Below are 57,671 nucleotides of genomic sequence, written 5' to 3'. Positions count from 1 at the left end.
GGCCTCGGTCCGGTCGTGCGCGGCCGGTACGAGCAGGACCCGCACCCCCTGCTTGGACAGCACGGCGCCGAGCAGGCCTCCGGCGAGCGTGCCGCCGAGGATGGCCACGTCGTACTTCTCCGCGGGGTCGGGGGCCCGGGCGCTGCCCGGGTCGGGCAGTGCGGACGCCTGGGATTTCGTCACGCTCTCCTCCTGATGTCTGGCATGTCGTACGTGTACGGCGCGGGTTCGCCGTCACAGCCCTGTGGCCGACGGGACATCACGTCCCGTCGGCCGCGAGCGGGCCCCCTTCGCCCGCTCAGAAGATTCGCTTGCCCTTCACGAAGTGCTTGATCGCCTCGACCGCGGTGCCCACCATGTACGGCCGCATGTCCTCGGGCGCCTTGGTGCGGGACCAGATCAGCATGTTGCGCAGCCGCTTCGGACTCGGGTCGATGAACCGGGCGTCCGGGTCGGCGATCTGCAGCGACGGCGGGATCCAGTCGGCCTGGCGCAGCTTGGCGAACAGCCTGGCCGCGGCGTCCTGGGAGTCCATCTCCCCGGCGTCGACGGCCTCGCAGTAGTCGGCCATCTCGTCGAAGATCTGCCGGTACTCGGGCTTGTCCGGCCACCACAGGCCGGGGCTCGGTACGTCCTCCATCGCCTTCCAGATCTCCGGGTCGTTCTGCCGCCGGGCCTTGAGGTCCTCGTGGATGACGCGGAAGGCGCCGGGCAGGGAGCCGTAGCTCCAGATCCGGAAGACCGCGTTCCAGAGGTCGTAGTCCTGGAAGCTGATGAACGCGGAGTTGACCAGGCGGTCGTTGAAGTGGAGCAGGTTCTGCTCCAGCTTCTCGACGTACTCGAACTGCGCGGGGTCGAAGTCGTCCCGCTTCAGTGCCCGGATCAGCCGCCAGGCGAGCACGTTGAGGATCTCGGAGGTGTTGGACAGACCCCGCGAGAACAGCGGGTCGACGAAGCCGGCCGCGTGCGGCAGCAGGACCCAGCGCTCGCCGACGACCTGCTTGGACGAGTACTGCAGCCGGCCGGTGCTCACCCACGGGCGGACGCTGCGGGCGTTGGCCAGCTGCCGCTTGACCAGCGGGAACCGGTCGACGTGGTGCCAGAACTCCTCCTCGGCCGTCATGTCGCTGGGCTTGGGGTAGCGACGCGGGTCGAGCTGGAGGCCGACACTGCACAGCGGGTTGGTGCTCTTGGGGTGGTTGTCGAACGGGATGATCCAGAACCAGCCGCGGTCGAACATGTGGTGCATGGTGCCCTCGTGCCAGGGCCGCGGGGGCACGTCGTCCGGGCCCATGCGCGTGTGGTCGTCGACGCGGTCGACGTTGATCATGTGGGTGAAGATCGAGCGGGCGTGGTGCTTGAGCTTGCACGGCTCGTCACGCAGGCCCAGCTGTTCGGCGAGCGGGGAGCGGAATCCACTGCCGTCGACGACGAAGCGGGCCCGGTGAGTCGTACCGTCCTCACCGATGACCGTGACGCCGTCGTCGTCGAAGTCGACCTTGTCGACGCGGTAGTTCTGCAGGGCCTCGCAGCCGTACTTCAGGGCCACGTGGAAGAGGTACTGGTCGATGTCCTGGCGGAAGTAGTGGCTGGCCAGGTGGAGGACCTTCGGCAGCCGGAACTGGTTGATCTCCCGCGGGTCGGGCTCCTGGCCGTCGCGGTGGATCATGAAGCCGAAGTGCCGCTTCAGGCCGGAGGACGTGCTGATGTACTTGTTGCACTCCTCCAGGCTGCCGAGGTGGCCGATCTCCGGGACGCCGTAGCGGTGCGCGAGCATCCGTAAGTGGACCAGCGTGTAGCCGACGGTCGACTCGCCGATGGCGAACCGCGGGTGGGAGCCGGCGTCCATGAGCAGGACCTTGTTCCCGGCCTTGGCGAGGATCGCACCCAGGACGGAGCCGGCCAGGCCGGTGCCGAGGATGACGACGTCGTAGGTGTCGTTCGACTGCTGCTTCATCTCACTCCTCGTCTCGGTGGCCATCAGCTCGCGCTCGCGTTCCGCTGCTTGATGATCTTGCCGATCACCGGCCAGTACGCGGCCATGTGCTTGAGCTCCTCGGTGACCTTGAACTCCTCCTTGTCGAACCGCTTGCGCAGGAAGAGGGTCAGACCGTCGTAGACCAGCTCGCCGATCTCGTCCGGCGCGTCCTTCTTCGCCCACTGCAGCGTCTGCAGGACCTTGACGGTCGTGGCGTCCGTCCAGTGGTTGTCGGGGTCGGCGAGACCGAAGGCGGGGGGAACGAAGTCGGCCGCGCGCAGCTGCGCGAGGATCTCCTCGGAGGCGTCCCGCGGATCGACCTCCCCCTTCTGGACCTCCTGCACCAGGCTGCTGACGTTCTTCAGCAGCTGGCGGACCGGGGCGTAGTCGGGGATGGCGCCGTCGGGTGCCTGGCGCTCCAGCCGTTCGAGGCCGGCCGGGTCCCGGCGGTCCAGGTAGGTGGCGTAGGCCCGGTTGATCTCGAAGGTGGCGAGGATCTGGCCCAGCGACCACACCCGGAACCACGCGTTCCACAGGAACCAGCTGCCGAACGAGGTGTACGCGTTGGCCACCAGGTCGTCGTTGAAGTCGAGCAGGCCCTGCTCCAGCTCCTGGACGTACTCGAACCGCTCGACGGAGAAGTCGTCCTCCTTGATGGCGTCCAGCAGCCGCCAGCCCAGCGCGTGGATGATCTCCATGGTGTTGGAAAGGCCCCGCGAGAAGAGGGCGTCGACGAAACCGGCCGCGTGCGAGGTCAGGCACCAGCGGTAGCCGACGGTCTGCTTGGAGGAGTACTGCAGACGACCGGTACGCACCCAGTCGCGGGTCGCCACCGCGCCCTCGAACTGCGGGGCGATGTCGGGGAACTTGGCGATGAAGGCGCGGAACTCCTCTTCCGGGGAGAGGCCTTCGGGCACCGGGTGGACGCGCGGGTCCAGGTTGATGCCGACACTGCACAGCTGGCTGGTGGACAGCGGGTGGTTGTCGAAGGGGATGACCCACATCCAGCCGCCCTCGAAGAGGTGGTGGAGGGTGCCCTCGCTCCACGGGCTGGGGTTCTGGTGCGTGCCCTTGGGCAGCGTGTCCTCGTAGGGCTTCACGCCGATCATGTGCGTGAACAGCGAACGGGACTGGTGGCGCAGCCGGCTGGGCTCCTCGCGCACGCCGAACTTCTGGGCCAGCGGGGAGCGGTGGCCGCTCGCGTCCACCACGAACTTCACCCGCACCGGGTCGCCCTTGTCGGGGATGACCGTGACGCCGTCGTCGTCGATGTCGACGTCGACGATCTTCGTCTGCTGGCGGATGTCGGCGCCGTACTTGATGGCGACGTTCACCATCCAGGCGTCGGTGTCCTGGCGGAAGAAGTGGTTCTCGGTGTGCGTGATCTTCGGGATCGGGAACATGCTGGTTTCCAGCGGGTTCTGCCGCGCGCCCTCGCGGTGGTAGAGGAAGCCGAAGTTCCGCTTCACCCCGCAGTTGGTGGAGATCTTCGACTGCACGGCCTCGAAGGTCGTCAGCCACTTGATCTCGGGCACGTTGTACCGCTCACTGACCAGCCGCATCATCATGGACGTGTACGGAATGGTCGACTCACCGATGGCGAAACGGGGGTGCGTGCCGGCGTCGAGGACGAGCACCTTCGCACCGTTGCGCGCCAGGCACGCGGCCAGCGTCGTACCAGCAAGGCCGGATCCGAGAATGGCCACGTCGTACTGGGGTGCCGCCATCGGTTTTGGCGTGGTGGCAGGGGGCATCAGATCTCTCCTCAGTGGTCCCGGCATCCATTTCGGCACACCGTAGGAACGCCCGCTTGAGGCAGACTCGGCCACCGCTCAGGGCCACCGCTCAGGGCCACCACGCCCGGCCCGGCCGCTTCCCCGGCGTACCGCCGCCGTCGTGGGGCGGCGGCACGCCGGGTGGACCGGGCGGCCGGTCAGGCCTGGATCCAGCGGAGATAGGTGTTGGCCAGCTCGCCGAGGGCCCGCTCGCGGGTACCCGCCCAGGCGCAGTAGCCGTCGGGGCGGACCAGGATGACCTCGGGCTTGCGCCACTGTCCGGAGTCCGCCACGACCCGGCCGGTGAGCCGGACGAGGTTGCCGTCCGTCTCCGGCACCGACGGCAGCAGCGGGGATCCGGTACCGGAGTCGATCAGGACGAAGCCGCCCTGGCGCAGCGCCTCGTGGAGCCGCTGCGGGGTGCCGCCGCGTCCGGCGATCTTGAGGTCGGGGACCCGGGTGCCGACGAGGGGCGAGGCCCCGGCGGCCGCGGCCATCGACGGGTAGCTCGTGTAGATGCCCGACAGATGCCCGACCGCGGTCTGGTGGGTGAAGGGAACCCGGCTGGCCACGGTCATCACGGTCTTGCGCGCGATCCGCGCGGGCAGCTTGTCGGACGTCATCATGCGGGTGGCGATGTCCGTCACCTTGATCACGCCCTGGGAGACCCGGCGCCGCTCCTCCGCGAAGGTGTCGATGAGGTCGTCGGCGGACCGCCCCTTGACCACGGCGCTCAGCTTCCAGCCGAGGTTCATGGCGTCCTGGATGCCGAGGTTGAGGCCCTGGCCGCCGAGCGGGGAGTGGACGTGCGCGGCGTCACCGGCGATGACCATGCGGCCCTTGCGGTAGAACGAGGCCTGGCGCTCCTGGATGTGGAAGCGCGAGGTCCACAACGGCTCGCTGGGCCGCATGTCCCGGCCGAACAGCTTGCGCAGGGTCTGGTCGACCTCGGCGAGCGTGACCGGATTGTCGGACCAGGGCTTGTCCCGGTCGATGACGCCCATGCGGTACCAGCCGTTGCCGAAGTCGGTCGCCACCACGAGTCCGGCCCGGCCGACCCGGATCAGCAGCTGGTCGTCGAGCGGGGTGCCCAGCTTCACATCGGCGACGATGATCGTGTACGGGTAGGTCGCGCCGGTGAACTCGGCGCCCATGGCCTCCCGCACCCGGCTGCGCGAGCCGTCGCAGCCGACCAGCCAGGAGGCGGTCTCCTCCCACTCCCGGCCGTCCTGCTCCAGGGTGCAGGAGACGACCCGGCCGTCCTGCCGGCAGTCGGCGAGGGTGACCCCGCGGTCCACGACCACCCCGAGACCGGTGGCGCGCTTCTCCAGGATCTCCTCGGTCTCGCCCTGCGGGATGATGGTCAGCTGCCCGTAGTCGGTGGCGAGCCGGTTCATGTCGAAGAGCGAGTCGCCGAGCGACACCCGCACCCGCGGCACCGGGTTGGCGCGGGCCAGCACCTCTTCGGCCAGCCCGCGCATGTTCAGGACCTCCATGGTCCGTCCGTGCAGTCCGAGCGCCCGGGACTCCCTGGTGCGGTGTTCGCGGCGCTCGACGACCCGGCAGCTCACGCCGGCCATGGCCAGTTCCCCGGCCAGCATGAGACCGGTGGGGCCGGCACCGGCGATGATCACGTCGTACGCGGCGGTCTTCTTGTCCACAACGATGGCCTTTCTTGTCGGGTTGCCGCGGATGTGGCCGACGCGGCGGGGGCGGGGCAGGCGGCCGGAGGCCGGGCGGGAGGCTCCGCCGGCGTCAGAAGATGCGCCTGCCCTTCAACTTCGCCTTGACCGCCTCACGAGCATTTCCTTGCATCATCCGCTTGACCACTGGGTCGGCCTCGGTGGCCATCCAGCGCGCGGTCTTCGCCATCACCTTGGCGTTGGGGATCATGAACCGCAGATCCCGCTCGGCGAAGCCGAAGTGCTTGGGCACGAAGTTCGCGCTCTCCAACTGCGCGTACACCGTGTCCGCCGCCTCGCGTGCGGTGACCTTGCCGGCCTCGTACTTGAGGCACTCCTCGATCAGGCTGTCGTACAGGCCCTTGAAGCCGTCGTGGTCGGGCCAGTACAGGCCAAGGTGCGGGGCCTTCTCCAGGTCCTTGAAGTGCTGGTCGCGGCCGTCCTTGAAGTACTTGAACAGGCCCTCGGACAGCCGGTAGGTGCCCGCGTTGGCACCCCAGCTCCAGATCCGGTAGACGGCGGTCCACAGGTCGTAGTCGCTGAAGGAGATGAAGGAGGCGTTGACGAGTGAGTCGTTGTAGTCGAACAGCCCCTGCTGCATCCGGTCGACGTAGTCGAAGCGCTCGCGGGAGAAGTCGCCGTCCTTCACGGCATCCAGCAGCCGCCAGGCGAGGCTGTTGATGGCCTCGGCGGTGTTGGACAGGCCGCGGGAGTACAGCGGGTCGATGAAACCGGCCGCGTGGGAGAGCAGGAACCAGCGGTCGCCGGCGCACTGCTTGGAGGAGTACTGCAGGCGGTCCGTGGAGGTCCAGGAGCGGACCGGTCGCGCGCCCTCGAACTGGCGGGCGATGTCCGGGAAACGCGCCGCGTGGTGGTAGAACTCCTCCTCCGGCGTCATGTCCGCGGACTTGGGGTACGTGCGCTCGTCGAGGGTGAGGCCGACGCTGCACAGCGGGTTGCGGGAGGCGGGGTGGTTGTCGAAGCCGATCACCCAGAACCAGCCGCGCTCGAACATGTGGTGCACCGTGCCCTGGTACCAGGGCGAGGGCGGGGTGTCCTCGGGGGCGCGGTGGCTGAACAGCTCGTCGGTCGGCCGTACCCGCGTCATGTGGTTCCAGATCGACCGGGAGTGGTGGCTGAACCGGCAGGGGTCCTCGCGCAGGTCGAACTTCTCGGCCAGCGGGGAGCGGTGACCGCTGGCGTCGACGACGTACCGGGCGCGGTACTGCTCGCCCTCGGCGGTGCTCAGGGTGACGCCCGCGTCGTCGAAGTCGACGTCGGCGACCCGGAAGTTCTGCCGGCCCACGGCGCCGTACTTCAGGGCGACGTGGTACATGTACGCGTCGGTGTCCTGCCGGTAGAGATGGCTCGCCTCGTGCAGCAGACCGGGGGTGCCGAACTGGTTGACTTCCTTCGGGTCTTGGTCCTGGCCCTCGTGGTGCAGCAGGAAGCTGAAGTGCTTCTTCACCCCGAACTTGGGGCCGAGCACCTTGGTGGCGTTGGTGAAGGTGGCGAGCGTCTTGATCTCGGGGACGTCGTAGCGCTCGGCTATGGTGCGCAGACAGACCAGCGTGTACGGGATCGTGGACTCGCCGATCGCGAAGCGCGGGTGGGACGAGGCGTCCAGGAGCAGGACCTTGACGCCGTTGCGGGCGAGCACGGCCGCGAGCATGGAGCCGGCGATGCCGGACCCGAGGATCGCCACGTCGTGCACCGTGGACGAGCCACCGGCCGCGGTCTCAGTGTCGGACATGAGGAACTCCAGAAGTGTGGAAGGTGCTGGGAGGTCGGGCGCGGTTCGGGTGCGGTCACTTGGGGTCGGGCACCCGCAGCGCCCGTCCGATCAACGGCCAGCCCGCGGCGATGTGGGTCAGCTCCTCCGAGATCTTGAACTCTTCCTTGTCGAACCGCTTCTTGATGAAGAGGGTCAGCCCCTCCCAGGTCAGGTCCCCGATCTCCTTGGGAGCCTCGGTCCGCGACCAGCGCAGCGTCTTGAGGATCTTGGCGGTCGACGCGTCGGTCCAGTGGTTGTCCGGGTCGGCGAGGCCGAAGGCCGGCGGCACGAAGTCGGCGTCCCGCAGCAGCCCGATGAGGATGTCGGCTGCCTCGCGGTGGTCGCGCTGCCCGTTCTGGACCTCCTGGACCGTCTCGCTCATGGACTTGAGCAGCTTCCGGGCCGGCGGGTAGTCGGGGATGGCGCCGTCGGGTGCCTGCCGCTCCAGCCGCTCGAGGACCTTGGGGTCGTGGTTCTCCAGGAAGCGCGCGTAGGAGCGGTTGATCTCGAAGGTGGCGAGGATCTGCCCCAGCGACCACACCCGGAAGTAGGCGTTCCAGAGGAACCAGCTGCCGAACGAGGTGTACGCGTTGGCCACCAGGTCGTCGTTGAAGTCGAGCAGGCCCTGCTCCAGCTCCTGGACGTACTCGAACCGCTCGACGGAGAAGTCGTCCTCCTTGATGGCGTCCAGCAGCCGCCAGCCCAGCGCGTGGATGATCTCCATGCTGTTGGACAGGCCGCGCGAGAAGAGGGCGTCGACGAAACCGGCCGCGTGCGAGGTCAGGCACCAGCGGTAGCCGATCGTCTGCTTGGACGAGTACTGCAGCCGCCCGGTGCTCACCCAGTCGCGGGTCGCGACCGCGCCCTCGAACTGCGGGGCGATGTCCGGGTACTTGGCGATGAAGGAGCGGAACTCCTCCTCGGGGGAGCAGTCCGGCTTGGGGTGGATGCGCGGGTCCAGGTTCAGGCCGACGCTGCACAGCGGGTTGGTGGCCCGCGGGTGGTTGTCGAAGGGGATGACCCACATCCAGCCACCCTTGAACATGTGGTGGAGGGTGCCCTCGCTCCACGGGCTGGGGTTCTGGTGGCTGCCCTTGGGGACGGTGTCCTCGTAGGGCTTGACGCCGACCATGTGCGTGAACAGCGAGCGCGAGTGGTGGCGCAGCCGGCTGGGCTCCTCGCGCAGACCGAACTTCTGTGCCAGCGGGGAGCGGTGGCCGCTCGCGTCCACCACGAACTTCACCCGCACCGGGTCGCCCTTGTCGGGGATGACCGTGACGCCGTCGTCGTCGATGTCGACGTCGACGATCTTCGTCTGCTGACGGACGTCGGCGCCGTAGTTGATGGCCACGCCGAGCATCCAGGCGTCGGTGTCCTGGCGGAAGAAGTGGTTCTCGGTGTGCGTGATCTTCGGGATCGGGAACTCGTTGGTCTCCAGCGGGTTCTGCCGGGCGCCCTCGCGGTGGTAGAGGAAGCCGAAGTTGCGCTTCACCCCGCAGTTGGTGGAGATCTTCGACTGCACGGCCTCGAAGGTCGTCAGCCATTTGATCTCCGGCACGCCGTACCGCTCGCTGACGAGTCGCATCAGCATCGAGGTGTACGGGATCGTCGATTCTCCGATGGCGAAACGGGGATGCGTGCCGGCGTCGAGCACGATCACCTTCGCCCCGTTGCGTGCAAGACACGCGGCCAGCGTGGTTCCGGCCAGGCCTGACCCCAGGATGGCCACGTCGTACTGAGGTGACGTGGGGTGCATCGAGCGAAGGGCGGCAGTCGGCATGAGCCTCTCCTTAGCCGTTTTTAGCCCCGTGGGCTTTCGTTTCGGCCAAGCTAGAGACAGCGCCTCGAATGTCGCTCACGTTCCGCTCAGGCTGATCTATAACCACGAGTAACCCGACATACAGGCACACGAAGCCCCGCGGTCGCCCATGAAGCACACCGCGGAACAACAGGTGAACGGGAAGGTCCCCGCACACCACGACGGCCGGCCTCCCCCGAAGGGGAGGCCGGCCGAAATGTGCGGTCGGAACGTCAGCCGAGGTGCGCCATCGGGGACCCGTGAGAGCCCTCCCCCGGCGCCGGCTTGGGCGCGTTCATCAGCGCGGCCAGGACCACCGCGCCGCACGCCATGATGGCTCCAGCCCAGGTGAAGGCGGTCGTGAAGCCCTCCACCATGGCCGCCTGCCGCAGAGCGGGGTTCGCCCCCTCGGCGGCATGCCCGGCAAGGTGCTCCGAGGCCGCGTCCGCGGCCAGCGTGCTGAGCAGCGCCACACCGATGGAACCGCCGATCTGCTGGGCGGTGTTGACGGTGCCGGAGGCGACGCCGGCGTCCTCGTCGGCGACCCGGTAGGTCGCGTAGTTGACGGACGGCGCGATCAGCAGGCCCATCCCCGCGCCCAGGACGAACAGGGCGGGCATGACCATGCCCCAGTAGGAGGAGTCGGCTTCCAGCGCGGCCAGCCAGAACAGCGCACAGGCCGCGATGACCATGCCGGGCACCACCATGGCCCGTGGCGGGACCTTGGGCAGGATCCTGGGCGACAGACCGCCGGCGAACATACCGACGCCGACCGGCATCGGCAGGAAGGCCAGACCGGTCTCCACCGGCGAGTACCCCTTGACCAGCTGGAGGTAGAAGGTGAGGAAGAACAGCGCGCCGAGCATGGCGATCATGCCGACGGCCATGGCGAGATAGGCGCTGCCGCGCGTGCGGTCGGCGATCACCCGCAGTGGCAGCAGGGGATGCGGGGAGCGGGCCTCGACCGCGAGGAACGCGCCCAGCAGCACCGCACCGGCCACGAACAGACCGATCACCAGACCGGAGCCCCAGCCCTCGGACTCGGCCTCGCTGCACGCGTACACGATCGCGACCAGACCGCTGGTGACCAGCAGGACGCCGGGGATGTCGAAGCGGGCGCGCACGGCGGCACGCTGCTCCGGGCCGAGGTAGAGCACGCCGAACGCGGCGATCACGGCGATCGGCGCGTTGACGTACATGCACCAGCGCCAGTCCATGTACTCGGTGAGGAAGCCGCCGAGCAGCAGACCGATGACGGCACCGCTGGCGACGATGCTGCCGAAGATGCTGAACGCCTTCGCCCGTTCCCTCTGGTCGGTGAAGTTCACCGAGATCAGGGAGAGCGCGGTGGGGGCCAGCAGGGCGCCGAAGACACCCTGGAGGGCACGCGCGGTGAGCAGCAGCTCGATGTTGGAGGCTGCGCCGCCCAGGCAGGAGGCGATCGCGAAGCCGGCCAGGGCGACCAGGAAGGCCCGCTTGCGGCCGGTGTAGTCGGCGATACGGCCACCGAGCAGCAGGAGGCTGCCGAAGGCCAGGGTGTACGAGGTGACGACCCACTGCCGGTTCTCATTGGAGAAGCCGAGATCGGCCTGCAGCTCCGGCAGCGCGACGTTCACGATCGTGATGTCGAGAACCACCATCAGCTGGGCCAGGCAGATGAAGACGAGAGCCGTCCAGCGCTTGGGGTTCGCTAACGGGGCCGCTCCGACGGCGCCACCGCCGGGGACCCGGTCTTCGGATGTGGTCATGGGGGGAGATGCCTTTCTCCGTCGTTATATTCCGCAGACCCTGAATATAGGGCAACGGACCGTGGCTCGGCCGGGCGGGTTTCGGCCTCCTCCGGGAGCGTGGCCTCACCGCGTCATGAATTCACCCGTTGATGGATTCATCCTGCCATGAATTATTCTCCCTGCGCGACGGTGCAGGCAAGTACCCCGTTCGGACCATCCACTCGAAGTAGAGCGACAGCAGGGCCTGATCGAGCGGGGGACAAGCGATACCCGAGCCCACCAGGGCCTGCACGGTGTTCGTGGCGTCGTAGTCGATGGCCTCCTCGCCGCCGACGACGAACTCCTCGACCACCCCCATGACGGGGTGCAGCTCGTTGTCGTTGACGCCGAACGATTCCTGCAGCCCCCGCCACCACTGCTCCACCGGCACCGTGCGGAACTCCCAGCCGTGCCGCTCCATCGCGTCCAGCAGCTCCTTGAAGCCCGCCTTGCGCCGGTTGACCAGGTGGTACGTCAGCCCCCACGCGTGCGTCCCGCGGGAGATCCGCACCAGCGCCGAGGTGACGTAGTCGACCGGGGTCATCTCGATCTCCAGATCGAGATCGGGCGCCATCCCGAGCTGCACACAGCCCTTGATCACCCGGGTGGTGAAGTGCGTGGTCAGACAGGCTCCGGTGCGCGAGTCGCCGAGCACCCGGCCGGGCCGGTGCATGTCGACCGGGATACCGCGCTCCTGCGCCTGGCGGACCAGCAGCTCGGCCGCCCACTTGGTCTGGACGTACCCGGTCACCAGCTTGCCGGCGCCGAGGATGTCGTCCCCCTCGCCGATCACGGTCCGGCCGTCGGCGGGGATGCCCCAGATGCCGTACGTCGACACGTACGAGACCGGGATCTGCTCCGGGCCCGCGCAGGCGAGCCGCAGGATCTCCTGGGTGCCGATCACGTTCGCCGGGCGCAACTGCTCGTACGTGTAGGAGAAGTTGACCCAGGCGCCGTTGTGGTAGATCGCGTCCAGGGTGCCGGCGAGCCAGGTGAACTCCGCGTCCGCCAGGCCGAGCCGGGGCTTGGCCAGGTCGCCGGGGACGACCTTGACGCGGTCCGCGGCGTCCGCCCGCCAGGGCAGGTACTGCTCCAGGTTCTGCCGGATCCGGGCCAGGCCCGACTCGGGTGTGTCGCAGCGGACCAGGCAGTGGACGGTGGCGTCGGTGGTGGCCAGCAGTTCGTCGAGGAGATAGGCCCCGAGGAAGCCGGTGGCACCGGTGAGCAGGACGTCGGCCGGGTTCGTGTAGCCCTCGCCGACCGGTCCGGCCGGCACGATCGCCGGGTCGAGGACGACATCGGCGGCGATCAGCGCCGGCTCCGTCCAGTCCGCGCTCGGCGCCGGGGCGGCCTCGCCCTCGCCGCCCAGCTCGGTGTCCAGCAGCCGCACCCAGTCCTCCAGCGCGGTCCGCTCGAAGAACTGGCTCGGGCGCACGCTGATCCCCAGGTCGCCCTTGCAGCGCTTGACGACCTCCATGACCATCAGCGAGTCAAGGCCGTGCGACATCACGTCCGCCTCCGGCAGCACCGACTCCGGCGGCACCGCCAGCACCTCCCCGAGCACCTGCTGGAGATAGCCGGTCAGCACGGCCGTACGGCCCGCCGCGTCGGCCGTCTGCACGGCCTCCAGCACCGCCGTGGACGTGCCCCCGCCGGTGCCCTCGTCGATCTCGACCGTGCGCAGCACCGGGCGGTCGGCGCGGGCCTCCATGACCGGCTTGTACACCGACCAGTCGGCGGAGCAGACCACCGCCTGCGGGGCGTCCTGGGCCAGCAGCGCGTCCAGCAGCCGCAGACACTGCGGTGCGGAGAGCATGCGCAGACCGGTGGAGGTCAGGAACTCCACGACATCGGCGCCGAACAGGTTCGACGTCAGCTCCCACGGGCCCCAGCTCACGGTGAGCGCGGCCAGGCCCTGGGCGTGCCGGTACTCGGCGAGCGCGTCCAGGAAGGAGTTGGCGGCGGCGTAGCTGGTGACGTGCTGGGAGCCCCAGGTCGCGGCGATCGAGGAGAAGCCCAGGAAGAAGTCGAGCTCCAGGCCCTCGGTCAGCTGGTGCAGCAGCCAGCCGCCGACCACCTTGGGCCGCCACACGGCGTCGTAGTCGCTCGGGTCCGCCACCGGGATGTCCCGCAGGAACTGCGGGACCGAGGTGCCGGCCGCGTGCACCACACCGCGCAGCGGCATCAGGCCGGTCGACAGGCCCTGGATCACCGGCAGCATGTCCTCGATGTCGTTGACGTCGGCCGCGACCACGTCGACCAGCACCCCGGTCTCCTCCAGCGCGGACACGAAGTCGACGCGTTCCCGGACGGAGCCGGTGAGCTCGGGGTCGTTCCACGTGGCGCGGGGCGGCAGCGGGGTGCGGCCGAGCAGGACGAGCTTGCCCGCCCCGCTGTCGGCGAGGTTGCGGGCGAGGGCCTGGCCGATGCCGCCGAACGCGCCGGTGATCAGATAGGTGCCCTGCCGGTCGATGCGCGGCCGGCGCCTGAGCTCCTCGGCGGTCAGCGGGAACTTCACCAGCCGCGCCACCCGGCGGCTCTCGCCGCGCAGCGCCTGCTGGTCCTCGGCGGCGGTGTCGGCGAGCGCCGCGACCAGCGCCGCGCCCTCGTCGCTCTCCCCCGTCCGCGGGTCGAGGTCGATGGCGCCCGCCCAGTGCTCGGGGTGCTCCAGCGCGATCGCCCGGCCCAGACCCCACAGCGTCCCGGCGAAGGGCGAGGTGACGCCCTGGTCCGCCAGCGCGGGCACGGCACCCCGGGTGACCAGGCTGAGCCCGGTCCTGGTGCAGGCCGAGCGGGCCGTCAGGCCCTGGACCAGGGCGACGGCGGCCAGTTCGGCGCGGTCCCGGAAGACGGTGAGCGACTCCGCGTCGGCGGCGTCCGGGCGCGGCGCGTCCAGGCCGGTCAGCAGCACGACCCGGTGCGGGGCGACCCCGTCGGGCAGGTCGCTCAGCCAGCCGTCCAGGTCGGGGGCACCGGACTCCTCGATCCGGCAGTGCGCGCCCCGGGCCCGCAGCGCCGTGGCCAGCCGGCGGGCGGTGCCGGTGCGGTCGGGCACCAGCAGCCAGCCCTGGCCGGACAGGTCCGGTGCGGCGGCGGCCGGTTCGATCTCCTGCCACTCCAGCCGGGTGAGCAGCTCGTCGGGGTCCCGCCAGGGAGCGGGGGCGGGCGCCGCGGCGGACGCCGCCCGGCTGACGACCGTCAGATCGCGGATGCCGCCCAGGTAGGCGCCGTCGTCGGCGAACAGGTCGACGCTGCCGGAGACCGTGCCGGGCTCCTTGCCGCTCTGGGCGATGGCCCGTACGTAGCGGGCGCGGTCCAGCGATTCGAGCGTCGCCTCGGTGATCCGCCCGGCGAAGCCCGCCTCGCTCAGCCCCGCGTCCCAGGACACGGCCGCGACGGCCGCGTCGAAGACCTGCACGGCGTGGTCGGCGATATCCCTGCTGTCCAGGCCGAGGGCCACCAGCACACCCTCGTCACCGCGGTGCGCCGAGACGACGGCACCGATCAGGGCGTCCGACAACGAGGCCGTCTCGTAGTGGAGTTCGTCGCGGTACTCCTGCCCGGCCAGGGTCGGGGCCGAGCTGCCGGAGTGCCGCGAGCGGGTGCTCGCCCGGCGCCGCAGGACCGCGTGGGCGTGCCGCGTCCAGGGCGCTCCGGCGGCCGCCTCGGCCGGGGTCTGGCTGTGCAGTTCGACGATCGCGCAGCCGTCCTCGTCGCCGTGGACGGTGATCTGCAGCACCCGTCCGGCCCGGTCCATCGGCGGCGGCTGGAACACGTCGAGCTTCTCGATGCAGGACCACACCCCGCCGAGCGCGTCCGCCGCCGCCGCCCGGGCCGCCCGGCCCAGCGAGCCGACGGGCAGGAACCGCAGGCCGTCCGAGTCGGTGCGCGCGTAGCGGTCCCATTCCGGCTCGTCCAGCTGGAGTTCATAGGTCGGTACGGCGCTGTGCAGCCGGATCCCGGCCTGCGGCACCGGAGTGCCTGCGGAGGCCCGGGGCGTCTCCCGGCGCTCCTCGTACCAGTAGCGCTCGCCGTGCCAGGGGGTGACCGGCAGGGCCACCCGGCGCGGCGGGCGTCCCGAACCCGAGTGCACCGCCGTCCAGTCCACGGTCTCGCCGCGCAGGTGCAGCAGACCCAGCGCCCGCTGGACGGCGGTGCGGTCCTCGGGGGCGCCGGCCCTCGGCTTGTACAGGGACGGCACGTACAGGCAGTCGCCGTCCAGGCCGGTGCGCTCCCCGATGCCGCTGAGCACCGGGGCGGGGCCGATCTCCAGGAAAGTGCGGGCCCCTTGCGCGTGCAGCGCGGTGAGGCCGTCGTGGAAGCGGACCGTGCCGGCCGCGTGCCGCACCCAGTACTCCGGGCCGCAGTCCTCGGCGGTCCAGGCGCGTCCGGTGTGGTCGGAGATCAGCGGCAGGTCCGGCATCCGGTAGGTCAGCGACTCGGCGACCGTGCGGAACTCCGCGAGCATCGGCGCGAGCAGCGGGGAGTGGAAGGCATGGCTGACGGTGAGCCGGGTGGTGCGCATCCCGCGCTGCTCCAGCGCGGTGCGTACCGCGTCCACGTCGGCGGCGGCGCCCGAGATCACCACGCTGGAGGGGCCGTTGACCCCGGCCAGCGACACCGTGTCGCGGTGTCCGGCGATGGCCGCGCGGGCCGTGGCCTCGTCACAGTCCAGGGCGGCCATGGCGCCGCCCGCGGGCAGCCCGGCCATCAGGGCGGCGCGGGCCGCGACCAGCCGGACGGCGTCCGGCAGTGCGAAGACGCCCGCGATGCAGGCGGCGACGATGCCGCCGATGCTGTGCCCGAGCAGCCCGCTGGGCTTCAGGCCCCAGGACTGCCACATCCGGGCCAGCGCGTACTCGACGGCGAACAGCGCGGGCTGGGTGTAGCGGGTGTCGTCGACCGGCGACTCCTGGCCGGGCTCGGGCCACACCACGGACGCCAGCGGGCGGTCCAGATGGACGTCGAACAGGTCCGCCGCCTCGTCGAAGGGGGTGCGGAAGGCGGGCTCGTCGGCCAGGCCACGGGCCATTCCGGCGTACTGGGAGCCCTGGCCGGTGAAGAGCCAGGCCGTCTTGCGGTGCTTGTGGACGGGGAGTTCGGCGGTCACGGTGCCGGAGGCCCGCTCCCCGCGCGTGAACGCCTCGAGCGCGGCCGCGAGTTCGCCCGCGGCGGAGCCGGTGACGGCGAGTCCGTGCCGCTGCCGGGAGCGGCCGACCTGGCTGGTCCAGCTGATGTCGGCGAGCGGGGCCTCGGGGTTGTCGCGGAGGTGACCGGCGTAGCGCCCGGCCAGTTCGGCGAGGCCCTCGGCGGAGTGCGCGGACAGGGTCAGCACCTGGGGCCGGGCGGCCGCCGGCGGCACGGCCTTGACGGGCGCCGCGCTGAACACGGCGTGCGCGTTGGTGCCGCTCGCGCCGAAGCTGCTGATGCCGCCGACGCGGGGCCGGTCGCCGGCCGCGTCCCAGGGCCCGCCGTCCTTGGTGACCTCGACGTTCAGCTTGCCCCAGTCGACGTTCGGGTTGGGGTCGTTGAAGTGCAGGTGCGGCGGGATGTGACCGTGCTGGAGGGCGAGGACCAGCTTCAGCACACCGGCGATGCCGGCCGCCGACTCCAGGTGGCCGATGTTGGTCTTGATCGAGCCGACCTTCAGCGGGTTGTCCGCCGGGCGGTTGCGGCCGATCACGGCCTGCAGGGCGCGCAGTTCGATCGGGTCGCCGAGCGCGGTGCCGGTGCCGTGCGCCTCGATGTAGTCGACGTCGCCGGGGGCGATGCCCGCCTGCTCCAGGGCGCCGCGGATGACGCCCTGCTGGGCGGCCGGGTTGGGCACGGTGAGCCCGCTGCTGCGTCCGTCGTGGTTGACGGCCGAGCCGCGCACCAGCGCCAGCACCGGGTCGCCGTCGCGCAGCGCGTCGGAGTAGCGCTTGAGGACGACCACTCCGGCGCCCTCACCGCGCACATAGCCGTTCGCGCTCGCGTCGAAGGTCTTGCAGCGGCCGTCCGGGGAGAGCCCGCCGAACTTGCTCATCATGACGAAGCCGTACGGCGACAGCATCAGGTTGACGCCGCCGGCGAGCGCCATGTCGCACTCGCCGGTGCGCAGGTCCTGGCAGGCCTCGTGCAGGGCGACCAGGGAGGAGGAGCAGGTCGTGTCGACGACCTTGCTCGGTCCCATCAGGCCGAGGGTGTAGGAGATGCGGCCCGCGACGAAGCTGGGCTCGCCGACCAGCTGGTAGGCGTCGACGTCCCGGATGTCGCCCTCGCTCTGGCGCATCCGGGCGTAGTCGGTGGTGGAGACGCCGAAGTAGACGCCGGTGGGGCTGCCGGTGAGCCGGTCCGGCGCGTAGCCGGCCCGCTCCAGCGCCTCCCAGGCCACCTCCAGCACCAGCCGCTGCTGCGGGTCCATGCCGACGGCCTCGCGCGGTGAGATGCCGAAGACACCGGGCTCGAACAGGTCCACGCGCTCGTCGAGGAAGCCGCCCTGGGTGACGTACGCCTTGCCGGGCTGGTCGGGGTCGGCGTCGAACACCGCCTGCGCGTCGCCGCGTTCGGCCGGGAAGTCCCGGATGGTGTCGGTGCCCGCCACCAGCATCCGCCACAGCGCCTCGGGGTCCTTGGCGCCGCCCGGCAGCCGGCAGCCGAGCCCGATGACGGCGATCGGCTCGTCCAGCGGGCGGCTGCGGTTCTTCGTCAGTTCGCCCTGGAGCCTTTCGATCGTGCGGACGGCTTCGACGAGTTTGGCCCGGTAGTCCGGGGTCGTCATGGTCGGTCTCCCTCGGTCAACAGGGCTTCGGACGACGCCAGCGCGTCGTCGAGACGGCTCAGCAGGGAGTCGTCGTCGAGGTCATCCAGGTCCTCGGCCGGCTCCTGCGGGGCGGCTGCCTCGACGGGTTCGGCCTGGTCCTGCGGTTCGGTGAGCACCTCGTCGAGGACGAAGCGGGCGAAGGACGTGACATTGGGGCACTCGAACATGACGGTGCCGGGCAGTTCGAGACCCAGCTCGCGTTCGGCGCGCTGCTTGAGGTCCTGGGAGAGCACCGAGTCCATACCGAGGTCGAAGAAGCCCTGGTCGGGCGAGACATCGGCCTCCTCGCCGAGCACCTGCGCGACCAGCTTGAGCAGCAGGTCGACCAGTCGCTCCTCCCGCCGGTCGGGCGGCAGCGCGAGCAGGTCGGCGGCGAGATCTCCGGCGGGCTCCGGTGCGGCCGGCGCCGCGGGCTGCGGCTCGGCCTGCGGCCGGGGTTCCACCGCGTAGGGAGTGTCCACCCAATAGGCCTTGCGCTGCCAGGGGTAGGCGGGCAGCGGTACCGGACGGTGCGGTCCCGGCACCAGCCGGTCCCAGTCGACGCTCGCTCCGTGGGCGTGCAGCGAGCCCGCCAGTTCCAGCAGTTCGACCGGGCCGAGGTAGGCCTTCTCCACCCCGCTGGGCTGGCGCCGGCGCGGCGCGGTGAGCTGCACCGGGATGCTCTCCCCCGGTTCCGCCGCCGCGTCCAGGGCGGCGCCCAGCATGCGGATGGCGCGGCTTCCGGTGCCGATGTCGAGCAGGACGTCGAGGCCGGCCGTGATGACCTCGGTGGCCAGCGGGTTCCAGCCGTCGGCGGCGGAGTGGCGGGCCACCGGCGCCCCGTCGGGCTGCCCGGGGACGGGCACACCGGCCGCGAGCAGCCGTACGGCGTTGACGAGCGTGAGGTCGCCCGCGACCACGGCAGCCGCGTACTCGCCGATGTCCCAGCCGACGACCGCGTCGGGCTCGACGCCGAGCACCTTCCACAGGGCGGTCGTCGCGAGCTGGCCCGCGAACACCTCGCCGGCGTGCTCCACGCTGCCCGGGTGCGCCGGGCCCTCGCTCTCGCCCAGTTCGGCGCGGAGCGCCTCGCGGGCCTCGGCGAGGGTGGCGCGGTAGACCTCGGCGGCCTCCGGGTCCCCGGCCAGCGCCTCCTCGTGACCCGACAGGTCGGCGGGGGTGCGGCCGTAGACGAACAGCACCGACGCCTCGTCGCGGGCCTGCACCGGGCGGGCCCGGTCCAGCGCGGTGAGGAGTTCGTCGCGGCTGCGTCCGACGGCCGTGATCCGGTGCGGGAGATGGGCGCGGCGGGCGCCCGAGGTCCAGCACAGGTCGGCGAGTTCGCTGTCGGCTGCGGCGGCGACGCGCTCGCGCATCAGGGCCGTGGCGGCGGTGAGGGCGTCCGGTGTCGCGGCGGACACGGTCAGCACACAGGGCCGTACCGGCCGCGCCGGGACCCGGGGCTCCGGCCGGGCCGGGGCCTCCTGGACCAGGACGTGGGCGTTGGTGCCGGTGAAGCCGAACGCGCTGATGCCCGCGATCCTGGGCCGTTCGCCGCGCGGCCACGGCACGGGGTCCCCGGCCACGCCCAGCGGCAGCTTCGCCCAGTCCAGCTGGCGGGTCGGCTGGGACAGGTGGAGCTGGGCGGGGATGCGCTCCCGGCCGAGCGCCAGCACCGTCTTGATCAGTCCGGTGACTCCGGCGGCGGCCTCCAGATGGCCGACGTTGGTCTTCACCGAGCCCACCACCAGCGGGCGGTCGGCGGGCCGGCCGGTGCCCAACGCCCCGGCCAGGGCGCGCAGTTCGACGGCATCGCCGAGCCGGGTGCCGGTGCCGTGCGCCTCGACGTAGGACACCTCGTGCGGTGCGATCCCGGCCTGGTCGAGCGCCGTGAGGATGACCTCCTCCTGGGCGGTGCCGCTGGGCACGGTGAACCCGCCGCTGGCCCCGTCCTGGTTGACCGCGCTGCCGCGGATGATCGCGTACACCCGGTCACCGTCGCGCAGCGCGGTCGAGAGTTTCTTGAGGATGACCACACCCGCGCCCTCGCCGCGGCCGTACCCGTCGGCGGAGTCGTCGAAGGTCTTGCACCGTCCGTCGGGGGCGAGCGCCCCGGCCGCCCCCATGGAGAGGAAGACCGTCGGGGTCGCCATGACGTTGACCCCGCCGGCCAGCGCCAGCCGGCTCTCCCCCGCGCGCAGGCTCTGGCAGGCCAGGTGCACGGCGGTGAGGGAGGAGGAGCAGGCGGTGTCCACGGCCAGGCTCGGGCCGCGCAGTCCCAGGAAGTAGGAGATGCGGCCCGCGGTGGCGCTGAACGAGTTGCCGGTGCCGTAGTACAGGTCGACATCGGCCTCGCGGCGGGTCACCAGTTGCTGGTAGTCGGTGGTGTTGAGGCCGACGAACACCCCGGTACGGGAGCCGCCGATCCGGTCGGCGCGGACCCCGGCGTCCTCCAGCGCCTCCCAGGCCACCTCCAGGAACAGCCGCTGCTGCGGGTCCATGGTGCGGGCCTCGCGGGGCGAGATCCGGAAGAAGGAGTTGTCGAACCCGTCGACCTCACCGAGGAAGGAGCCGCGGGCCGGCACTCCGTCGAGAGCCGCGGCGTCCCACCGCTGGGCGGGTACGTCACCGCTGGCGTCGACGCGCTGCTCGAGCAGCCGCCAGAAGTCCTCCGGACCGGTGACGTCTCCGGGGAGGCGGCAGCCGATGCCGATGATGGCGATGGGCTCGACGGCCTCGTCGTCGTCGGAGGCAGGGGCGGGTTCGGGTACGGCGACGGGTGTGACCTCGGCAGACCCCGGGCCCGAGGCTTCGGCAGCGGAGGTGACGGTGACCGGCTCCTGGGAGTCGCCGGGTTCACCAGCGCCGCCAAAGGGCGCGGGGCTGTGTCGATCTGCGGCTTCGCCGCGGGGCGCGACCGGCCCGGCCGGCGCGGCAGCCGCCCCACTACCGATAGCGGCAGTCTCCTCGGCGCTTTCCGGAACCAGCGTCATGATGTAGTCCGTAAAACCGTCGATCGTGCCGTGCGACAGCGCGTCCGCGCCGTCCACGGGGACCCGCAGTTCCTCCGCCACCCGGCGGGCGAACTCCGCGACCGAGATCGAGTCGATGCCCAGCTCGAAGAACCCCCGGGTCCGCGGCAGCCGCTTGCGCGGCCCGTGGCCGAGGACCTTGACCAGCTGGGCGTGGACCGTGGACGCCACGTGCTCCCGGCCATGGGCGACCGGCGCGGGCGGCGCCTCCTCGGCGGGCTCCGCCGCGGAAAGCGCGGCGACGGCGGCCGGAGCGGGCGCGGCAACCGGTGCCGGAGCAGCAGGCGCCGGCGTCGCGGCCCCCGCCTCGGCGCCGAGCTCCGCGACCACCCGCCCCTTCGCGTCCACCAGCCGCACCTCGGCCCGCAGTCCGTCCAGGGCGGCCGGGCCGGAGCCCTGTTCGCCGCGCTCCACGCCGTCCAGCCAGAACCGCTCGTCGGCCCAGCGGTGCGGCGGCAGGGTCACCGGTCGCACCGGCGCACCGTGCGCCTCGGCCCAGTCGATCTCGACGCCGGCCTCGTGCAGCCTGGCCCGGGAGCGGGCCAGCATGGTCGGGCCGTCCTGGCCCCGGACCAGCGAGGAGACGACCGGTCCGCGCCGCTCGCGGTGCGCGAGGGAGGCCTGGAGCGGACGGGCGAGGACGGGGTGGGCCCCGATCTCGACGAACGCCGTCTCGCCCGCGGCGAGCAGCGCGTCGACGACGGGCCACAGCCGCACCGGCTCCCGCAGATTGGCGCTCCAGTAGGCCGCGTCGAGCGGGACGTCCTGGCCCGGCAGGGCGGTGGACAGGAACGGCACCGTGGGCGTGCTGGGCGTCAGGCCCTGCAGCAGCTCGGCGAGTTCGTCGGCGTAGGGCTGCATCAGCGGGGAGTGGAAGGCGTAGTCGACCGGGAGCGCGACGACGTTCACGCCGTCGTCGGCGAGTTCGCGGACCGCGCTCTCCACGGCCTCCTTGGGCCCGGCGATGACGACGGAGGCGGGGCCGTTCTCGGTGGCGACGACCACCTCGGGGTGGCGGGCGGCGAGCCGCTCGCGGAGCTGGTCGGCGCCGAGCTCGACGTTGGCCATCCGGCCGGTGCCGGCGGCCCGGTGCATGAGCCGTCCGCGGTGCGCCACGAGCCGTACGGCGTCCTCGAGTTCGAGCGCGCCGGCCATGTGCGCAGCGGCGACCTCGCCCATGCTGTGGCCGATCACCGCGTCGGGGCGCACGCCCCAGGACCGCCAGAGCCGGGCGAGTGCGACCTGGACCGCGAAGACCGCGGGCTGGGCGACGTCGGTGGCCTTGAGCCGGGCCGGGTCGGGGTCGCGCAGGACGTCGTACAGGGACCAGCCGGCCTCGGAGAGCAGCAGGTCGTCGCAGTCGTCGAGGGTCGCGCGGACCACGGGCTCGGTCTCGGCGAGGTCCAGGCCCATGTGCGGCCACTGCGAGCCCTGCCCGGAGAAGACATGGATCAGCTTCGGCGGGTTCTCGGCAGCCCGGCCGCCCTCGGCGTCGGCGAGCGCGGCGGTGAGGTCGGCCGCGTCCTTGCCGACGACGGCGATCCGGTGCCGCAGATGGGTGCGCCGTACGGCGGAGGCGGCCGCGACCGGTCCGACCGGGTCGGCGAGCCGGGCCCCGTAGTCGGCGGCCAGCCGGCGCAGGCCTTCGGCGGTGGTCGCGGAGATGAGCAGGGTGTGCGGTCCGTCCGGGAGGTCGGTGGCCGCGGGCTGCGGGGCGCTGCCGAGCACGACGTGCGCGTTGGTGCCGGACAGCCCGAAGGCGCTCACGCCCGCGGTCAGCGGCAGGTCCTCGCCGGGCAGCCGGACGTGCTCGACGGGGACGAGCGTCCCGGAGGACTCCCAGTCGATCATCGGGGCCGGGTAGACGTGGTGGATCTGCCCCGGGACCGTGCGGTGCCGGAGCACCAGCAGCGTCTTGAGCAGGCCGGCGATGCCGGCGGCGGAGTCCATGTGCCCGAAGTGCGCCTTGTGGGAGCCGACCAGCAGGGGCTCCTCGGGCGGCCGGCTCCGGCCGAGCACCTCGGTGAGCGCGGAGATCTCCAGCGGGTCCCCGAGCGGGGTGCCGGTGCCGTGCGCCTCGACGAACACCGGCTCCTCGGGCGCGACCGACGCCGAGGCCAGCGCCGAGCGCAGCAGGGCCTGCTGGGCGAGGGCGTTGGGGGCGGTCAGTCCGGCACTGCGGCCGTCCTGGTTGACGGCCGAGCCGCGGATCAGCCCGTGCACGCGGTCGTGGTCGCGTACGGCGTCGGCGTAGCGCTTGAGGACGACGACGCCGCAGCCCTCGCCGCGGACGATGCCGTCGGCGCGGGCGTCGAAGGGGCGGCACCGTCCGGTCGGGGACAGCGCTTGCACCTTGCCCATGAAAACGGACAGCTCGGGCGCGACGATCACGTTCACGCCGCCCGCGAGCGCGGTGTCGGCCTCGCCGTTGCGCAGCGCCTGGCAGGCCAGGTGGACGGCGACCAGCGACGAGGAGCAGGCGGTGTTGACGGTCATCGCGGGACCGTGCAGCCCGAAGGTGTAGGCGATGCGCCCGGCGGCGAAGCTGAACTCCTTGCCGGAGGCGAAGTAGGGGTCGATGGCCTGGATCCCGGAGGTCCGGGCGTGCAGCAGCAGGTAGTCGGAGCCGAGGATGCCCATGTGGACCGAGGTCCGGGTGCCCTCCCAGCTGCCTCGCGGCAGGCCCGCGTCCTCCATGGCCTCCGAGCACACCTCCAGCAGCAGTCGCTGCTGGGGGTCCATGCCCCGGGCCTCGCGCGGGGAGACGCCGAAGTAGTCGGCGTCGAACCGGTCGATCTCGTCGAGGAATCCGCCCTCACGGCAGTAGGTGGTGCCGGGGTTGTGCCGGTCGGGGTGGTGGAAGTCGTCGCTCCAGCGGTCGGCGGGCACGGGCGTGATGACGTCCACGCCATCCATCAGCACCCGCCACAGCCCGTCGAGGTCGCGTACGCCGCCGGGGAAGCGGCAGCCGGCCCCGACGACGGCGATGTCGTCGGGGCGCGGCTCGTACCGTCGGTTCTCAGCCATGGACCGGTGTACCTCCCGTTGTGACCTGGCCCCGTCGGCCGGCCAGGTACCCGGCTAGCGACCGGATCGTCGGATGACGGACCAGCGCACGCGGGTCCACCTCGTCGCCGAGCCAGTCCGCCAGGGCCGTGGTGATCACCAGGCTGTCCGCGGAGTCGATGTCGAACTCGTCGAAGCACAGGTGGACCGACACCGTCGCCGGGGGAAGCAATGTCCTTTGTGCAATCTGCTCCACCAGCCAGTTCTCCACCGCTTCGGGGGTGATCTCCCTCGCAGGTCCGCTCACCGTGGCACCTCTCATCCTCAAGTGCGGCCGAACGCGACGGTAGGCAGACGGACTCAAGACGCCCTTGAGAGAGCGCGAGTGTGGCCGGTCCTCGCCCTTGGCCCAGGGTGTGCGGGGGAGATAGGGGCCGTGCGGCACGGGCAGTCGTGGCCGCCCGGCCCGTGCGGGGGCGTCCCGCCGGGCCCGCCGTCACCGGCCGTGCCGGAGCGATGCCTTCCGGCCAGTCGCGGGCGCAGGCGGCCTCCACCCCTCTCGAAGCCGTGTCGACGGCGACTCGAGCGTGCCCTGGTGCGATCCGCGTCGAACATGTCCCGCCGGTACCTCGAGCGCGGAAGGAATACCTCCCTTGGCCACCGACCACCGACTCACCCTGTTCTGCCTCGCCCACGCGGGCGGCAGCGCGCATCCGTACATCCGGCTCGCCGCCGACCTGCCCGGCCACGTCACCGTGGTCCCCCTGGAGCTGCCCGGGCACGGCACCCGGGTCCGCGAACCCCTGCTGCACGGCCTGTCCGCGCTGACCGAGGAGGCGGTACGGCAGATCGGCGAGCGCCGGCACGAGCCGTACGCCCTGTTCGGGCACAGCTTCGGCTCGCTCGTCGGCTACGAGACCGCCCGGGCACTGACCGCCCAGGGCACCCCGCCGGAGCTGCTGCTGGTCTCCGGCCGCAACGGGCCCACCGAACCGCTGTCGCACCGCCCCTTCCACCATCTGCCCGACGACGGGTTCATCCAGGGGCTGCAACGCATCGGCGGGCTGCCCGAGGCGCTGCTCGCCGAGCCGGAGCTGCTGAAGTTCTATCTGCCGGCCATCCGCACCGATCTGAAGGTCGTCGAGACCTACACCCATGCCCCGGGCCCCCGGCTGACGGTTCCGGTGACGGCGTTCGCCGGGCGCAAGGACGTGCTGACCGATGCCTCGTCGATGGCCGCGTGGTCGCGGATCACCACCGGCGTCTTCGATCTGACGCTCGTCTCCGGCGGCCACTTCTTCCTCCAGGAACCGGAGTTCAGGGCCGCGCTGAGCGCCCGGCTGACCCGGTTCGCGGCCACCGCGAGCCGGGTACCGGCGGCCCGTGGCGCGGTCGCCCGAGCGGTTGCCGAGTGAACCTCAACCGCGAGCACCCAGCATCACCGGCTGTACGGCTCTCCCCCCACGCCGAAGCCCGAGACCAACAGGAGGCCCCAGTGGCGGCGCTGTCCCATGAAGAGATCCGTCAGAGGATCAGCGAGTACATCGAGCAGCAGTTCCTCGGCGAGAGCGAGGTTTCGGAGCTGACGGACGAGACCCCGCTGCTGGAGTGGAGCGTCCTCACCTCCATGAACACCTCCCTGCTGCTCTCGTTCATCCGCACCGAGCTGGGGGTCGTCGTGCCCCCGACCCACATCACCGGCCGGAACTTCGCGAACCTGGCGGCCATCACGGACATGGTCCACTCCCTGGCCCCGCAGCCCGCTGCCTGAACCGACCGAAGGAAGAGAGAGCATCGTGGACGCACAATTCGACGTCGCAGTCATCGGCGGCGGCCCCGCGGGATCGACCGTGGCCTCGTACCTGGCCAAGGCCGGGCTGTCCGTGGCCGTGTTCGAGGCGGAGAACTTTCCTCGTGAGCACGTCGGCGAGTCCCTGGTCCCGGCCACCACCCCGGTGCTCCTGGAGATCGGGGCCATGGACAAGGTCGAGGCCGCCGGCTTCCCGAAGAAGTTCGGTGCCGCCTGGACCTCCGCCGAGGACCGCGACATCAACCACAACGGTTTCCGCGGCCTGAACCACGACTTCCGCGCCGCCGAGGTCCTGTTCAGCGAGCGTGACCAGGACGGCGTGGACCGGGACCACACCTTCCACGTCGACCGCAGCAAGTTCGACCACATCCTCCTCAAGCACGCGGAGGAGCTGGGCGCCAAGGTCTTCCAGGGCGTCCGGGTCGGCAAGGTCGACTTCGACGGCGAGATACCGGTCGTGGAGGTGAAGGTCGGCTCCTCGTCGACGCACATCCCGGTCAAGATGGTCGTCGACGCCAGTGGCCGGCAGACCCGTCTGGGCAACCAGCTCAAGACCAAGATCCCGGACCCGGTCTTCAACCAGTACGCCGTCCACACGTGGTTCGACGGTCTGGACCGCAAGGCCCTCGCCGTCAACAAGGACCAGGCCGACTACATCTTCATCCACTTCCTCCCGGTGATCGACACCTGGGTGTGGCAGATCCCGATCACCGACACCATCACCTCGATCGGTGTCGTCAGCCAGAAGAAGCGGTTCCAGGAGTACGGCGGCGACCGCGAGAAGTACTTCTGGGAGACGGTGGCCTCCCGCCCCGAGCTGCTCGACGTGCTCAAGAACTGCGAGCAGGTCAAGCCCATGAAGACCGAGGGCGACTACAGCTACGGCATGAAGCAGATCGCCGGCGACAACTACGTCCTCATCGGCGACGCCGCCCGCTTCGTCGACCCGATCTTCTCCTCCGGCGTCTCCGTCGCGCTCAACAGCGCGCGCCTCGCGGCGAAGGACATCATCGCCGCCCACGAGGCCGGGGACTTCAAGCACGAGCGCTTCGCCGCCTACGAGGGCAAGCTCCGCAAGGCGGTCGGCTACTGGCACCGCTTCATCGAGGCCTACTACCGCCTCAACATCCTGTTCACCGCCTTCGTCCAGGACGACCGCTACCGGCTGGACATCCTCAAGATGCTCCAGGGCGACGTCTACGATGACGAGGAGCCGAAGGCGCTCTCCGCGATGTGGGAGATCATCGAAGCGGTGGAGAGCGACCCGACCCACCTGTGGCACCCGTACCTGGGCCAGCTGAGGTCCCCCACCGCCGCGCCCAGCTTCTGATCCAACCGGCCCTCCCCCAGCCGGGGGAGCAAGGAGCTGGACGCAAAAACCGGCCGCGTACCTTCCCCGGAGAAATCCGGGAAGGTACGCGGCCGGCACCGTTTTCGGCGACTGCCGCGCGGGACGTCAGGCGGCACGCGCGTGCGCGATGACGGTGAGCAGGGCCCGGGGGGTCGGGGCGTCGGCGACGATCGTGTCGGGCAGCATCAGGCCGTACTCCCGCTTGAGCCTGCCGGTGACCTGGAGCAGGGCCAGCGAGTCGTAGCCGAGCCGGTAGAAGGGCGTGTCGACGACGTCCTCGGCCTCCAGGTCGATGCCCTCGGGGACGCCGGCGCTCTCGCTGAGCAGCCGGAGCAGATCGGCGAGGGTGAAGCGGTCGGGGGACTCGGACATGGCCATGGGTGCCTCCTTGAATGGGCGAAACGGGTGTCGGGAGAAGAAGGGACAGGGAGAGGAAGGGACAGGAAGGGCGGACCGAAGAGGGGGCGGGGCGCGGGGCCGGCGGTTCAGAGCCGGCCGAGCAGCACGCCGAGCAGGCTCTGGTCCAGCGTGGTGTCGACGGCCGTGTCGGCCGCGGCGCCGAAGCCCTCGTCGCGCAGGGCGGCGCTCACCACGTAGTCGGACTCCAGGGCGTAGGTGCCGAAGCTCCACTCCGGGCCGGTGCCCGGGGAGCCGTCCGGCCGCTGGAGGCTGATGCGCGCGTCGTCGAGCGTGAAGCCGAACTCGGTGAACCGGAAGCGCAGCCCCTGGCCGATGGCCTTGCTGTACGCCTCCTTCAGCGTCCAGAGCCGGACCAGTGCGCTGTTGCGGGTCTGTTCGGGCAGTGACTCGAGCAGCTCGCGCTCGTGCGGGGTGCAGGCCTGGAACTCCACACCGGTGCCCACCATCGGGCGCTCGGCGCGCTCCACGTCGACGCCGAGCAGGCCGCGCCGGGTGACCCCGACGACCATGACCTCCTCGGTGTGGCTGAGGCTGATGTCGATCTGGTCGCAGCCGCGCAGGTACGGCCGGCCGCCCGGCTTGTACGCCAGGTCCACCGCCTCGGGGCTGCTGGCCAGCACCCGGGCCGCGGTGTGCTTCAGCAGCAGCCGGGAGGCGAGGAAGCCCTCCCGCACCCGGCGGTGGCTCAGCCGCTGGAAGCGGTCCCAGTCACGGGGGCCGAGCAACGGGCGCAGAACCCTTTCTCCAGTGTCCGCGGGGAGCCAGTCGGCGACTCGGCCGTAGGTCACCACGGTGCCGCGGCCGGCCAGGGGCCCGAGCACGTCGTCCCACGGGCCCTCCGGACCGGTCACGCGCACCGGGGCTCCGGCGCTGGGAGGGGCCATCAGACGGCCGCCTTCACCAGACGGTCGCGCAGGTAGGCGACCAGGGAGCCCACCGACGTCATGCTGTCGACCATGTCGGGCAGGGAGAGCTCGCCGAGCTCCGGAACGGCCTGCTCGACGCGGTACTTCAGCTGCATGATGAGGACCGAGTCGAAGCCCAGGTCCTCCCTCAGCAGGGAGTCCGTGCCCACCTCGGCCACCGGATCGTCGATGACCCGCCGCACCGCCTGGACCACCGCGGAGATCAGATCGCCGGACGTGTCGTCGGCTTGTGTGTCGTCGGCGTGTGCGCGCATGGGCGGTTTCCTTCCGGTCAGGACTCTGCGAGGTTCGTCTCGTACAGGTCGTAGGAGCGCTTGAGCTCGTAGCGTTCGAGGACGGCCTCGAAGAGGCGCCGTTCGACGGCCTCCTGAGGAGCCTTGGGGATGTCGAGCCCCAGCAGGGCGCCCAGCCGGTACAGCGCGCCGGTGATCCACGCCGGGTCCGCGAGGAAGGTTCCGGGGCGGGCGTCGCGGTGCTCCCGCCAGACCCCGAGGCTGGCCGCCGCGGCGCAGACCAGGGCGTACCGGTCGGTGAGCGCCAGGGTGTCCGGGGTGGAGAGTCCGTCGCCGGGGGTGATCCTGGCGAACCGCCCGCGCAGCTTGCGGAGTTCGCCGAGGAAGGCGGTGACCAGCTCGCCGAGCTCGTCGCCGAGGCCGGCGCAGGCGCTCAGGACCGGCACGACGGGGTCGGCGATGCCCGCGGGCGCCAGGGCGCCGAGATCGGCGGGCGGCAGGTCCTCCCAGGGCCGCAGCAGCGCGGCCGGCGGCTCGTCGTCCACCAGCCAGGAGGTGCGGGCCAGGTGCGGGAGCTGGGCGACGAGCATCGCTTGGCGGGCGGCGGTGCCCGCGTGGCCCTGTGCCAGCAGCGGCAGGTCGCGCGCCATGCGGCCGAAGGCGCCGTAGGGGCCCTTGCTGTCGAAGTACGCCTCGCCCAGCACCGTGGACAGGTCGTGCGCGGAGTCCTGGAGCAGCTTGGGCACGGTGTAGGCGGCGGCAGCGGCGCAGGCGCTCACCCGGTCGGGCAGCAGATGGATGCCGCGGGCGGCGGCCAGGGCGATGCTGTCGCTGATCAGCAGGTCCAGCAGGGCGCCGGTCAGCACCTCGCGCCCGTACGTCGACTTGAGCGGGCCGTAGGGGTCGTCGCCGCGGTTCTCCACGGCGAACCGGATGGCCGTGCGCAGCACGGTGTCGGCGGCGGCGATGAGCACCGAGGGCAGCAGGGCGCGGGTGACGACCGAGCAGCGGACGGCCAGCGCCATGCCCTGGCCCGGCTCGCCGATCACGGCCTCCTCCGGCACGGGGCAGTCGGTGAACTCCAGGCCGCCGAACTCGCAGCCGTCCAGTCCCACGGTGCGGTACCGGTACAGGGTGCGCAGGGCGCCCTCGGGCAGGATCTCGCGGTCGATCAGCAGCGCTTCGTGCGTGCCGTCCTCGGTGCCGGCGATGACGGTGAGACCGCGGGCCCGGGAGTAGTTGAGTACGGCGGTCTTGGCGCCGTCCAGGCGCCACCGGCCGTCCTTCTTGATGAGCGCGAACTCGTCGCGCACGAAGTCGTTGGCGTGCGCGACGGCGGGCCGGGCGACGGCGATCCGGCCCCCGCCGAGCAGCAGGGCGGCGGTCCACTCGCGCTGCGCCGGGTCACCGGCGGCCCACACGGGCGTGGCGGCGAAGTAGCAGTTGAGCCCGTACCCGAACCCGAGCGAGAGATCACGCCTGCACGCGGGCCGCACCACCCGGCCGAGCCCGTCGATCCGCTCCAGCCGGCCGCCGGACTCCACCGGCACGAACTCGGCGCCGAACGCGCAGTCGTCCAGCATCCGTTCGGCCCGGGCGAGGCTCTCGCCCGCGAGCGCACCCGTCCCCGAGGGCGCCAGCGCGCGCTCCAGTTCGTCCGTACGGCTCCGGAGCCTCGCCTCGGCCGTGGTCGCACGCACAGAATGCTCCACCGGGTGTCACTCCTCGCGGTCCGCAGGGTCCGGTCAGTCCCCGTACGTCCGGCTACCGCAACCACCCGCACGAGAACGGACCAAGCCTCCGCCGCACCGCTCAAGCCCTGGTGGACCGCCCCGCAGGCTCACGGGGCGGCATATGCCCAGTTCAGGTTCCCGATTCCGGTTGCGGTTCGGGGGGCGGCCGTAACCATGCCACCCTCGCGTTCGGCGGCGGGCCCGTCCGCTCCCCGGGATGCCCGAGCACCAGACAGTCCAGCGCCTGCCGCAACCGGTCCCGCTCCTCGTGCGGCGCCCCGACACACCCGTCGAGCAGCGACACCGCCCGGTGACCGTGCCGCCGGGCCTGTACCGCGAGCCCGTGGCCGGGACCCACCTCGGCGCACAACAGCGCGCCGACCGCGGTGAGTTGAGCGAGCGCCGCGTCCAGCAGCACCGGCTGGGACGGCTGCAGGGCCCAGAACTCGGGATCGACCGCCCGCTCGTTCTCGGGCCGGCCGCCCGCGCTCCCGGACAGCAGGGGCGTGTGCGGCACCGTGAACACGGAGGCCTGGAACGCCGGCAACGTCTCCCGGCAGGCCTGGGCGACCAGCGGCCCGTGCAGCCCCGCCGGCACCTGCACCCGCATCCAGGTCAGCCCGGCGACCTCCAGCGCCCGCCGCGTGGCCGCGAGCCCGAACTCCGAGCCGGAGACCACGGTCTGCCCGGGCCCGTTGGACGCGGCCACCACCGTGCCGCCCCGCAGGAAGGGCGTCACCGCGGGCGGTGCGGCGGCGACCGCGAGCGCTCCGCCCGCCGGTGCCCCGGCGAGCGCGTCGGCCTGCACGGCGACCAGGCGTACCGCGTCCGTCAGCGGCAGCACGCCGGTCTGAACAGCGGCCACCAGCTCGCCGACACTCTGGCCGAGGACCGCGCCGAGGCGCAGACCCCGGTCCCGTACCGTCTCGCTGAGCGCGTGGCAGACCGCGAACAGCAGCGGATGCACCTCGGCCACGGTGCGCAATCGCTCACCGGAGGACCACAGTCGGTACAACCGTTCCCCGGCCGGACCCAGCAGTTCCAACACCGCGTCCATGGCCGTGGTGAAGGCGGGCTCGTACCGGTACAGGCCATAGGCCATGGCGGGGTACTGAGCTCCCGCACCGGGCAGGAGCAGCGCGACCGGTAACACCGGTACGTCAGTACCGGCCCGGCGCTCGCACTCTGAAGAGCGAGAGCGGCTGGTCCAGCCGTAGTTCGGAGGAGGAGTCGAGCAACGCCCCCTGGAGCGACTGCAGTTCGTAGCTCGGGTCGAGCCCGAGCTCCCCGGCGAGCACGTCCCGCAGCCGCTGGTAGACCTCCAGCGCGGTGGTGCGCCGCCCGGCCCGGTACAGCGCGAGCATCAACTGGAGATGGATGCCCTCGTGCAGCGGATGCCGTGCCGCGAGCCCGAACAGCTCGCCGATGATCTCGTGGTGGCGCCCGAGGAGCAGGTCCGCCTCGATGCGGCGGCACAGGATGCCCATCCGGGACTCCTCCAGGCGGGTCACCTCGACGTCCAGCACCCGCCCGCACTCCACGTCGGCGAGGGCCGGCCCGCGCCACAGCGACAGGCCCTTGCGGAACAGGTCCGCCGCCGCCTCGTAGTCCCCCTTCTCCAGGGCCCGGTGACCGCCGCCGGAGAGCCGCTCGTACTCCCGGACGTCGACGGAACCGCCCTGGGTGTCGAGCAGATAGCCGCCGGGCTGGGTCACGAGCACGCTTTTCGCGCCCAGGGGCATATCCGGCGATGGGCCTCCGATGGCGGAGGTGATAAGGTTGCGAAGTTGAAGTATGTACGTCTGCAGGGTCGTTGCGACGCTGGGTGGTGGGGTCTCGCCCCAGACCTCCTCCACCAGCATCCCTACGGAGACGGGACGGTCAGGATTGAGGGCCAGAACCGCGAGAACCTTGCGTGGCTTGACCGCGGAAGGCACCACAGACTTGCCGGCCTGCATCAGTCTGCATGCGCCGAGCACTTCGATGTCCATCGGCATCCTCTCTGTTGCCTGCACTCCGCTGCTGAGGTTCCGCAGCATGGATTCGCTCAGTGATGTGATGGTCACGTGATGGTCCGGTGAGCACCCGGACAAGGTCTCAACTCGGACTCGAGTCGGCCTGGAACGCCGGTACACGCGGATACAACGGCCGGATCCCGCCGCTCCGCAGCAGCCCGCGCATGGCCGAGCGCTGGAGCTTCCCACTGGTGGTGCGCCGTACCACGCCCGGCCGGACGAGCAGGATCACGGCGTCGGGGATGCCGAACTCCCCGTCGAGGTGGGTCTGTACGGACTCGGCGAGCGACGGCAGTTCGCCGTCGAGGACGCCGTTCTCGCGCACTTCCTGGATCACGATGAGCCGATCGCGTTCCGGCCCCGTGGTGACGGCCGCGGTCACCCCGAACAAGGGGTTCAGGCCCTGGACCGAGGTCTCGATGTCCTCCGGCGCGACATCCACCCCGTTGACGACGACGCCTTCCTTGAGCCGCCCGATCACGAACAGCTCGCCGTGTTCATCCACGGCTCCCAGGTCGCCGCTACGCAAAAACGATCCGTCATGAGCCGACGTGATCGCCCCGAAGCTTTCCTCGGTCTCGGCACGGCGCCGCCAGTAGCCCGGCGCGACACTCTCGCCGCGGACCCAGATCTCGCCCACCCGCCCCGGCTCGAGCACCTGCCGGTTCTCCGGGTCGACGATCCGTACCTCCACTCCGCGCGGCCGTCCGACCCCGATCAGGGTCCGGCTGCGGGAGCCGTTTCCCGGTGCGGTCATCCGGCCGGCGGCGAGCGCGGCGGGATCCACCGCGCGCCGCACGGGGCGCCGCCCCGGGGTGCCGCCCGTCACCAGCAGGGTCGCCTCGGCGAGCCCGTACGCCGGGTAGAACGCCTCGGGCCGGAAGCCGGCCGGGGCGAACCGCTCCGCGAAGGCGGCCATGGTGGCCTCCCGCACGGGTTCGGCGCCGTTGACGGCGACCTGCCAGGAGGACAGATCGAGCCGGGCGACCTCCTCGTCCGTCGCCGTCCGCGCGCACATGTCGTACGCGTAGTCGGGGCCGCCGGACACGGTCACGCCGTACGTCTGGATCATCCGCAGCCAGCTGAGCGGCCGTACCGCGAAGGTCGTGGCGGGCATGAGCACGCCTCGGGCGCCGAGGTGGAGCGGGTGCAGCAACTGCCCCACCAGGCCCATGTCGTGGTACGGCGGCAGCCAGCCGCCGATCACCGAGCCCTCGTCCGTGCCGAGCGCCCGGGCGATGGCCTCCTGTCCGGCCAGCAGATTCCGCTGGCTGATCACGACGCCCTTCACCTGGGTCACGGACCCGGAGGTGTACTGGATGAGGGCGGTGTCGTCGTCGTGCGACACCGTCGGCCGCCAGTCGCCCGGGTCCGGCAGGGCCGCCCGGTCCGCCGCGAGGCAGACCAGGTCGCTGCCCGCGAAGAGCCGGGACAGCTCCGCCGCCACCGCGGAGTCGGCGAGGGCCAGGCCCACGTCGGCGTCCTTGGCGATGGCGGTCAGCCGGCGGACATTGCGCCCGCCGTCCAGCGGGGACGGACAGGGCACTGCGGTGGCTCCGGCGTAGAAGCAGCCGAGCAGCGCGGCGATCTGGAGCGGGCCCTCGCAGTGCGGCAGCAGGACACGCTGCCCCACCCCGCCCCGCGACTGGACCCAGGCCGCCAACTGTCTTGCCTGGCGGTCGAGTTCGCCGTAGGTCAGAGTCCGGGCCGGTGAACCCAGCCCTCGTCGGCCGGGCGGCTCGGTGCCGACGAAGCCGAAGGCCTCACGGCTGGGATCCGCCGCCTCGAGGCGGCGAAGTAATGCGCCAAGAAAACCACCCATTTCGAACCGCCCCCGTTCGACTCAATGGCGCGAAGCTAACGGCCGATGCTCGAGAAACGCATGACCTCGCCTCAACACCCAGACGGGTGTCGGCTGCCTGAGACCGCATCATAACGAGGGAAGATGCCCTCGCGGTACGGGTAATTCATGACGTGTTGAGGAATCGATCCGGTCGGATCCTGTCCGCGATTCCAGACCGCACCCGCGCTGAACTTGGCAAGTATCGCTCGGAGTCCAGCCGTCCGGATCCGAACGGAGCGGCCAAATACGCGACTTCGCCGCGATTGAGCGTCCTTTCGATCTCCACCGGCGGGCCGGGGAGGTTCAAGAACCTGCCGAGGCGCGCTTCAGCGCGGACCCCGGCGGACCTCGCCCGATGCCGCGAACCGCGTTCGGGATACGGGTCATTGTCCGTTCAATTGCCTTGAATAACAGTCAAGTTGTGGCGTGCAGGAAGTGACGGTCCGCCTTCTTCCCGGTCCGTGTTCTCGAGGCCGTCGCGAGGACGACCGGGCACCCTCGCCGCGGGCCCGTCGTCCCGTCCGTCCCCGCCGTGAGGAGGTAGCGCCCATGTCCGGCTCGTTGCCCACCCCCACCGGCCCGTCCGGCGACGTGCGCAAGGCCGCCGATCTCGCCGGCCGGCACGCGGCGGACGCCGACCTCGCCCGGCGGCTGCCCGGCGAGGTGGTGGACGCCCTGGTCGCGGCGGGTTTCGCGCGCCACTTCGTGCCGGTCCGCTGGGGCGGGCGGGCCGGCGGTGTCGAGGAGCTGCTGGACGCCGTGGCCACGGTGGGCGAGGGCTGCACCTCGGCCGCCTGGATCGCCACCGTCACCTCCGGCGCCGCCCGGATGGGCGCCTGTCTGCCGGAGGAGGGACAGGGCGAACTGTGGTCCGGGGGCGCCGACACCCTCGTCGTGGGAGCGCTCAACCCGACCGGACGGGCGCGTCCCGTCATCGGCGGCTGGCGGCTCACCGGACAGTGGCCGCTGGTCAGCGGCGTGGACTTCGCCGACTGGTCGCTGGTGTGCGCGTCGGCACCGGCCGGCGAGCGGGAGACCGCCCTGTTCCTCGCCGTGCCGCGCCGCGACTACCGGGTCGCGGACACCTGGTTCAACGTCGGCATGCGGGCGACGGGCAGCAACACGCTGATCGCCGAGGACGTCTTCGTCCCCGCGCACCGGTCCGTCCCCCGCGACGACATCCGGCAGGGCCGGGCCGTCGGCTCCGTCGCGAGGTGCCACACCGCCCCGCTGCGGGCCATCAGCGGACCGCTGTTCGCCGCCCCGGCGCTGGGTGCGGCGCGCGCGGCCGTACGGGCCTGGTCGGCGCGGATGGCGGCCCGGCCCGGTCCGGCCGTACCGGGCGTACTGGCCCGCGCCGAGGCCGACATCGAGGGCGCGGCCCTGCTGCTGCGCCGGGTGGCACGCACGGCCGACGAGGGCGCCGCCGGCGAGAGCGAGCGGACCGGGGCGCCACGGGACTGCGCCCTGGCAGCGGACCACCTCGTCGACGCGGTGGAACGCCTCTTCCGCTCGGCCGGCTCCGGCGCCCAGGCGCAGGACGACCCGCTCCAGCGCGTCTGGCGCGATGTGCACTGCGTGGCCGCCCATACCGCCCTGCGCTTCGACACCGCGGGCCACGCCCACGGCGGCCGGCTGCCGGGAACCGCGTGACGCGGGTTCCGCCGCTCCATCCCCCACCGAGAAAGGCTGACCGAGTTGCACTCAGAGACCGCTCCGCCCCCGACCGGGACGTCGGCCCCGGCGTTCGCCGACGCCGGCCTCTACACGGAGATCACCCAGTTCTACGCCTGGCACATGGCACTGATGGACGACCGTGAGCCGGACGCCTGGGCCGACGCCTACACCGAGGACGCCGTGTTCGAGGAACCGGGGCGCACCGAGGCGATCCGCGGCCGGGAGGCGATCCGGGCCGCCATCACCCGGCGCGCGGCGGAACTCGCCGAGGCGGGCGTCGTCATGCGGCACTGGACGAGCAATCTGATGGTCACCCCGCTGCCGGACGGCACCCTGCGCGCCCAGTACTACTCACTGGTGATGCGGGCCCCACGGGGGCAGCGGCCGGACATCTTCGCGCACGTGGTCTGCCGGGACGTGCTGGTCCGGAAGGGCGGCCGCTGGTTCATCCGCCACCGGCACCTCGGCGTCGACGCCTTGGAGCACTGAATCCGCCGCGGCGAGCGAGACCAGCGTCGCCGGGCGCAGCACGCGCCGCTGGCCGTACTGGTCCACCAGCCGGGAGACCTGCGGCCCGGCCACCGCCGCGGCCGGCGCGATGGTGGCCGACAGCGCGCCGGCCAGGCCGTAGCGCCCAGTCAGCTGGGACACCATCGTCACCACGCCGATGCCCGTCATCGACAGGGGCATCCGGCCGAGGAAGCCCGCGGCGGAGAAGCCCCTGGAGCCGGGGGCGGCGACCCCGGCAGCGCTGCCGGGGCCTCTCGGCGTGCCTCCGCCGCGTCCTCCCGCGCCGCTCAGAGGTTGTGGACGCCGCCGTCCACCAGCAGCACCACACCGGTGGAGTACGCGGCCTCGGCCAGCGTCAGCACCGCCTGTGCGACGTCCTCGGGGGTGCCGATCCGGCGCAGCGGGGCGCCCGCGGTGACGGCCTCGCGAGGGCCGGTGAAGTCGGCGGTCCAGGGGGTGTCGATCAGGCCGGGGGCCACCGCGTTGACCCGGACGTCGGGACCGGCGACGTTGGCCAGCAGCCGCGTCAGATGGTTGATCGCCGCTTTACTGACGGCGTACGGGATCGAACTGCCGGTCGGCTTCACCCCGGCGATCGACGAGATGTTGACGATGGCTCCGCCGCCGTCGGCCTTCAGGTGCGGCATCGCCGCCACGCTCATCTGCCAGGTGCCGACCACGTTGACGTCCAGGATCTCCCGCCACACCGCCGGTGAGGCCGCGGCGAGGTCGGCGTGCGGGATGAGCCGGGTGGCGCCCGCGTTGTTGACCAGCAGGTCGAGCCGGCCGAGCCGCTCCACCACCGTGTCCACGATCCGCGCCGCCTGCTCCTCCACCGCGATGTCGCCCTGCACGTAGACGGCACCGGGCAGCGAGTCGGCGAGCTCCTTGCCCTCCTTGGACGAGTTGCGGGAGTTGACCGCGACCCGGTAGCCCGCGGCTGCCAGGGTCTTCGCGGTCGCCTCGCCGATCCCGGACGTCGAACCGGTCACCAGGGCGACCCGCTGCGTCGACATGGGTGTGCCTCCTTCGGGCGTACGGATCAGGTGGTGCCGTCGTGGGTGACGCGCCGGTACCGGACGAGCCAGCCGCCCTCGTGGCGGACCAGGGAGTCCTCGGCGTAGGTGCTCGCCGTGATCTGCGGCCGGCCGCCGCGCTCGGTGGCCATGGAGAAGGCGTAGTAACGGGTGCGTACGACGCCCTGCTCGTCACGCGGATCCACTTCGAGCATGCCGAGCCAGTGGCGGCGGGTGATGCCCTCGGCGACGATCTGGTCCACCCGCTTCTGCGCGGCCACGGCGATGGTCGCGCGGCCGGTCAGCGGTCCGGCGACGTTCTGGTCGAAGACGCCGTCCTCGGTGAACGTGTCCGCCCATTCCTCGACGGCGCCGTGGTCGAGCAGCCGCATCTGCCGGGCGTAGAACTGCTGGATCTGCTGGAAGAGGCTGCCGTCGGGAGCCTGATCGGGCACGGCCGCGACTTCGGTCATCGAGTGCTTCTCCTCGTGGTCGGCTGCGCGGAGGCCCTCCGCGTCCGGGCCGAGGGTGCCAGCGCGCTCTCAAGGTGAACTCGACTCATCGCACAGCAGGTGCGACGACCCTTCCCCCCGACGTGAGTCGTCACGGTGGCGGCCGGCCCGAAGGCCCCATCAACAGGAGGATGTATGTCGGAGCAGGAGTCACGCACCGCCGTGGTGACCGGCGCGACCAGCGGGATCGGCCTCGCCACCACCCGGCTGCTGGCACAGGGGGGACACCGGGTCTTCATCTGCGCCCGTACCGAGGACAGTGTGCTGCGTACGGTGAAGGAGCTGCGCGAGGAAGGCCTCGACGTCGACGGCGCGCCGTGCGACGTGCGGTCCACGGAGGACATCCGGCGGTTCGTCGGCGCCGCCGTCGACCGGTACGGCACGGTCGACGTCCTGGTCAACAACGCCGGCCGCAGCGGGGGCGGGGTCACCGCGGACATCACCGACGAGCTGTGGCTGGACGTCATCGGCACCAACCTCAACAGCGTGTTCCTGATGACCCGTGAGGTGCTGAACACCGGCGGGCTGCGGCACAAGGACTGGGGCCGCATCGTCAACATCGCCTCCACCGCCGGGAAGCAGGGCGTGGTGCTCGGCGCCCCCTACTCGGCCTCCAAGCACGGGGTGGTCGGTTTCACCAAGGCCCTCGGCAACGAGCTGGCCCCGACCGGGATCACCGTCAACGCGGTCTGCCCCGGCTATGTGGAGACGCCCATGGCGCAGCGGGTGCGCTCGGGATACGCGGCCGCGTACGACACCAGCGAGGAGCAGGTCCTGGAGAAGTTCCGGGCGAAGATCCCGCTCGGCCGGTACTCCACCCCCGAGGAGGTCGCCGGGCTCGTGGGCTATCTGGTCACCGACGCCGCCTCCTCCATCACCGCGCAGGCGCTCAACGTCTGCGGCGGGCTCGGCAACTTCTGACCCCCTCCGGCGTCCTCGGACCCGTCGAAAGAGGTGACACCGATCATGACCGTGCGCGAGGTCGAGCACGAGATCACCGTCGAGGCTCCGGCCGCTGAGGTGTACCGGCTGATCGCCGAGGTGGAGAACTGGCCGCTGATCTTCCCGCCCTCCGTGCTGGTCGAGCGGGTGGAGCACACGGGGAACGAGGAGCGGATCCGGATCTGGGCCACCGCCAACGGCACCGCGAAGAACTGGACCTCCCGCCGGATCCTGGACCCCGAGGCGCTGACGATCAGCTTCCGTCAGGAGGTGTCGGCGCCGCCCGTCGCCGCGATGGGCGGCACCTGGATCGCCGAGGCCCTGTCGCCGGAGCGCACCCGGCTGCGGTTGCTGCACGACTACCGGGCCGTCGCCGACGACCCCGAGGGCCTGGAGTGGATCGACCGGGCCGTGGACCGCAACAGCCGCTCGGAGCTGGCCGCGCTGAAGACCAGCGTGGAGCTGGCCACCGGCGCGCCCGACCTCAGGCTGTCCTTCGAGGACAGCGTCGAGATCGACGGCTCGGCCAAGGACGTGTACGACTTCCTCAACGAGGCCGACCGGTGGCCCGAGCGGCTGCCGCACGTCGCCGCGGTGGACCTGCGCGAGGAGACCCCCGGCCTCCAGGTGCTGCGGATGGACACCCGGGCCAAGGACGGCTCGTCCCACACCACCGAGTCCGTGCGGGTGTGCTTCCCGCACCACCGCATCGTCTACAAGCAGACGACACTGCCCGCGCTGATGGCCCTGCACACCGGGTACTGGCAGCTATCCGAGGACGACCGGGGCGTCACGACCGCCACCTCCCAGCACACGGTGATCGTCGACACCGGGAACATCCACGCGATCCTGGGCCCGGACGCGGGCGTCCCCGAGGCCCGGGCGTTCCTGCGCAACGCGCTGGGCACCAACAGCCGGGCCACCCTGGGCCACGCCAAGGCGTATGCGGAAGCCAGGGCGTAAGGCAATTCCCGGCACAGCCGTTCAGGAAACGTTCAGTAAAACATTGCGCGGGCCGGTTGCGGAAAACGATTCGGCCCATTGACGACTGCCGCCGTGGCGGCCACCTTTGTGGCGAAACGAAATTCGTTCGACCACGAGAGCTGGTACGCCCATGAGAAGAATGCGGCGCTGCGTCACTTCCGTCCTCACGGCCGCAGCCGTCACGACGACAATCCTCGTCTGGCCCGCGGAGGAATCCGCGCAGGCATTTCCCGCGACACCCAAGCAGACCGTACTGAACTACCTCCGCGGCATCACGGGGAACTCCATCGTTTCCGGACAGCACAACAAGGAGCCCGCTTCCGCGCCCGGCCAGTACACGCAGCAGGTCAAGGACGTGACCGGGCAGTACCCCGGGCTGTGGGGCGGTGACCTGATGTTCAACGCCACCGACGTGGCCAACCGCCAGCGGGTGATCGACCAGGCGAAGACCGAGTGGGCGAACGGTTCCCTGGTCACGCTGACCTGGCATGTCTGCCCGCCGACCGGAGGGAGCAGCTGCGCGTTCGAGGGCGGCGTGAAGTCGAGCATATCCAACGCGCAATTCTCCCAGATCATCACCTCCGGGAGCGCCCTGAACAATGCCTGGAAACGGCGCCTCGACGAAGTCGTCCCCTACCTCCAGCAACTGAAGAACGCGGGTGTGCCCGTTCTCTTCCGGCCGCTGCACGAAATGAACGAATCATGGAACTGGTGGGGAAACCGGCCCGGGGCGAACGGCAGCGCACGCCTCTATCAGATCACCCGCGACTACCTCGCCGGCACGAAAGGGCTGGACAATCTGATCTGGGTGTGGAACGTGCAGGACAATCCCGCGGGCGGCTGGAGCACCTACTACCCGGGCAGCCAGTACGTGGATGTCGTCTCCCTGGACGTCTGGTACAAGAATCACCCCAGTTCCGCGGACTACCAGCAGATGCAGAGCATCGCGGGAACAAAGCCCATCGCCCTCGCCGAAATGGGCAAGGTGCCGAATTCCACCCTGCTGAACAGCCAGACGAAGTGGGCGTGGTTCATGATGTGGTCCGAGCAGCTGCGCGGGAACAACACCAACGCCGAGATCCAGGCGGCGTACTTCCACCCCAGGGTGCTGAACCAGGGTGAGGTCGTGCTGCCCTGACGGTGCCGGTCACAGCCAGCCGTGCAGAGCCTGCAGGAACCCGGCCGGATCGTCGCGGTGGACGGTGTGCCCGGCACCGTCCACCGTGCGGACGTGCCAGCCGCGGCGGCGCAGTGCCGCGGCCTGCGCCGGCGGGATCCGCTCGCTGGGACCGGCGAGCAGCACGAGCGAGGGGACGGCGGGGGCGCCCGGCAGGCCGGGCAGGTGCTGGAGCGCGGTGACCGACGCGGGGTCCCAGGTCGCGAGGGCCCGCAGCTCGGCGGTGATGTCGTCGTCGTGCCACCGGGGATGGGCGGCACGCAGCTCCCGCCAGGTGGCGTACTTGCCGGCCCGCAGGGCCTCCAGGTCCCGGGGCCGGGGCAGCCAGGCGGGGTCGCAGTGGACGGCGCGGGCGCAGCGCAGCGCCGGTACGGCGAGCAGCAGCGCGGCCGAGCCCAGGGAGTGACCGATGGCGAGGTCGGGCGCCCCGGGCAGGGTGTCGAGCAGGGCGGCGGCGAGTGCGGTGGGCGTGTAGCCGGGGGCGGGCCCGCTGGCTCCGTGGCCGGGCAGGTCCACGGCGACGACCCGGTAGCCGTGCCCGGCGATCGCCGGGGCGACCCGGGTCCAGGCCCGCGAGTCCGACATGATGCCGTGCACCAGGACGGCCGTGCGGGGCCCGTCGCCCCAGACCCGGGCCGCGAGCCTCACGGGACGCCGCCCGGACAGGACACGCGGGCCCGGTTCATGGGTCGCTCCTCAGGGGGTCAGTCGGTGGCGGTGATCGAGTCGACCCAGGCCGTGCCGGCCGCGCCGTTGAAGTAGAAGGACAGCTGGCTGACGCGGCTGAGGTCGAGCGGGCCCTTCGTCGCCCACGGGGGGTTGGTGAACTCCGCGAGCGGCAGGTCGATGCGGGTGCCGTCGGTGTCGGTGAGCGGCACGGTCGTCTCCCAGTAGATGCCGGCCGCCACGAACTGGACCGTCAGGCTCTGGTCCGCGCTGCCGTCCGAGCGGGCCCACAGGCGCAGGGTGCGGGCGCCTCCCCAGTCCTGGGGCGCCGGCAGGGAGCGGATGATGCCCGCGTAGCCGGGGGTGCCGGGGTCGTAGGCGGCGCGCAGCGCACTGCCCTGTCCGTCGGCGTGCTCAGCGTCGAGGGAGACGGTGACCGGGCCGCCTCCCGGGTTGCGGACGTAGGCGGCGGACAGCGCCGCGCCGTCCTGGTAGCCCTCGAAGTCGTCGACGGTCAGCGCTCCGGTGGTGAAACGGGTGGGGGCGCCGTCGGCGGTGCGGGTTCCGGCGCCGTTCACCGCGGTGACCCGCAGGTAGTAGGTGGTGCTGGGCCGGAGGTTGACGGGCGGACGGTAGCTCGTGGTGCGCAGCCCGGCGACGTCGACGACCGGGTCGGAGAGGTCCGCGTGCGTCGAGAGGGTCACCGCGTAGTGCGCGGCGCCCTCGGCGGCCGTCCAGGTCAGCGGGTCCGTGACGGACACCCCGGTCGCGCCGTCCTCCGGGCTCTGCCGGAAGGTGCCCGGTGCCGTGGTCGCGGCGGACGCCGCCTCCTCGGCGAGGGTGACGCCGGTCAGCGGCGCCGGACGGGACGAGGCAGCCCAGACCAGCCGGGCGCCGACCGCCTCACGCGGGGGCTCGATGCGCAGCACGGTGGTGCCGCGGGCCGTGGACACGGTGGGCTTCACCGGCGTCCAGGTCGTCCCGTCCCGGGTGATCTGCGCGGTGGGCAGACCTCGGTGCCCGTCCGTGGCGAAGTGCGCGGTGATCTCCTGCGGGCGTCGCGTCTTCCAGGCGATCTGCCCCTCCCGGCGGGCCCGGGGAGCGATCCGGACGCCGTCGCCGTCGGGGGTGCGGACCAGGCCGGCGCTGTGCGCGGCGGTCCCCGCCCAGCTCTGCAGCGGGTCCACCCGCACGTCCTGCTCGGGCCCGGCGTTCAGGGCGGCGGAGGTGGCGAGGGGACGTCCGGCCCGGTCGAGCGCCGTGACCCGGTACCAGGCGCGGGACTTGGGGGTGCTGGGGTCGAGCCAGGGGGCGTCGTTGTCGGTGACCGGGGTCCCGGTGAGCGTCGTCCACGGCCCGTCCTCGCCCCGCACGGACCGCTGGACGCGGTAGGCGTGGGCGCCGGCGGTGCCGCGCCAGGCGACCTCGTTGATCCCGGACCGCTTGGTGACGGCGGTGATCAGGGGCGGCGTGACGGGGACGGCGGGCAGCTGCCGCTCCCCCGCGACGATCTTTCCCAGCGCCGAGCTGGCGAGCACGTCGGCGCGCATCGCGGCCGTGTCGCCGGGGTGGTGCAGGGTGTATCCGTCGTCGTGCTGGACGTACCCGTGGTCGTCGGCGTGGCCGAACAGGGACCAGGAGAGCACTCCGCCGACGTCCGGGTCGTCGGCGAGGGTGAGCGCGTCGGCCGCGGTGAGGCTGTCGGAGCCGTGTTCACCGGCGAGGTAGACCTTGCCCCGGGCGGTGACGCGGGCCGCGTCCGCGGTCATCGCCGCGGCCGAGGTCGGGTAGTAGTGCACGTCGACGATGTCGACCTCGTCGGAGGCGAGGGCGGCGGCGTCGACACCCTGCTGCCGGCCGGCGGAGATGAGGTGCCGGGGCGCGAGGCCGCCGACGTAGGCGCCCATCTCGTCGACCCAGTCGCGGGTCATGTCGTTCAGCTCGTTGCCGAGCTCCCAGGACATGATCGTGGGGTCGTCCTTGTAGGCGAGGCCGGTGTACGGGTTGACGTGGTCGAGCACGTGGCGGACGTACTCCTTGTAGGCGGCCCTGGCCCGGGGGTCGGTGTAGAAGTCCTTCGGGTCCTTCAGGCCGAGCCACTTCGCCATCGTGGGGTAGCCGCCGTGGTAGTAGTCCCACTGGTCGGTGAGCGGGACGATCAGCCGCAGTCCGTGGGCGCGGGCCCGGTCGACGGCGTAGTCGATGGGCGCGAACGCGTCCTCGTTGAACGTGCCGGCGGCCGGCTGGATGCACTGCGGGCAGCCCAGCGAGGTGCCGAGCGTGTGGGAGCGGACGACGGTGGCGTTCATGGCGCGTGCCGTCTTCAACGCGTCGTCGATCCGGAAGTAGGTGGGGTGGTCGACGCCGCCCACGTTCTCGTCCAGGCCGAGCCAGTACAGGTTGGTGCCGGCGAAGCGGAACGGCTTGCCGTGCAGGGTCAGCGTGCTTCCGTCGCGCTGGACGAACGCGTCGGCGCTCCGGCCGCCCGGACCGGCACTCGCGCTGGACGAGGCGGCGGCGGCGACGAGGACGGCGCTCACGGTGAGGAGGGAGGCGAACGCTCTTCGGCGGTGTCGGGGCATGGCTGACCTGCCTTTCGGCTCAAGAGGAGACAGCGAGGGGAGACAGCGAGGGAAGACGGCGCGGGAAGACGGCGCGGGAAGACGGCGCGGGAAGAAGGCGGGGAAAGAAGGCGGGGGACGAACGGGGCGGAGGGCGGCCCGGGGCGAGGCAGGTGCGCCCCGGCCGGGCCGCCGGTCCAGGAGTGCCGCGTCAGTCGGCGTCCCGCGGCGGCGCGCTGCTGCCGCGGGGCAGCAGCACCGGGGTCGCGGCCGGGCCGGACGAGGGGTTGCGCCGGTGGACGACGTCGAACAGCCGGCGGGTGACGTCGGCGCCGAAGCCGAACACGTCGTGGCTCATGGCCGACAGGTTGGGATGGGTCAGCTGGCACAGCTGGGAGTCGTCCCAGGCGATCAGGCTGACGTCCTTCGGCACGCTCAGGCCCATCTCGGCGACCACGGAAAGACCCGCGACGGCCATGATGTCGTTGTCGTAGATGATCGCCGTGGGCCGCTCCCGGGAGGCGAGCAGCGACCGGGTGGCCCGGGCGCCCTGCTCGCCGGAGTAGTCGGTGGTGAGGCTGCGGGCCGGTTCCAGGCCCAGTTCCGCCACCATCGCGTTCAGCGCGGCGGTACGGATCATGGTGTGGCCGAGCGCCGGGTGGCCGCCCACCCGGGCGATGCGCCGGTGCCCGAGGGCGGCGAGGTAGCGCACCGCCTCGTGCACCGCGGTCTCGTCGTCGGTCCACACCGAGGTGAAGTCGCCCGTCAGGGACGGGTGTCCGACGGCGACGGCGGGCAGTCCGATCGTCGCCAGTTCGGTGATCCGCGGGTCGTTCTGCTGGATGTCGACCAGGATCGACCCGGCGATCCGGCGGGACTGCCACCACTGGCGGTGGACGGCGATCTCCTGGGCGGTGTCCCGCACGAGGTGCAGCAGCAGCGAGCAGCCCTGCTCCTCCAGCACGGACTCGGCGCCGGAGATGAACTCCATGTAGAAGGGCTCCAGGCCGAGTTGCCGCGCGGGCCGGGCGATGACCAGGCCGACGGTGTCGCCCGCGCCGGTCGCCGAACCGGACAGCTTGATCGCTGCCTGGTTCGGCACCCAGCCCAGCTCGGCCACGGCGGCCATGATGCGCTCGCGGGTGGCCTCCGAAACCCCGGGGCGGTTGTTGAAGGCCAGGGACACCGCGCCCCGGGACACCCCGGCACGGGCCGCCACGTCCGAGATCGTGACGCGCCTCGGCCGGCGTGCCGCCCCCTCACTCACGGACGGCTCCCCCGGCGTTGACGCAGAACAGCGCCGCCCGGGCGGCCTCCACCGCGGGCCGGGCGCCGGTCACCCGCCACGTGGTGCTCTCGCCGGGCAGGAGCGTCACCCGCCCGTGGTCGGTGCGGGCGTCCGCGTCCAGCCGGTCGGCCTGGAGCAGCAGATCCCGTACGAGCGTGCCGGCCGTGACCGTGATCAGCGCCCCGTCCGCACCGTCCGCGTCCACCCGCACCTCGTAGGAGGCGTCGGGGTAGGCGAACTCGCGGTCCGGGCAGGCGAAGTGCATCGCGCGCAGCCCGTCGGCGTCGGCGACCAGGAACTCCCGACGGGCGTCGCCGAAGCGCGCGACCGCTTCCGGCAGCGGCTCCAGGGCCACCTCCCGTCCCGCCGCCTTCAGCGCGACCTCGGCGTGGGCCAGCACCGCCCCGTCCGCACCGATCCGGCGGACCGTCACGGTGGTGTCCCAGACCGCCGCGCCCTGATTGCAGCCCGCGAGCACCGGCTCGCCGTCGCGGTCCTGGATCGTCAGCAGCCGGTCGGCGTACAGGCGGCGCAGCTCGAACCAGAGGGGCTTGAGGCGGCCGTCGCCGTCGATCGCCGCCCAGGAGGTGACCGGCCAGCAGTCGTTGAGCTGCCACAGCACCGTGCCGGCGCAGCGCGGCCAGTGCGAGCGCCAGTGCTCGACGCCCGCGGCCACGGCCCGCGCCTGGTTGAGCTGGGTCAGGTAGTGCCAGCCGGCGAAGTCGGCGGGCTCGGTGAAGTGCGGGGCGAGGCCCCGGTTCAGCTTGCCGTTGCCGTCCTCCGCCTTCTGGTGGTGCAGCATGCCGGGCGAGTCCGCCGCCAACGGCCGTTCCGACAGGGCGCGTTCCAGCGTGGCGAGCGCGGGCGGCGCCTGCCAGCCGAACTCGGCGACGAAGCGCGGCACCGTGGTGAGGTAGTCGCTGTAGTCGCGGCGGTTCCACACCTCCCAGGAGTGCGCGGTGCCGTGGTCGGGATCGTTGGGCGTGTGGTCCCACGACCCCGACCAGGGGCTGCCCGCCCAGTACGGCCGGGTCGGGTCCGTCTGCGCCACGACGCGCGGCAACAGGCCGAGGTAGTAGCCCTCGCCCCAGGAGTCGCCGCCCAGGGCCGGCTCCCAGTCCCAGTCGGCGAAGCCCCACAGGTTCTCGTTGTTGCCGTTCCACAGGACCAGCGACGGGTGGGGCATCAGCCGGGCCACGTTCTCCCGGGCCTCGGCCTCGATCTCCGAGCGCAGCGGCTGCTCCTCGGGGTAGGCGGCGCACGCGAACAGGAAGTCCTGCCAGACCATCAGGCCCAGCTCGTCGCACACCTCGTAGAAGGCCCGGTCCTCGTAGATGCCGCCGCCCCACACCCGCACCAGGTCCACGCCCGCCTCCGCGGCCTGGGTGAGGCGGGTGCGGTAGCGGTCGGCGGTGACGCGGGCGGGGAAGACGTCGTCGGGGATCCAGTTCACTCCCCGGGCGAAGACCGGGGTGCCGTTGACGACCAGGGTGAAGGCGCTTCCGTGGGCGTCCGCCGAGGTGTCGAGCCCGATCGTGCGGAAGCCGATCCGGCGCTCCCAGGTGTCCAGTGGCCGGCCGCCGCCGGCATCGCTGAGGACGACGGTGCAGCCGTACAGCGGCTGCTCGCCGTAGCCGCGCGGCCACCACAGCCGCGCGTCCGGCACCCGCACCGTCACCGTCGCGGTGTCCTCCCCCGGGGCGACGGTGATCTCCGCGGACGCGTCCCCGACCGCCGCCACCAGCCGAAGGGCACGCCCGGTTCCGGTCGCCGTGCGGTCCAGGCCGACGACGATCTCGGCGACACCGGTGCCGTCCTCGGCGACGGTGACCAGCGGACGGACCGAGGCCAGCCGGGCCGTGGACCACTGCTCGATCCGCGCCTCGCGCCACACCCCGGCCGTCACCAGCGTGGGGCCCCAGTCCCAGCCGAACGAACAGGCCATCTTGCGTATGTAGTTGAAGGGTTCGGGATAGGAGTTGGGGCGCTCCCCCAGCGCGGCCCGCACCGCCTCGGCCTCGGTGTAGGCGGAGGTGAACGCGACGTCGAGCGGGGCGGGCCCGTCCGCCAGCAGCTCGGTGACGTCGTACCGGTAGGACCGGTGCATGTTGCGGGTACGGCCCAGCAGCCGGCCGCCCACCCGCACGGCGGCGACCGTGTCCAGTCCGTCGAAGACCAGGTCGGCGCGCTCGAACAACCTGTCCCGCGCGGGCAGTTCGGTCGCATACGTCCAGTCGGCGCGGCCCACCCACGCGGCCTCGTCCTCGTTGCGGTCGAGGTAGGGGTCGGCCAGCCATCCCGCCGCCATCAGGTCGGTGTGGACGCAGCCGGGGACCCGCGCCGGCACGGCGGTCCCGGCCAGCCCCGGGGGCGCCTGTTCGGGGGTGTGACGGTCGGTGTTCAGGCGCAGCGTCCAACCCTGGGACAGCGGGGTGCGGACCTTCATGCGGGACTCCTCGTGAGACGTGGTGCGGGCGCGGCGGGCGGGCGGGTCATTTGGTGGAACCGGCCGCGAAGCCGCTGTAGATGAAGCGCTGGAGCGCCAGGAAGACGATCAGGGTCGGCACGATCACCAGGATCGCGCCGGCGGAGATGGTCTCCCAATGGGCGCCGAAGGGGCCCTTGAACCGGAACAGGGCGGTGGAGATGGTGCCGAGCTCGGGGTCGGGCATGTAGAGGAAGGGCACGTAGAAGTCGTTGTAGACGGCGATGCCCTTGACGATGACGACGGTGGCCACGGCCGGCCGCAGCATCGGAAAGATGATCTTCCGGTAGATCGTCCAGTGGCTCGCCCCGTCGATGCGCGCCGCCTCGTCGACGGACATCGGGATGGAGCGGATGAACTGCAGGAAGATGTAGATCGAGACGATGTCGGTACCGGTGTAGAGCAGGATCGGGGCCCAGCGGGTGTTGAAGGCGCCCAGTTCGTCGATCACCTGGAAGGTGGCGACCTGGGTCGTGACGCCGGGGACCAGCGTGGCCAGCAGGAACAGGCCCATCACCAGCTTCTTCAGCCGGAACTGGAAGCGGTCGATGGCGTAGGCGGTCATCGAGCCGATCAGTACGGTCCCGACGGTGGAGACCACGAGGATCAGCGCGGTGTTGCCGAACGCCCTGAGCATCGCGCCCTGTTCGAAGGCGGTCACGTAGTTGGCGAAGTTGAACCAGTTGCCGGGTGGTGACAGCGGCCCGTCGTTCGCCACCTCCGACTGGGTCTTCAGCGACGTCAGCACGACGACGCCGAGCGGCACGACGACCACGGCCGAGGCCAGCACCAGGGAAAGGTACTTCAGGAAGACGGCGGTCCGGGACAGCGCGCTGCCGCGGGTGTCGGTGGTCACGAGAGCTCCACCCTCTCCTCGGGGATCAGCCGGCGCTGGACCCAGGTGATCAGCAGGATCAGGACCAGCAGGACGACGGCCGAGGCGGACGCCAGGCCGACCTTGTCGAACTGGAAGGCGAGTTTGACCGTCTGGATCACGAACGTCTCCGTGCCGTTGGCGCCGCCGGTCATGATGTAGGGGATCTCGAAGACGGCCAGGGAGCCGGAGACGGCGAGGACGAAGCTCAGGCTGATGATGGGCTTGATGCTCGGCGCGATGATGTGCCGGAACTGCTGCCAGCGGTTCGCGCCGTCCAGCTGCGCCGCCTCGTACAGGTGCGGCGGGATCGACTGGATGGCGCCCAGGAAGAGCACCATGTTCAGCCCCATGAAGCGCCACACCGACACCCCCGCCAGCGAGGGGTTGGCCAGATCCGCGTCGCCCAGCCACAGGTGCTCGCCGTCGACGCCGACCATGCGCAGCAGCGTGTCGAGTGTCCCGTCGGGCTGGAAGAAGTACAGGAACACGAAGCCGACGGCCACCCCGTTGATCAGGTAGGGGAAGAACAGCAGGCCCTTGAACAGGTTGCGGAACCGGGTGTTGAAGCTGAGGACCGTCGCGAAGTACAGGGCGAGGGCGATCTGCACGACAGAGGCCACCAGGTAGAAGCCGCTGACGAGGAACACCTCGAACCGGGCGGGCCGCGTGACCAGGTCGGTGTAGTTCTCCCCGCCCACGTAGGAGCGGGTGGGGCTGACACCGTCCCAGTCGGTGAAGCTGTAGCCGATCATGTCGGCCACCGGGAGGTAGGTGAACATCACCAGCAGCGTCAGCGGGGCGGCCAGGAAGAGCCAGGGGGTCAGGGCCGTGGCACGGCGGCGTCTGCCGGTGCCTGGCCGGCCGGCGCCGGGCTCGGGAGGCGGTGCGCTTCCCCGGCCGGTGGCGGGCGCCCCGGCGCGGGTCTTCTGGGCAGCGGTCATCTCATGGTTCCTCGTGGTGGGTTCCCGTTCGGGCCTGAGCGGCGGCGGCACGGCGAGCGGGGGGCGCGTGCCGTCCCGGTGCGGCCGGGACGGCCCTTCGCGGTGCTGCTCGCCGTACCGTGGTGCGGTCAGCCGCCGAGGGTCTGCTGCGCCTCGGACCACTTCCCGTTCAGCTCGTCGAAGTAGCTGTCCATGTCGCCGTCGGCGGCGCCCCGGGCGACGTCCACCAGCTTCTGCCGGTAGTCCTGGGCGGTGATGCCGATCTCGGACGCCTTGTCGATCTCGTTGACCTCGGCCCGCTTCTTCTGATGCTGCGGGATCAGGGTGACATCGTTGTCGGCGAAGTCCTTGAGGGTGTCCGGCAGCGGGGCGCCCTTCACGGAGGAGATGGATCCCTCGGCGGCGGCCTGGCCGGACTTGGTGATGTACCAGTCGATCCACGCCCGGGCGGCGGCCTTCCGGTCGGAGTGGACGTTGACCGCGTACTGGTAGTCAGGGCGCAGCACCGAGCAGAACTTCCCGTCCTTCTGCGCGGGGAACGGCATGAACCCGATGTCCTCGGGGTTCTCGCCGGCCGCCTCGGCCGCGGCCCTCATCTGGGAGATCGCCCAGGAGCCGAGCCACATCGACGCGACCTCGCCGGTGCCGATCTTGGACTTGGAGTCCTCCCAGTTGGTCGTGGTGGGGTCGGTCTCGGAAAGCTTCTTGTCGACGATCGTGTAGAGGAGCTTGTCGATCGTGTGCAGGTCCGATCCCTGGCTCCAGGGCTTCTCCGTCGCCGCCAGCGCGTCATAGGCGCCGGGGTCGCAGGTGGGGGAACCGACGGCGTTCGTCCAGTTGGTGAGCGGCCAGCCGTCCTTGTAGTTCGTGTAGTACGGGGTGACGCCGGTCTTCGCCTTGATCGTCTGGAGGTCCGCGATGAACTCCTCGGGCGTGGCGGGCCATTCGGTGATGCCGGCCTTCTTCCAGACCGCCTTGTTGTAGACGAACCCGTTGGCCACACCGATGTTGGCGAGGCCGTAGACCTGGCCGTCCACGGTGGCGTGGTCGGTGTAGTCGAACTTCGCCGACAGGTCCTCGGCCTTGCCCAGGGGGGCAAAGAAGGTGGGGTACTGCTCGACGGACAGGGAGTTCGGGATCAGCAGGACGTCACCGTACTTGTCGGTGTTCATCCGGATCTTGGTCTCGCCCTCGTAGTCGGTCAGCCCCTCGAACTTGACCTTCACGCCCGGGTACACCTTGCGGAACTCCGCGGCGTACTTCTTCAGGGTGCCGTCGGCTATCTGGTCCGTCCGATTGGTGAGGACCGTGATCTCGCCCGACACCTTCGCCGGATCGCTCGGCGGGGCGGCGATCTCGCCCTGCCCGCCGTCCTCCTGACCGCTACAGGCTGTGGCCGCCACCATGGTCGCAGCCACAAGAGCCACCCAACTTCTCCGCATCCCCGCCACCTCTCATCGCGAACTGTCGACGCCAGACCGGGGAGAACACCGCATCGACTGCGGGCACCCCGGTCCGATGAGCGCTCAACGTAGACGTAACGTCGCGGCAATGTCCATAGACCGGTCTAGATCGATTTCCCCCACCACAGAGCCTCTGATCAGCGATTTTACTAAACCATGACTAAATTCTCCCGGGCCGGGAAGCGCCGCCCGGCGGAGATGCGCGCAACGGTGGACATCGTTGTCAGAAACGTGCTCCGATATGGCGGCGTCCCACCCCCGCAAGCCACGACTCCCCGGGAGACCCATCACCATGAGTAGTCAGGAAAGTGCCGCCGCCGCCCCGGACGACGTCCTGATAGCCGCCCTCGACATCGGGGGGACCAAGATCGCGGGGGCGCTCGTCACCAGGGACGGGATCCTCGTGCACCGCGCGCGCCGCACCACCCCGGCCCAGGGTTCCGCGGACGCCCTCCTCGACGCGGTGCACCAGGTGGTGGACGCCCTGGCCGCCGACCCCCGGTGGGACGACGTCCGCGCCCTGGGCATCGGCAGCGCCGGCCCGGTCGACCTGGCGCACGGATCCGTCAGCCCCGTCAACATCCCCGCCTGGCGCGGCTTCCCGCTCGTCGCAGCGGTCGGCGCGCATCCGGCGCTCGCGCACCGGCCCGTCGTGCTGGCAGGCGATGCGGTGGCGATGGCCGCGGCCGAACACCGCCACGGTGCCGCGCGCGGCCACGGGGACGCGCTCTGCCTGGTGGTGTCCACGGGCGTGGGCGCCGGCCTGATCCTGGACGGCCGAGTCCGCCACGGCCTCACCGGCAACGCCGGTCACCTCGGGCACATCAGCGTCGACTTCGACGGCGACCCCTGCCCGTGCGGTGCACGCGGCTGCCTGGAAGGCATAGCCAGCGGTACGGCCATCACCCGCCACGCGCTCTCGCTCGGCTGGCGCCCGCCCGCGGCACCGGACGCCTCGGCGGTCGCGACCGCGGCCCGGGCCGGCGACCCGGCCGCCGTCGCCGCCTTCGACCGGGCGGCCCGCGCCCTGGCAGCCGGCATCGCGGCCACGGCCGCCCTGGTCGAGATCGACCTCGCGGTGATAGGCGGCGGCGTCGCCCAAGCGGGCGAGGTCCTCTTCTCCCCGCTCAACGGCCACCTGCGCCGCTACGCAGCCATGCCGTTCCTGCACCACCTGCACGCGGTCCCGGCCGAGTTGGGCCCGGACTCGGGCCTGGTGGGCGCGGCGGCCCTGGCGGAGACGGCAGCTCAGGAGCCCTTGGCCACCGGCTCAAGGATCGCCACGCACTCCACATGATGAGTCATCGGAAACAGATCGAACACCCGCAGCGTCCGCACCCGGTACCCCCCGTCCCGGAAGTACCCCAGGTCCCGCGCCAGCGCCGCCGGGTCGCAGGCCACGTAGGCGATGCGACGGGCGCCCAGGGACGACAGGTGAGCCACCGTCTTCCGGCCCGCGCCCGCCCGCGGCGGGTCCAGGACGATGAGGTCGACCTCCGTGATGCCCGTGCGCGGCAGCACGGCCTCGACCTTGCCCTGTTCGATCCGTACCCGGTCGAAGTGCGCGAGGTTGTGGCGGGCGTCCTCCACCGCACGCTTGCCGGACTCGATGCCGAGGACCGCGCCCTGGTCGCCGAGGCGGTCGGCGAGGGCGCCCGCGAAGAGGCCGACGCCGCAGTACAGGTCGAGCGCCATGTCGCCCTTGCGCGGCAGCAGCCCCTGCATCACCGCCGTGACCAGGGTGTCCGCCGCCTTCGGGTGGACCTGCCAGAAGCCGCCGCTGCCCACGCGGTGCGTCCGGCCGTCGGCCCGCTCCCGGACGAAGGCGCGGCCGTGGACGCGGTGCACGCCGCCGTCCTTCTCCTCGACCCGCATGACGGACACGGGCTTGTCGAGCTCGACGAGGGGCAGCCGGGCGCCCGGCCTGGGCTCCAGGATCACCATGCGGTCCTGGGAGCCGGTCGCCGCGATCGCCTCCACGGACGCCATCCCGGACCAGTCACGGTCCTCGATGCCCAGCTCGCTCACACCCTCGGCCGCGATCATGCAGTGCTCGATCGGCTCGACCTCGTGCGAGCGGTGCCGGCGCAGACCCGCCCGGCCCGTCTCGGCGTCCACCGCGTACTGCACGCGCGTGCGCCACTGCGGCACCTGCCCGGCCGGCACCTTGTCGCCCTCGGCGGGCATCACCGTGCCGTCCCAGCCGGCCTCCTCGGGCGTGAGCCCGGCGAGCCGCGCGAGCTGCTCCGTGACGACCTCGCCCTTGAGCCGCCGCTGCGCCCCCGGCTTGGCGTGCTGCCAGTCGCAGCCGCCGCAGCGGCCGGGGCCGGCGTACGGACAGGGCGCCTCGATGCGGTCCTTGGACGCGTCGAGCACCTCGACGGCGTCGGCGCGCAGGAAGCGGGCGCCCTCCTCACCCTCGGTGACCCGGGCGACCACCCGCTCCCCGGGCAGCGTGTGCCGGACGAAGAGGACCTGGCCCTCGTCGGTGCGGGCGATGCAGTGGCCGCCGTGGGCGACGGGGCCGACCTCGACCTCGTACTCCAGCCCCACCAGCGACTTCTTCGGTTCTGCCTGCATGGCGGGGTGACTCCAGATGCATAGAGGTTCGAGCCGGGACAACAGCCGCCGGGACAACAGCCCACCAGTCTACGACTGTTTCGAGGAGTCCTTCGCCCGCTCCTGGGCCGGCCCCCGCCGCACGGAACCCGGCGCGTTCCAGTCCTGCCGCTTGCGGGCCCGCTTCTTCGCGACCTCGGAGGACTGGAGCTGGTAGGGCACCGACGTCACCATGACACCCGGCGTGAACAGCAGCCGGCCCTTCAGCCGCAGGGCGCTCTGGTTGTGCAGCAGATGCTCGTACCAGTGGCCCACGACGTACTCGGGGATGATCACGGACACGGCGTCGCGCGGCGACTCGCGGCGCAGGTTCTTGACGTAATCGATGATCGGCCGGGTGATCTCGCGGTAGGGCGAGTCGAGGACCTTCAGCGGTACGTCGATGCCGCGCCGCTCCCACTCGGCCTTGAGGGCCTTGGTCTCGGCCGGGTCGACGTTGACGCTGAGCGCTTCGAGGGTGTCGGTGCGCATCAGCTTGGCGTAGGCGAGGGCGCGCAGCGTGGGCCGGTGGATCTTGGAGACGAGGACCACGGAGTGCACCCGGGAGGGGCGGACGCTGTCGTCGGTCGGGCCGTCGGGCGCCGCGATCTCCTCGGAGACCCGGTCGTAGTGCTTCCGGATCGCGGACATGACCGCGTAGAAGATCACCATGCCGAGCAGGGCGACCCAGGCGCCGTGGGTGAACTTGGTGACCAGGACGACGACCAGGACCAGGCCGGTGAAGAAGGCGCCGAAGGTGTTGATCGCGCGGGAGCGGATCATACGGCGGCGTTTCGCCGGGTCGTTCTCGGTGCGCAGATGGCGGTTCCAGTGCCGGACCATGCCGGTCTGGCTGAGCGTGAAGGAGACGAACACGCCGACGATGTACAGCTGGATCAGCCGCGTGGAGTCGGCGCCGTAGATCCACACCAGCAGGATGGCCGCGCCGGCCAGGAGCACGATGCCGTTGGAGAACGCGAGGCGGTCGCCGCGGGTGTGCAGCTGGCGGGGCAGGTAGCGGTCCTGGGCGAGGATCGAGCCGAGCAGCGGGAAGCCGTTGTACGCCGTGTTCGCCGCGAGGAAGAGGACCAGGGCCGTCGCGGCGGCCAGCAGGATGAAGAAGAAGGTGCCGTCGCCGAAGACGGCGGCCGCGACCTGCGAGATCACCGGGTCCTGGACGTAGTCGTCGCCGACGGCCGCGCCGTCGTGAATGAGGTCCTTGGCCGGGTTCTCCGCCATGTGCACGTCGGTGGCCATGGCGAGCCCGATGATGCCGCAGAACATGGTGACCGCGAGGCCGCCCATGAGGGCGAGGGTGGTCGCCGCGTTCCTCGACTTGGGCTTGCGGAAGGCGGGGACGCCGTTGCTGATCGCCTCGACACCGGTGAGCGCGGCGCAGCCGGAGGAGAAGGCGCGCAGCAGCAGGAAGACCAGCGCGAAGCCGGCCAGGCCCTCGTGCTCGGGCTTGATCTCGTAGTCGGCGGTCGGGGACTTCATGGTCTCGTCGAGGACCAGGCCCTGGAACGCGCCCCAGGCGATCATGACGAAGACGCCGGCGACGAAGACGTACGTCGGGATCGCGAAGAGCTTGCCGGACTCCCTCACCCCTCGCAGGTTCATCAGCGTCAGCAGCACGATGATGCCGATCGCGCAGAACACCTTGTGCTCGACGACGAACGGGACGGCGGAGCCCAGGTTCTCCACGCCGGAGGAGATGGACACGGCCACGGTGAGGACGTAGTCCACGAGCAGCGCGCTGGCCACGGTCAGCCCGGCCCTGGGGCCGAGGTTGGTGTTGGCGACCTCGTAGTCGCCGCCGCCGCTCGGGTAGGCGTGCACGTTCTGCCGGTAGGAGGCGACGACCGTGAACATCAGGACGACGACCGCGACCGCGATCCAGGGGCTGAAGTGGTACGCCGACACGCCCGCGATGGACAGGACCAGCAGCACCTCGCCGGGCGCGTAGGCCACGGAGGACAGCGGGTCGGAGGCGAAGACGGGTAGTGCGATGCGCTTCGGCAGGAGCGTTTCCCCGAGCCGGTCACTGCGCAGTGCGCGCCCGATCAGGATCCGTTTGGGCACGTCGGTCAGTTTGGACACAACAGAGGATCGTAGGCCTTCGAACGAGCTGCCGCCCACCCGCCACCCCTCTAATCGGCGGCCCCTGCTCTCCGGGTGAAAACAGGGGTGGCGGAGCTGCGGATTCCGTAGGCCGGGGCGTCGGCATGTCTATATGACTGAACCCGCCGATTCTTCCGGCCGTTGCCGCCCTCCGGAGGTCCCATGGACACCACCGCCCAGCTGATCGGCGCCGTCGCCGCGCTCGTCGGCCTCGGAATCCTGACACTTGCCAGCGTCCGCAGCATCAGCCGCCGCTGATCGTCCCGGTCCGAACGGCAACCGTGCACAGGGGTGCCGACGTCCTACCGCGCGTGTGTAGCTTGGGCGTCGATCTGAGACCCTGATCTGGCTGAGCAGTAACTCTTGACTTCGGAAGGACGGTCGTGCACATCGTCATCATGGGCTGCGGAAGAGTGGGTTCCGCTCTCGCCCAGACCCTGGAGCAACAGGGGCACACGGTCGCTGTGATCGATCAGGACCCCACCGCCTTCCGCCGACTCGGCCCCGGTTTCGGTGGCCGCCGGGTCACCGGCATCGGCTTCGACCAGGACACCCTGCGCGAGGCGGGGATCGAGGAGGCCGGCGCCTTCGCCGCCGTCTCCAGCGGCGACAACTCCAACATCATCTCCGCGCGCGTGGCCCGCGAGATGTTCGGCGTGGAGAACGTCGCGGCCCGTATCTACGACCCCCGCCGTGCCGAGGTCTACCAGCGTCTGGGCATCCCCACCGTGGCGACCGTGCGCTGGACCGCCGACCAGATGCTGCGCCGGCTGCTCCCCTCGGGCGCCGAGCCGCTGTGGCGCGACCCCACCGGTGGCGTCCAGCTCGCCGAGGTGCACACCTCCCCGTCCTGGGTGGGCCACAAGATCAGCAGGCTCCAGGAGGAGACGGGCGTCCGCGTGGCGTTCCTGACCCGCCTCGGTGAGGCGATCCTGCCCAGCTCGCAGACAGTGCTGCAGGAGGGCGACCTGGTGCACGTGATGATGCGCACCGACGAGGTCGACAAGGTCGAGGCGGCGTTCGCCAAGGGTCCCGAAGAGGAGAGCGGTCACTGATGAGGGTCGCCATTGCCGGTGCCGGCGCCGTCGGCCGCTCGATCGCGGGCGAGTTGCTGGAGAACGGCCACGAGGTCCTGCTGATCGACAAGGCGCCGACCGCCATCTCGGTCGAGCGCGTCCCGCAGGCGGAGTGGCTGCTCGCCGACGCCTGCGAGATCACGTCCCTGGACGAGGCCGCGCTCCAGCGCTGCAACGTCGTGATCGCCGCGACCGGCGACGACAAGGTGAACCTGGTCGTCTCCCTGCTGGCGAAGACGGAGTACGGCGTCCCGCGCGTCGTCGCCCGCGTCAACAACCCCAAGAACGAGTGGCTCTTCAACGAGTCCTGGGGCGTCGACGTGGCCGTGTCCACCCCCCGCCTGATGTCCGCCCTGGTCGAGGAGGCGGTCAGCGTCGGCGACCTGGTCCGGCTGCTGCGCTTCAGCCACGGCGACGCCAACCTCGTCGAGCTGACCCTGCCCGAGGAGTCGGCGCTGGCCGGCACCCAGGTCGGCGACGTGGAGTGGCCGCAGGACACCTCGCTGGTCACCATCATCCGCGGCACCCGGGTGCTCACCCCGACCCGCGACGACTCCCTGGAGGCGGGCGACGAGCTGCTGTTCGTGGCCGCCCAGGCTCGCGAGGAACAGCTGGAGGACCTGCTCTCGGTGCGCCGCGAGCAGCCGGCCGACTGAGGCCGTACGACGACGAAGGGCGCCCCGGGATCATCCGGGGCGCCCTTCTTTCGCGTACTGGGGCCTGCGGCTCCTCGCGTGGACTCAGTCGGCGGCCTGACGTTCCTTCTCGGCCTTCTCCGCCGCTTCCATCTCCGCGAACACGTCGATCGGGGCGGGGGCCTTGGCGAGGAAGACCCAGGTCAGCCAGACGGC

Annotated in this window: 40 protein-coding genes and 2 pseudogenes (2 of these 42 cut by a window edge); 11 read left to right on the top strand and 31 right to left on the bottom strand. The window is 71.4% G+C overall.

The genetic code is table 11. The features are described 5' to 3' along the window. From M8H82_RS05245 to M8H82_RS05200, 10 genes are all read right to left on the bottom strand, one after another. Positions 1 to 183 carry the beginning of a hypothetical protein gene (locus M8H82_RS05245; protein ID WP_250071230.1) on the bottom strand. Its footprint begins 1,503 nt before the window's first position, so only the first 183 of its 1,686 coding nucleotides appear in the window; the start codon lies at positions 181 to 183; its stop codon lies beyond the left edge, outside the window. 115 nt (positions 184 to 298) lie between these two features. After that, positions 299 to 1,957: an NAD(P)/FAD-dependent oxidoreductase gene (locus M8H82_RS05240; RefSeq protein WP_250071229.1), complete on the bottom strand. Its 1,659-nt coding sequence runs from the start codon at positions 1,955 to 1,957 to the stop codon at positions 299 to 301. A gap of 23 nt (positions 1,958 to 1,980) precedes the next feature. Continuing rightward, positions 1,981 to 3,732: an NAD(P)/FAD-dependent oxidoreductase gene (locus M8H82_RS05235; protein ID WP_250071228.1), complete on the bottom strand. Its 1,752-nt coding sequence runs from the start codon at positions 3,730 to 3,732 to the stop codon at positions 1,981 to 1,983. A 179-nt stretch (positions 3,733 to 3,911) separates the two neighbouring features. Next, the gene (locus tag M8H82_RS05230; RefSeq protein WP_250071227.1) at positions 3,912 to 5,414 is read right to left on the bottom strand and encodes an FAD-dependent monooxygenase; all 1,503 of its coding nucleotides are present in this window, start codon (positions 5,412 to 5,414) and stop codon (positions 3,912 to 3,914) included. A 94-nt stretch (positions 5,415 to 5,508) separates the two neighbouring features. Then, on the bottom strand, positions 5,509 to 7,188 hold the full coding sequence (locus M8H82_RS05225) for an NAD(P)/FAD-dependent oxidoreductase (RefSeq protein WP_250071226.1): 1,680 nt from the start codon (positions 7,186 to 7,188) through the stop codon (positions 5,509 to 5,511). 55 nt (positions 7,189 to 7,243) lie between these two features. After that, positions 7,244 to 8,989, bottom strand: coding sequence for an NAD(P)/FAD-dependent oxidoreductase (locus tag M8H82_RS05220; RefSeq protein WP_250071225.1), 1,746 nt, complete (start codon positions 8,987 to 8,989; stop codon positions 7,244 to 7,246). 251 nt (positions 8,990 to 9,240) lie between these two features. Further along, positions 9,241 to 10,755: an MFS transporter gene (locus tag M8H82_RS05215; protein WP_250071224.1), complete on the bottom strand. Its 1,515-nt coding sequence runs from the start codon at positions 10,753 to 10,755 to the stop codon at positions 9,241 to 9,243. A gap of 121 nt (positions 10,756 to 10,876) precedes the next feature. Continuing rightward, positions 10,877 to 17,536 carry a type I polyketide synthase gene (locus tag M8H82_RS05210; protein WP_250071223.1) on the bottom strand — a complete coding sequence of 2,220 codons (6,660 nt, stop codon included), beginning with the start codon at positions 17,534 to 17,536 and terminating at the stop codon, positions 10,877 to 10,879. Beyond that, positions 17,533 to 23,616: a type I polyketide synthase gene (locus M8H82_RS05205; RefSeq protein WP_250071222.1), complete on the bottom strand. Its 6,084-nt coding sequence runs from the start codon at positions 23,614 to 23,616 to the stop codon at positions 17,533 to 17,535. Before M8H82_RS05205 ends, M8H82_RS05210 begins: the two co-directional genes overlap by 4 nt. Then, entirely contained in the window at positions 23,609 to 23,866 is a 258-nt protein-coding gene (locus M8H82_RS05200) for an acyl carrier protein (protein WP_250071221.1), read from the bottom strand. The genes M8H82_RS05205 and M8H82_RS05200 overlap by 8 nt, the downstream gene beginning before the upstream one ends. Positions 23,867 to 24,248: 382 nt before the next feature. Here M8H82_RS05200 and M8H82_RS05195 point away from each other — a divergent pair, with 382 nt between their 5' ends. The 3 genes from M8H82_RS05195 to M8H82_RS05185 all read left to right on the top strand — a co-directional run bounded on the left by M8H82_RS05195 (position 24,249) and on the right by M8H82_RS05185 (position 26,735). Further along, the gene (locus M8H82_RS05195; protein WP_250071220.1) at positions 24,249 to 25,010 is read left to right on the top strand and encodes a thioesterase II family protein; all 762 of its coding nucleotides are present in this window, start codon (positions 24,249 to 24,251) and stop codon (positions 25,008 to 25,010) included. Between the two features lie 80 nt (positions 25,011 to 25,090). After that, positions 25,091 to 25,366 carry an acyl carrier protein gene (locus M8H82_RS05190; RefSeq protein WP_250071219.1) on the top strand — a complete coding sequence of 92 codons (276 nt, stop codon included), beginning with the start codon at positions 25,091 to 25,093 and terminating at the stop codon, positions 25,364 to 25,366. Positions 25,367 to 25,391: 25 nt separating this feature from the next. Then, positions 25,392 to 26,735 (top strand): NAD(P)/FAD-dependent oxidoreductase, encoded by a 1,344-nt coding sequence (locus M8H82_RS05185; RefSeq protein ID WP_250071218.1) that lies wholly within the window; start codon positions 25,392 to 25,394, stop codon positions 26,733 to 26,735. Positions 26,736 to 26,861: 126 nt separating this feature from the next. Here M8H82_RS05185 and M8H82_RS05180 read toward each other — a convergent pair whose 3' ends face one another. The 8 genes and pseudogenes from M8H82_RS05180 to M8H82_RS05145 form a co-directional block, all read right to left on the bottom strand. Beyond that, positions 26,862 to 27,134, bottom strand: a complete 273-nt coding sequence (locus M8H82_RS05180) for an acyl carrier protein (protein WP_250071217.1) — start codon at positions 27,132 to 27,134, stop codon at positions 26,862 to 26,864. 107 nt (positions 27,135 to 27,241) lie between these two features. Further along, on the bottom strand, positions 27,242 to 28,060 hold the full coding sequence (locus M8H82_RS05175; RefSeq protein ID WP_250071216.1) for a 4'-phosphopantetheinyl transferase superfamily protein: 819 nt from the start codon (positions 28,058 to 28,060) through the stop codon (positions 27,242 to 27,244). After that, positions 28,060 to 28,356, bottom strand: coding sequence for an acyl carrier protein (locus tag M8H82_RS05170; protein ID WP_250071215.1), 297 nt, complete (start codon positions 28,354 to 28,356; stop codon positions 28,060 to 28,062). The genes M8H82_RS05175 and M8H82_RS05170 overlap by 1 nt, the downstream gene beginning before the upstream one ends. A gap of 17 nt (positions 28,357 to 28,373) precedes the next feature. After that, on the bottom strand, positions 28,374 to 30,035 hold the full coding sequence (locus M8H82_RS05165) for an acyl-CoA dehydrogenase (RefSeq protein WP_250071214.1): 1,662 nt from the start codon (positions 30,033 to 30,035) through the stop codon (positions 28,374 to 28,376). Between the two features lie 163 nt (positions 30,036 to 30,198). Next, positions 30,199 to 31,221: an acyltransferase domain-containing protein gene (locus M8H82_RS05160; protein WP_308293234.1), complete on the bottom strand. Its 1,023-nt coding sequence runs from the start codon at positions 31,219 to 31,221 to the stop codon at positions 30,199 to 30,201. Between the two features lie 7 nt (positions 31,222 to 31,228). Continuing rightward, entirely contained in the window at positions 31,229 to 31,783 is a 555-nt protein-coding gene (locus M8H82_RS05155; protein ID WP_250071447.1) for an AfsR/SARP family transcriptional regulator, read from the bottom strand. A 63-nt stretch (positions 31,784 to 31,846) separates the two neighbouring features. Beyond that, a pseudogene (locus tag M8H82_RS36600) lies at positions 31,847 to 32,026 on the bottom strand (winged helix-turn-helix domain-containing protein); the annotation flags it as partial. 139 nt (positions 32,027 to 32,165) lie between these two features. Continuing rightward, on the bottom strand, positions 32,166 to 33,905 hold the full coding sequence (locus M8H82_RS05145; RefSeq protein WP_250071212.1) for a fatty acyl-AMP ligase: 1,740 nt from the start codon (positions 33,903 to 33,905) through the stop codon (positions 32,166 to 32,168). A gap of 570 nt (positions 33,906 to 34,475) precedes the next feature. Between M8H82_RS05145 and M8H82_RS05140 the strand changes: the two genes are divergently transcribed. Both M8H82_RS05140 and M8H82_RS05135 read left to right on the top strand, forming a co-directional pair. After that, positions 34,476 to 35,579, top strand: a complete 1,104-nt coding sequence (locus M8H82_RS05140; RefSeq protein ID WP_250071211.1) for a hydrolase — start codon at positions 34,476 to 34,478, stop codon at positions 35,577 to 35,579. A gap of 144 nt (positions 35,580 to 35,723) precedes the next feature. Then, the gene (locus tag M8H82_RS05135; RefSeq protein ID WP_374211626.1) at positions 35,724 to 36,092 is read left to right on the top strand and encodes a nuclear transport factor 2 family protein; all 369 of its coding nucleotides are present in this window, start codon (positions 35,724 to 35,726) and stop codon (positions 36,090 to 36,092) included. On the opposite strand, the pseudogene M8H82_RS05130 reads toward M8H82_RS05135, so the two are convergent. The 3 genes and pseudogenes from M8H82_RS05130 to M8H82_RS05120 all read right to left on the bottom strand — a co-directional run. Beyond that, a pseudogene (locus M8H82_RS05130) lies at positions 36,084 to 36,404 on the bottom strand (hypothetical protein); the annotation flags it as partial. The gene M8H82_RS05135 and the pseudogene M8H82_RS05130 sit on opposite strands and share 9 nt — an antisense overlap. Next, positions 36,401 to 37,129 (bottom strand): SDR family NAD(P)-dependent oxidoreductase, encoded by a 729-nt coding sequence (locus M8H82_RS05125; protein WP_250071209.1) that lies wholly within the window; start codon positions 37,127 to 37,129, stop codon positions 36,401 to 36,403. The pseudogene M8H82_RS05130 and the gene M8H82_RS05125, both read right to left, overlap by 4 nt. Before the next feature lie 26 nt (positions 37,130 to 37,155). Beyond that, complete coding sequence (locus M8H82_RS05120; protein WP_250071208.1) at positions 37,156 to 37,602, bottom strand: nuclear transport factor 2 family protein; 447 nt, start codon at positions 37,600 to 37,602, stop codon at positions 37,156 to 37,158. A 174-nt stretch (positions 37,603 to 37,776) separates the two neighbouring features. Between M8H82_RS05120 and fabG the strand changes: the two genes are divergently transcribed. From fabG to M8H82_RS05105, 3 genes are all read left to right on the top strand, one after another. After that, entirely contained in the window at positions 37,777 to 38,562 is a 786-nt protein-coding gene (gene fabG / locus M8H82_RS05115; protein ID WP_250071207.1) for a 3-oxoacyl-ACP reductase FabG, read from the top strand. A 45-nt stretch (positions 38,563 to 38,607) separates the two neighbouring features. Beyond that, a complete protein-coding gene (locus M8H82_RS05110; protein WP_250071206.1) occupies positions 38,608 to 39,546 on the top strand; it encodes an aromatase/cyclase in 939 nt (312 codons plus the stop codon). A 151-nt stretch (positions 39,547 to 39,697) separates the two neighbouring features. After that, entirely contained in the window at positions 39,698 to 40,705 is a 1,008-nt protein-coding gene (locus M8H82_RS05105) for a glycosyl hydrolase (RefSeq protein WP_250071205.1), read from the top strand. Between the two features lie 9 nt (positions 40,706 to 40,714). Here the strand turns inward: M8H82_RS05105 and M8H82_RS05100 are convergent, their stop codons facing one another. From M8H82_RS05100 to M8H82_RS05070, 7 genes are all read right to left on the bottom strand, one after another. Next, positions 40,715 to 41,392 carry an alpha/beta fold hydrolase gene (locus M8H82_RS05100; protein ID WP_250071204.1) on the bottom strand — a complete coding sequence of 226 codons (678 nt, stop codon included), beginning with the start codon at positions 41,390 to 41,392 and terminating at the stop codon, positions 40,715 to 40,717. A 56-nt stretch (positions 41,393 to 41,448) separates the two neighbouring features. Continuing rightward, a complete protein-coding gene (locus M8H82_RS05095; RefSeq protein ID WP_250071203.1) occupies positions 41,449 to 43,992 on the bottom strand; it encodes a carbohydrate binding domain-containing protein in 2,544 nt (847 codons plus the stop codon). A gap of 190 nt (positions 43,993 to 44,182) precedes the next feature. Beyond that, on the bottom strand, positions 44,183 to 45,190 hold the full coding sequence (locus M8H82_RS05090; RefSeq protein ID WP_250071202.1) for a LacI family DNA-binding transcriptional regulator: 1,008 nt from the start codon (positions 45,188 to 45,190) through the stop codon (positions 44,183 to 44,185). A gap of 40 nt (positions 45,191 to 45,230) precedes the next feature. Then, complete coding sequence (locus tag M8H82_RS05085; RefSeq protein WP_250071201.1) at positions 45,231 to 47,705, bottom strand: glycoside hydrolase family 2 protein; 2,475 nt, start codon at positions 47,703 to 47,705, stop codon at positions 45,231 to 45,233. Between the two features lie 46 nt (positions 47,706 to 47,751). Continuing rightward, the gene (locus tag M8H82_RS05080; RefSeq protein WP_250071200.1) at positions 47,752 to 48,600 is read right to left on the bottom strand and encodes a carbohydrate ABC transporter permease; all 849 of its coding nucleotides are present in this window, start codon (positions 48,598 to 48,600) and stop codon (positions 47,752 to 47,754) included. Further along, positions 48,597 to 49,562, bottom strand: coding sequence for a carbohydrate ABC transporter permease (locus tag M8H82_RS05075; protein ID WP_250071199.1), 966 nt, complete (start codon positions 49,560 to 49,562; stop codon positions 48,597 to 48,599). Before M8H82_RS05075 ends, M8H82_RS05080 begins: the two co-directional genes overlap by 4 nt. Before the next feature lie 128 nt (positions 49,563 to 49,690). Then, a complete protein-coding gene (locus M8H82_RS05070) occupies positions 49,691 to 51,004 on the bottom strand; it encodes an ABC transporter substrate-binding protein (RefSeq protein WP_250071198.1) in 1,314 nt (437 codons plus the stop codon). A 313-nt stretch (positions 51,005 to 51,317) separates the two neighbouring features. On the opposite strand from M8H82_RS05070, the gene M8H82_RS05065 reads away from it, so the two are divergent. Further along, the gene (locus M8H82_RS05065) at positions 51,318 to 52,322 is read left to right on the top strand and encodes an ROK family protein (RefSeq protein ID WP_250071197.1); all 1,005 of its coding nucleotides are present in this window, start codon (positions 51,318 to 51,320) and stop codon (positions 52,320 to 52,322) included. Here the strand turns inward: M8H82_RS05065 and M8H82_RS05060 are convergent. Next, positions 52,274 to 53,605: a class I SAM-dependent RNA methyltransferase gene (locus M8H82_RS05060; protein WP_250071196.1), complete on the bottom strand. Its 1,332-nt coding sequence runs from the start codon at positions 53,603 to 53,605 to the stop codon at positions 52,274 to 52,276. The genes M8H82_RS05065 and M8H82_RS05060 overlap by 49 nt on opposite strands. 69 nt (positions 53,606 to 53,674) lie before the next feature. Continuing rightward, on the bottom strand, positions 53,675 to 55,723 hold the full coding sequence (locus M8H82_RS05055; protein WP_250071195.1) for an APC family permease: 2,049 nt from the start codon (positions 55,721 to 55,723) through the stop codon (positions 53,675 to 53,677). Positions 55,724 to 56,127: 404 nt separating this feature from the next. Between M8H82_RS05055 and M8H82_RS05050 the strand changes: the two genes are divergently transcribed. Further along, positions 56,128 to 56,799, top strand: a complete 672-nt coding sequence (locus M8H82_RS05050) for a TrkA family potassium uptake protein (RefSeq protein WP_250071194.1) — start codon at positions 56,128 to 56,130, stop codon at positions 56,797 to 56,799. Further along, complete coding sequence (locus M8H82_RS05045; protein ID WP_250071193.1) at positions 56,799 to 57,476, top strand: TrkA family potassium uptake protein; 678 nt, start codon at positions 56,799 to 56,801, stop codon at positions 57,474 to 57,476. Before M8H82_RS05050 ends, M8H82_RS05045 begins: the two co-directional genes overlap by 1 nt. Positions 57,477 to 57,560: 84 nt before the next feature. Here the strand turns inward: M8H82_RS05045 and M8H82_RS05040 are convergent, their stop codons facing one another. Further along, positions 57,561 to 57,671, bottom strand: the 3' portion of a protein-coding gene (locus tag M8H82_RS05040; protein ID WP_250071192.1) for a DUF3159 domain-containing protein. It continues 609 nt past the right edge of the window; the window shows 111 of its 720 coding nt (coding positions 610-720); its start codon lies beyond the right edge, outside the window; it ends in the stop codon at positions 57,561 to 57,563.

The sequence above is a fragment of the Streptomyces sp. YS415 genome (assembly GCF_023544665.1).
Lineage (GTDB): Bacteria > Actinomycetota > Actinomycetes > Streptomycetales > Streptomycetaceae > Streptomyces.
The sequence above is the reverse complement of the archived record's forward strand: the minus strand, read 5'-3'. Positions and strand labels throughout refer to the sequence as shown.

What these genes read in the sequence shown, in the direction of transcription:
- M8H82_RS05235 (WP_250071228.1), bottom strand. Translation starts at nt 3,732, where the DNA reads ATGCCCCCTGCCACCACGCCAAAACCGATGGCGGCACCCCAGTACGAC.
- M8H82_RS05205 (WP_250071222.1), bottom strand. Translation starts at nt 23,616, where the DNA reads ATGGCTGAGAACCGACGGTACGAGCCGCGCCCCGACGACATCGCCGTC.
- M8H82_RS05085 (WP_250071201.1), bottom strand. Translation starts at nt 47,705, where the DNA reads ATGAAGGTCCGCACCCCGCTGTCCCAGGGTTGGACGCTGCGCCTGAAC.
- M8H82_RS05240 (WP_250071229.1), bottom strand. Translation starts at nt 1,957, where the DNA reads ATGAAGCAGCAGTCGAACGACACCTACGACGTCGTCATCCTCGGCACC.
- M8H82_RS05125 (WP_250071209.1), bottom strand. Translation starts at nt 37,129, where the DNA reads ATGTCGACGCAGCGGGTCGCCCTGGTGACCGGTTCGACGTCCGGGATC.
- M8H82_RS05210 (WP_250071223.1), bottom strand. Translation starts at nt 17,536, where the DNA reads ATGACGACCCCGGACTACCGGGCCAAACTCGTCGAAGCCGTCCGCACG.
- M8H82_RS05120 (WP_250071208.1), bottom strand. Translation starts at nt 37,602, where the DNA reads ATGACCGAAGTCGCGGCCGTGCCCGATCAGGCTCCCGACGGCAGCCTC.
- M8H82_RS05105 (WP_250071205.1), top strand. Translation starts at nt 39,698, where the DNA reads ATGAGAAGAATGCGGCGCTGCGTCACTTCCGTCCTCACGGCCGCAGCC.
- M8H82_RS05175 (WP_250071216.1), bottom strand. Translation starts at nt 28,060, where the DNA reads ATGGCCCCTCCCAGCGCCGGAGCCCCGGTGCGCGTGACCGGTCCGGAG.
- fabG (WP_250071207.1), top strand. Translation starts at nt 37,777, where the DNA reads ATGTCGGAGCAGGAGTCACGCACCGCCGTGGTGACCGGCGCGACCAGC.
- M8H82_RS05215 (WP_250071224.1), bottom strand. Translation starts at nt 10,755, where the DNA reads ATGACCACATCCGAAGACCGGGTCCCCGGCGGTGGCGCCGTCGGAGCG.
- M8H82_RS05145 (WP_250071212.1), bottom strand. Translation starts at nt 33,905, where the DNA reads ATGGGTGGTTTTCTTGGCGCATTACTTCGCCGCCTCGAGGCGGCGGAT.
- M8H82_RS05135 (WP_374211626.1), top strand. Translation starts at nt 35,724, where the DNA reads ATGGCACTGATGGACGACCGTGAGCCGGACGCCTGGGCCGACGCCTAC.
- M8H82_RS05045 (WP_250071193.1), top strand. Translation starts at nt 56,799, where the DNA reads ATGAGGGTCGCCATTGCCGGTGCCGGCGCCGTCGGCCGCTCGATCGCG.
- M8H82_RS05170 (WP_250071215.1), bottom strand. Translation starts at nt 28,356, where the DNA reads ATGCGCGCACACGCCGACGACACACAAGCCGACGACACGTCCGGCGAT.
- M8H82_RS05180 (WP_250071217.1), bottom strand. Translation starts at nt 27,134, where the DNA reads ATGGCCATGTCCGAGTCCCCCGACCGCTTCACCCTCGCCGATCTGCTC.
- M8H82_RS05220 (WP_250071225.1), bottom strand. Translation starts at nt 8,989, where the DNA reads ATGCCGACTGCCGCCCTTCGCTCGATGCACCCCACGTCACCTCAGTAC.
- M8H82_RS05140 (WP_250071211.1), top strand. Translation starts at nt 34,476, where the DNA reads ATGTCCGGCTCGTTGCCCACCCCCACCGGCCCGTCCGGCGACGTGCGC.
- M8H82_RS05075 (WP_250071199.1), bottom strand. Translation starts at nt 49,562, where the DNA reads ATGACCGCTGCCCAGAAGACCCGCGCCGGGGCGCCCGCCACCGGCCGG.
- M8H82_RS05110 (WP_250071206.1), top strand. Translation starts at nt 38,608, where the DNA reads ATGACCGTGCGCGAGGTCGAGCACGAGATCACCGTCGAGGCTCCGGCC.
- M8H82_RS05060 (WP_250071196.1), bottom strand. Translation starts at nt 53,605, where the DNA reads ATGCAGGCAGAACCGAAGAAGTCGCTGGTGGGGCTGGAGTACGAGGTC.
- M8H82_RS05070 (WP_250071198.1), bottom strand. Translation starts at nt 51,004, where the DNA reads ATGCGGAGAAGTTGGGTGGCTCTTGTGGCTGCGACCATGGTGGCGGCC.
- M8H82_RS05065 (WP_250071197.1), top strand. Translation starts at nt 51,318, where the DNA reads ATGAGTAGTCAGGAAAGTGCCGCCGCCGCCCCGGACGACGTCCTGATA.
- M8H82_RS05095 (WP_250071203.1), bottom strand. Translation starts at nt 43,992, where the DNA reads ATGCCCCGACACCGCCGAAGAGCGTTCGCCTCCCTCCTCACCGTGAGC.
- M8H82_RS05225 (WP_250071226.1), bottom strand. Translation starts at nt 7,188, where the DNA reads ATGTCCGACACTGAGACCGCGGCCGGTGGCTCGTCCACGGTGCACGAC.